This is a genomic window from Streptomyces sp. NPDC111628, from assembly GCF_055635195.1.
Genome location: NZ_JBVKBZ010000006.1, coordinates 1 through 56788 on the forward strand (window position 1 = coordinate 1; position 56788 = coordinate 56788).

At 71.8% G+C, this 56788-nt stretch carries 51 protein-coding genes, 1 tRNA gene, 1 rRNA gene and 1 pseudogene (1 of these 54 cut by a window edge); 34 read left to right on the forward strand and 20 right to left on the reverse strand.

Going from position 1 to position 56788, the window contains the following annotated elements; translation table 11 throughout:
- The 3 genes from rrf to ACZ7MF_RS29505 all read left to right on the forward strand — a co-directional run.
- Positions 1-88 (forward strand): 5S ribosomal RNA (gene rrf / locus ACZ7MF_RS29495); the annotation flags it as partial.
- Between the two features lie 114 nt (positions 89-202).
- Positions 203-865, forward strand: coding sequence for a DegT/DnrJ/EryC1/StrS family aminotransferase (locus ACZ7MF_RS29500; protein ID WP_471481848.1), 663 nt, complete (start codon positions 203-205; stop codon positions 863-865).
- Positions 866-947: 82 nt separating this feature from the next.
- Positions 948-1023, forward strand: a tRNA-Thr gene (locus tag ACZ7MF_RS29505).
- A 46-nt stretch (positions 1024-1069) separates the two neighbouring features.
- Here ACZ7MF_RS29505 and ACZ7MF_RS29510 read toward each other — a convergent pair.
- Positions 1070-3820 (reverse strand): SpoIIE family protein phosphatase, encoded by a 2751-nt coding sequence (locus ACZ7MF_RS29510; protein WP_471481241.1) that lies wholly within the window; start codon positions 3818-3820, stop codon positions 1070-1072.
- Between the two features lie 392 nt (positions 3821-4212).
- Between ACZ7MF_RS29510 and ACZ7MF_RS29515 the strand changes: the two genes are divergently transcribed.
- The 12 genes from ACZ7MF_RS29515 (at position 4213) to ACZ7MF_RS29570 (ending at position 20273) form a co-directional block, all read left to right on the forward strand.
- Entirely contained in the window at positions 4213-9702 is a 5490-nt protein-coding gene (locus ACZ7MF_RS29515; RefSeq protein WP_471481243.1) for a HAMP domain-containing protein, read from the forward strand.
- A 481-nt stretch (positions 9703-10183) separates the two neighbouring features.
- A complete protein-coding gene (locus ACZ7MF_RS29520) occupies positions 10184-10858 on the forward strand; it encodes a response regulator (RefSeq protein WP_003973275.1) in 675 nt (224 codons plus the stop codon).
- Between the two features lie 233 nt (positions 10859-11091).
- Positions 11092-13845 carry an FtsK/SpoIIIE family DNA translocase gene (locus ACZ7MF_RS29525; protein WP_471481246.1) on the forward strand — a complete coding sequence of 918 codons (2754 nt, stop codon included), beginning with the start codon at positions 11092-11094 and terminating at the stop codon, positions 13843-13845.
- A gap of 303 nt (positions 13846-14148) precedes the next feature.
- Complete coding sequence (locus tag ACZ7MF_RS29530; protein ID WP_115744511.1) at positions 14149-15012, forward strand: helix-turn-helix domain-containing protein; 864 nt, start codon at positions 14149-14151, stop codon at positions 15010-15012.
- Positions 15013-15103: 91 nt separating this feature from the next.
- Complete coding sequence (rimO, locus tag ACZ7MF_RS29535) at positions 15104-16585, forward strand: 30S ribosomal protein S12 methylthiotransferase RimO (RefSeq protein ID WP_471481249.1); 1482 nt, start codon at positions 15104-15106, stop codon at positions 16583-16585.
- Positions 16582-17373 (forward strand): CDP-diacylglycerol--glycerol-3-phosphate 3-phosphatidyltransferase, encoded by a 792-nt coding sequence (gene pgsA, locus ACZ7MF_RS29540; RefSeq protein WP_471481251.1) that lies wholly within the window; start codon positions 16582-16584, stop codon positions 17371-17373. Before rimO ends, pgsA begins: the two co-directional genes overlap by 4 nt.
- Entirely contained in the window at positions 17370-17915 is a 546-nt protein-coding gene (locus ACZ7MF_RS29545) for a CinA family protein (RefSeq protein ID WP_471481254.1), read from the forward strand. Before pgsA ends, ACZ7MF_RS29545 begins: the two co-directional genes overlap by 4 nt.
- Positions 17916-18024: 109 nt before the next feature.
- Positions 18025-18405 (forward strand): helix-turn-helix domain-containing protein, encoded by a 381-nt coding sequence (locus ACZ7MF_RS29550; RefSeq protein WP_003973269.1) that lies wholly within the window; start codon positions 18025-18027, stop codon positions 18403-18405.
- Between the two features lie 204 nt (positions 18406-18609).
- Positions 18610-19080: a Dps family protein gene (locus ACZ7MF_RS29555; protein WP_003973268.1), complete on the forward strand. Its 471-nt coding sequence runs from the start codon at positions 18610-18612 to the stop codon at positions 19078-19080.
- Positions 19081-19086: 6 nt separating this feature from the next.
- Entirely contained in the window at positions 19087-19353 is a 267-nt protein-coding gene (locus ACZ7MF_RS29560; RefSeq protein ID WP_471481256.1) for a hypothetical protein, read from the forward strand.
- A gap of 39 nt (positions 19354-19392) precedes the next feature.
- Positions 19393-19791 (forward strand): ArsR/SmtB family transcription factor, encoded by a 399-nt coding sequence (locus ACZ7MF_RS29565; RefSeq protein ID WP_471481258.1) that lies wholly within the window; start codon positions 19393-19395, stop codon positions 19789-19791.
- Positions 19788-20273 (forward strand): SRPBCC family protein, encoded by a 486-nt coding sequence (locus ACZ7MF_RS29570; RefSeq protein WP_471481261.1) that lies wholly within the window; start codon positions 19788-19790, stop codon positions 20271-20273. Before ACZ7MF_RS29565 ends, ACZ7MF_RS29570 begins: the two co-directional genes overlap by 4 nt.
- 47 nt (positions 20274-20320) lie before the next feature.
- Here ACZ7MF_RS29570 and ACZ7MF_RS29575 read toward each other — a convergent pair whose 3' ends face one another.
- Both ACZ7MF_RS29575 and ACZ7MF_RS29580 read right to left on the reverse strand, forming a co-directional pair.
- The gene (locus tag ACZ7MF_RS29575; RefSeq protein WP_471481263.1) at positions 20321-21151 is read right to left on the reverse strand and encodes an Fpg/Nei family DNA glycosylase; all 831 of its coding nucleotides are present in this window, start codon (positions 21149-21151) and stop codon (positions 20321-20323) included.
- An 18-nt stretch (positions 21152-21169) separates the two neighbouring features.
- Positions 21170-26224 (reverse strand): ATP-dependent helicase, encoded by a 5055-nt coding sequence (locus ACZ7MF_RS29580; RefSeq protein ID WP_471481265.1) that lies wholly within the window; start codon positions 26222-26224, stop codon positions 21170-21172.
- A 317-nt stretch (positions 26225-26541) separates the two neighbouring features.
- Between ACZ7MF_RS29580 and ACZ7MF_RS29585 the strand changes: the two genes are divergently transcribed.
- From ACZ7MF_RS29585 to ACZ7MF_RS29595, 3 genes are read left to right on the forward strand one after another with little or no spacing between them, the layout of a single operon-like run.
- Positions 26542-27408: an AraC family transcriptional regulator gene (locus tag ACZ7MF_RS29585; RefSeq protein ID WP_471481267.1), complete on the forward strand. Its 867-nt coding sequence runs from the start codon at positions 26542-26544 to the stop codon at positions 27406-27408.
- Positions 27405-28175, forward strand: coding sequence for an AzlC family ABC transporter permease (locus ACZ7MF_RS29590; RefSeq protein ID WP_471481269.1), 771 nt, complete (start codon positions 27405-27407; stop codon positions 28173-28175). The genes ACZ7MF_RS29585 and ACZ7MF_RS29590 overlap by 4 nt, the downstream gene beginning before the upstream one ends.
- Complete coding sequence (locus tag ACZ7MF_RS29595; protein WP_356862288.1) at positions 28172-28480, forward strand: AzlD domain-containing protein; 309 nt, start codon at positions 28172-28174, stop codon at positions 28478-28480. Before ACZ7MF_RS29590 ends, ACZ7MF_RS29595 begins: the two co-directional genes overlap by 4 nt.
- A gap of 9 nt (positions 28481-28489) precedes the next feature.
- Here the strand turns inward: ACZ7MF_RS29595 and ACZ7MF_RS29600 are convergent, their stop codons facing one another.
- The gene (locus ACZ7MF_RS29600; RefSeq protein ID WP_471481272.1) at positions 28490-29458 is read right to left on the reverse strand and encodes a hypothetical protein; all 969 of its coding nucleotides are present in this window, start codon (positions 29456-29458) and stop codon (positions 28490-28492) included.
- An 81-nt stretch (positions 29459-29539) separates the two neighbouring features.
- Here ACZ7MF_RS29600 and ACZ7MF_RS29605 point away from each other — a divergent pair, with 81 nt between their 5' ends.
- Together ACZ7MF_RS29605 and ACZ7MF_RS29610 are read left to right on the forward strand one after the other, a co-directional pair.
- On the forward strand, positions 29540-29734 hold the full coding sequence (locus ACZ7MF_RS29605) for a DUF3046 domain-containing protein (protein WP_356862292.1): 195 nt from the start codon (positions 29540-29542) through the stop codon (positions 29732-29734).
- 171 nt (positions 29735-29905) lie between these two features.
- The gene (locus ACZ7MF_RS29610; protein WP_471481849.1) at positions 29906-31072 is read left to right on the forward strand and encodes an AI-2E family transporter; all 1167 of its coding nucleotides are present in this window, start codon (positions 29906-29908) and stop codon (positions 31070-31072) included.
- Between the two features lie 37 nt (positions 31073-31109).
- On the opposite strand, the gene ACZ7MF_RS29615 is transcribed toward ACZ7MF_RS29610, so the two are convergent.
- Positions 31110-31865, reverse strand: coding sequence for a hypothetical protein (locus ACZ7MF_RS29615; RefSeq protein WP_471481274.1), 756 nt, complete (start codon positions 31863-31865; stop codon positions 31110-31112).
- A gap of 78 nt (positions 31866-31943) precedes the next feature.
- Positions 31944-32144 carry a type II toxin-antitoxin system VapB family antitoxin gene (locus tag ACZ7MF_RS29620; RefSeq protein WP_003973256.1) on the reverse strand — a complete coding sequence of 67 codons (201 nt, stop codon included), beginning with the start codon at positions 32142-32144 and terminating at the stop codon, positions 31944-31946.
- A 288-nt stretch (positions 32145-32432) separates the two neighbouring features.
- Between ACZ7MF_RS29620 and recA the strand changes: the two genes are divergently transcribed.
- The 3 genes and pseudogenes from recA to ACZ7MF_RS29635 form a co-directional block, all read left to right on the forward strand.
- A complete protein-coding gene (recA, locus tag ACZ7MF_RS29625; protein WP_471481277.1) occupies positions 32433-33557 on the forward strand; it encodes a recombinase RecA in 1125 nt (374 codons plus the stop codon).
- Positions 33558-33560: 3 nt separating this feature from the next.
- Positions 33561-34364 (forward strand): recombination regulator RecX, encoded by an 804-nt coding sequence (gene recX / locus ACZ7MF_RS29630; RefSeq protein WP_471481279.1) that lies wholly within the window; start codon positions 33561-33563, stop codon positions 34362-34364.
- 75 nt (positions 34365-34439) lie between these two features.
- Positions 34440-34799, forward strand: a pseudogene (locus tag ACZ7MF_RS29635) (substrate-binding domain-containing protein); the annotation flags it as partial.
- Here the strand turns inward: ACZ7MF_RS29635 and ACZ7MF_RS29640 are convergent.
- The 8 genes from ACZ7MF_RS29640 to ACZ7MF_RS29675 form a co-directional block, all read right to left on the reverse strand.
- Positions 34793-35191 (reverse strand): rhodanese-like domain-containing protein, encoded by a 399-nt coding sequence (locus ACZ7MF_RS29640; protein ID WP_356862306.1) that lies wholly within the window; start codon positions 35189-35191, stop codon positions 34793-34795. The pseudogene ACZ7MF_RS29635 and the gene ACZ7MF_RS29640 overlap by 7 nt on opposite strands.
- Entirely contained in the window at positions 35188-35736 is a 549-nt protein-coding gene (locus ACZ7MF_RS29645; protein ID WP_471481281.1) for a cupin domain-containing protein, read from the reverse strand. Before ACZ7MF_RS29645 ends, ACZ7MF_RS29640 begins: the two co-directional genes overlap by 4 nt.
- Before the next feature lie 82 nt (positions 35737-35818).
- Positions 35819-35905 (reverse strand): putative leader peptide, encoded by an 87-nt coding sequence (locus tag ACZ7MF_RS29650; RefSeq protein ID WP_313960178.1) that lies wholly within the window; start codon positions 35903-35905, stop codon positions 35819-35821.
- 67 nt (positions 35906-35972) lie between these two features.
- Positions 35973-37598 carry an FAD-dependent monooxygenase gene (locus tag ACZ7MF_RS29655; protein ID WP_471481283.1) on the reverse strand — a complete coding sequence of 542 codons (1626 nt, stop codon included), beginning with the start codon at positions 37596-37598 and terminating at the stop codon, positions 35973-35975.
- Between the two features lie 185 nt (positions 37599-37783).
- On the reverse strand, positions 37784-38671 hold the full coding sequence (locus tag ACZ7MF_RS29660) for an amino acid ABC transporter permease (protein ID WP_471481285.1): 888 nt from the start codon (positions 38669-38671) through the stop codon (positions 37784-37786).
- On the reverse strand, positions 38668-39336 hold the full coding sequence (locus tag ACZ7MF_RS29665) for an amino acid ABC transporter permease (RefSeq protein WP_356862314.1): 669 nt from the start codon (positions 39334-39336) through the stop codon (positions 38668-38670). Before ACZ7MF_RS29665 ends, ACZ7MF_RS29660 begins: the two co-directional genes overlap by 4 nt.
- A gap of 83 nt (positions 39337-39419) precedes the next feature.
- Positions 39420-40256 carry a glutamate ABC transporter substrate-binding protein gene (locus tag ACZ7MF_RS29670; protein WP_471481288.1) on the reverse strand — a complete coding sequence of 279 codons (837 nt, stop codon included), beginning with the start codon at positions 40254-40256 and terminating at the stop codon, positions 39420-39422.
- A 125-nt stretch (positions 40257-40381) separates the two neighbouring features.
- A complete protein-coding gene (locus ACZ7MF_RS29675; protein ID WP_471481290.1) occupies positions 40382-41158 on the reverse strand; it encodes an amino acid ABC transporter ATP-binding protein in 777 nt (258 codons plus the stop codon).
- Positions 41159-41460: 302 nt separating this feature from the next.
- Between ACZ7MF_RS29675 and ACZ7MF_RS29680 the strand changes: the two genes are divergently transcribed.
- Both ACZ7MF_RS29680 and ACZ7MF_RS29685 read left to right on the forward strand, forming a co-directional pair.
- Positions 41461-42147: a response regulator transcription factor gene (locus ACZ7MF_RS29680; RefSeq protein WP_003973245.1), complete on the forward strand. Its 687-nt coding sequence runs from the start codon at positions 41461-41463 to the stop codon at positions 42145-42147.
- 9 nt (positions 42148-42156) lie between these two features.
- Complete coding sequence (locus ACZ7MF_RS29685) at positions 42157-43602, forward strand: HAMP domain-containing sensor histidine kinase (RefSeq protein ID WP_471481293.1); 1446 nt, start codon at positions 42157-42159, stop codon at positions 43600-43602.
- On the opposite strand, the gene ACZ7MF_RS29690 is transcribed toward ACZ7MF_RS29685, so the two are convergent.
- On the reverse strand, positions 43581-44576 hold the full coding sequence (locus tag ACZ7MF_RS29690) for a TAXI family TRAP transporter solute-binding subunit (RefSeq protein ID WP_471481295.1): 996 nt from the start codon (positions 44574-44576) through the stop codon (positions 43581-43583). The two genes, ACZ7MF_RS29685 and ACZ7MF_RS29690, sit on opposite strands and share 22 nt — an antisense overlap.
- 73 nt (positions 44577-44649) lie before the next feature.
- Here ACZ7MF_RS29690 and ACZ7MF_RS29695 point away from each other — a divergent pair, with 73 nt between their 5' ends.
- On the forward strand, positions 44650-45186 hold the full coding sequence (locus tag ACZ7MF_RS29695) for a pyrophosphohydrolase domain-containing protein (RefSeq protein ID WP_471481297.1): 537 nt from the start codon (positions 44650-44652) through the stop codon (positions 45184-45186).
- A 96-nt stretch (positions 45187-45282) separates the two neighbouring features.
- On the opposite strand, the gene ACZ7MF_RS29700 is transcribed toward ACZ7MF_RS29695, so the two are convergent.
- Positions 45283-46521, reverse strand: a complete 1239-nt coding sequence (locus ACZ7MF_RS29700; protein ID WP_471481298.1) for a cation:proton antiporter — start codon at positions 46519-46521, stop codon at positions 45283-45285.
- A gap of 4 nt (positions 46522-46525) precedes the next feature.
- On the reverse strand, positions 46526-47011 hold the full coding sequence (locus ACZ7MF_RS29705; RefSeq protein WP_102928754.1) for a cation:proton antiporter regulatory subunit: 486 nt from the start codon (positions 47009-47011) through the stop codon (positions 46526-46528).
- Between the two features lie 114 nt (positions 47012-47125).
- Here ACZ7MF_RS29705 and ACZ7MF_RS29710 point away from each other — a divergent pair, with 114 nt between their 5' ends.
- Positions 47126-48202: a HAMP domain-containing sensor histidine kinase gene (locus tag ACZ7MF_RS29710; protein ID WP_471481301.1), complete on the forward strand. Its 1077-nt coding sequence runs from the start codon at positions 47126-47128 to the stop codon at positions 48200-48202.
- Positions 48202-48861, forward strand: coding sequence for a response regulator transcription factor (locus ACZ7MF_RS29715; RefSeq protein WP_356862334.1), 660 nt, complete (start codon positions 48202-48204; stop codon positions 48859-48861). The genes ACZ7MF_RS29710 and ACZ7MF_RS29715 overlap by 1 nt, the downstream gene beginning before the upstream one ends.
- A gap of 107 nt (positions 48862-48968) precedes the next feature.
- On the opposite strand, the gene ACZ7MF_RS29720 is transcribed toward ACZ7MF_RS29715, so the two are convergent.
- Complete coding sequence (locus ACZ7MF_RS29720; protein ID WP_471481303.1) at positions 48969-50141, reverse strand: cellulose-binding domain-containing protein; 1173 nt, start codon at positions 50139-50141, stop codon at positions 48969-48971.
- Between the two features lie 162 nt (positions 50142-50303).
- Here ACZ7MF_RS29720 and miaB point away from each other — a divergent pair, with 162 nt between their 5' ends.
- Together miaB and ACZ7MF_RS29730 are read left to right on the forward strand one after the other, a co-directional pair.
- A complete protein-coding gene (gene miaB, locus ACZ7MF_RS29725; protein WP_471481305.1) occupies positions 50304-51821 on the forward strand; it encodes a tRNA (N6-isopentenyl adenosine(37)-C2)-methylthiotransferase MiaB in 1518 nt (505 codons plus the stop codon).
- Positions 51822-51870: 49 nt separating this feature from the next.
- Complete coding sequence (locus ACZ7MF_RS29730; protein WP_471481306.1) at positions 51871-52584, forward strand: class III extradiol dioxygenase subunit B-like domain-containing protein; 714 nt, start codon at positions 51871-51873, stop codon at positions 52582-52584.
- Positions 52585-53271: 687 nt separating this feature from the next.
- Here ACZ7MF_RS29730 and ACZ7MF_RS29735 read toward each other — a convergent pair.
- On the reverse strand, positions 53272-53541 hold the full coding sequence (locus tag ACZ7MF_RS29735) for an antitoxin (protein ID WP_356862342.1): 270 nt from the start codon (positions 53539-53541) through the stop codon (positions 53272-53274).
- Positions 53542-53565: 24 nt separating this feature from the next.
- Positions 53566-53850: a hypothetical protein gene (locus ACZ7MF_RS29740; protein ID WP_471481308.1), complete on the reverse strand. Its 285-nt coding sequence runs from the start codon at positions 53848-53850 to the stop codon at positions 53566-53568.
- Between the two features lie 182 nt (positions 53851-54032).
- Here ACZ7MF_RS29740 and miaA point away from each other — a divergent pair, with 182 nt between their 5' ends.
- The 4 genes from miaA to ACZ7MF_RS29760 all read left to right on the forward strand — a co-directional run.
- Positions 54033-54971, forward strand: a complete 939-nt coding sequence (miaA, locus tag ACZ7MF_RS29745; protein WP_471481310.1) for a tRNA (adenosine(37)-N6)-dimethylallyltransferase MiaA — start codon at positions 54033-54035, stop codon at positions 54969-54971.
- Between the two features lie 107 nt (positions 54972-55078).
- The gene (locus ACZ7MF_RS29750; protein WP_471481850.1) at positions 55079-55576 is read left to right on the forward strand and encodes a hypothetical protein; all 498 of its coding nucleotides are present in this window, start codon (positions 55079-55081) and stop codon (positions 55574-55576) included.
- 72 nt (positions 55577-55648) lie between these two features.
- Positions 55649-56518 (forward strand): diaminopimelate epimerase, encoded by an 870-nt coding sequence (gene dapF / locus ACZ7MF_RS29755; protein WP_471481312.1) that lies wholly within the window; start codon positions 55649-55651, stop codon positions 56516-56518.
- A 246-nt stretch (positions 56519-56764) separates the two neighbouring features.
- Positions 56765-56788, forward strand: partial view of a RelA/SpoT family protein gene (locus tag ACZ7MF_RS29760; RefSeq protein ID WP_471481313.1) — the beginning only. The gene runs 2151 nt beyond the window's last position; only the first 24 of its 2175 coding nucleotides appear in the window; it begins with the start codon at positions 56765-56767; its stop codon lies beyond the right edge, outside the window.

Below are 56788 nucleotides of genomic sequence, written 5' to 3' on the forward strand. Positions count from 1 at the left end.
CGGTTACATTTCGAACCCGGAAGCTAAGCCTTACAGCGCCGATGGTACTGCAGGGGGGACCCTGTGGGAGAGTAGGACGCCGCCGAACAATTATTAGAAGGGTTGGTCCCGGAACTTCGGTTCCGGGACCAACCCTTTTTTGTTTTCCGTCACTTCGAGTTCACGTTGCGCCCCGACCATCCGACGTATGGGTACTGCAGCAATGCTCAGGGCCGCCGGCGTGGGCGTCGGTGACGAGGTCGTCGTGCCTGCCTTCGGGAACGTGGAAGTCGCCGAAGCCGTGGCCCTGGCGGGCGCGTTGCCGGTGTTCGCCGACATAGATCCGGCTACGTACTGCCTGGACGCCTCCCTGGTGGAGGCCGCGCTGACGCCCCGGACCGCCGCCATGGTCGTCGTGCACCGGTTCGGTCGGCCGGCGGACATGGGCTCTCTGCACCGGATCGGGGAGCGGCACGGGCTGCTCGTGCTGGAGCGGGGCGAGTCCGAGGCGCCGTACGACGAGATAGCGCGGCGCAGGCAGCGGGCGGCCTATCTCGACGGGAAGTTGCGGGGCGTGCGGACCCCCGACGGGGGTGACGGGCACACCTATCAGCAGTACGTGGTGCGGGTGCCGGGGAACGGGCGGCCGGACCGTGACGCGTTCGCCCGCGCGCTGCGGGGGAGGGGCATCGAATGCCGGGTGCCGGTGAAGACACCCGTGCACCGCATGCCTGGATTCCGACGATGTGTGTCGCTGCCGGAGACGGAACGGGCCGTCGACGAGACGCTCGCGCTGCCGGTCGAGGCCGCGTTGACCAAGCGGGACATGCAGCGGATCGTGTCCGCCTGCAATGCGCTCGGTGGGCTGTTGCAGCCTGCGTACTGAGCGAAAGTCAGTGGTTGGGAGCACCGGCTTGTTCGGGGTATGATCTATTCCGTTGCCGCGAGGGAAACCTCGAAAGCGACAGGCCCCTATAGCTCAGTCGGTAGAGCGTCTCCATGGTAAGGAGAAGGTCAACGGTTCGATTCCGTTTGGGGGCTCCAGTACGAAGGCCCCGCCCGATTGGGCGGGGCCTTTCGCATGCCCTGGTCAGTCCGCGTGGGGCTCCGGGACGCGCATCGCGAGGATCGCCATGTCGTCGGACGGGGCGTCGGACGCGAAACGCTCCACCGCGCGCATGATGCGGGCGGCCACCGCACCCGCCGTCAGGCCCGTGCAGCTCGTCAGGACGTCGGCGAGGCCGTCGTCGCCCAGCATGCGCGTGCCCTCGCGGCGTTCGGTGACGCCGTCCGTGACACAGAGCAGGACGTCGCCCGGGTCGAGGGTGACCGTCTGCTCGTAGAGCTCCAGGTCCTCGATGACGCCGAGGAGGGGCTGGGGTTCGGCGGCAGGTTCGACCGTGCCGTCCTGGCGGAGGCGCAGGGGGAGCGGGTGGCCGGCGCAGACCACCTTCAGCTCCGCGCTGCCGTCCTCCTGCGGGCGCATCTCGCCGTACAGCAGCGTGAGGAAGCGGCTGCGGGCGCCTTCGTCGAGGATGGCGGAGTTGAGGCGCTGGAGGACTTCCGGGCCGCTGAGGCCCTCGCGGGCCAGCAGGCGCAGGGCGTGCCGGGCCAGGCCCGTGACGGCCGCCGCGTTGGGGCCCGTACCGCAGACGTCGCCGATGGCGAAGCCGTACGCGTCGTCGCTGATGGGGAAGAGGTCGTAGAAGTCGCCGCCGACCTCGTTGCCCTCGCCCGCGGCGCGGTAGATGACGTCGACCTCCACGCCGTCCACGACGGGGAGTTCCGGGGGCAGGAGGCTGCGCTGGAGGGACTGGCTGATGGCCGTGCGCTCCGAGTACAGACGGGCGTTGTCCAGGGCCAGGGCGGCCCTGCGCGACAGGTCCTCGGCGAGTTCGAGGATCTCCTGGCGGAAGTGGTCGTCGGTGGGCTTGCCGAGGGTGAGCATGCCGATGACGCGGTTGCGGGCGACCAGGGGCAGGACGACGGTCTCGCCGCCGACGGCGGAGGCCGTGGCGAGGGTCGGACCGATGCCGGTGCTCAGCTGCGGGGTCGGTCCGCCGCTGAGGCCGAGGTCCCGCATGGAGGTGCGCAGTGCCGCCTGGTGGGCCATCTCCGCCGGGGCCGTCCACACGCGGGCGCCCGGCGTGGGCACCGGGTCGGGCGGGGCGATCTTCGACAGCAGGGACTTGATGCCGTCGATGAGCTCCTCGTCCTCGTGCAGGACGTAGGAGAGGTAGGGGTCCGAGGCCTGGTCGGCGATCGTGTAGACGGCGCACCAGGTGGCCAGGGTCGGGACCGTCATCTGGGCCATCAGGGCCAGCGTCTGGTCGCGGTCGAGGGTGCCGGCGAGCAGGTCGGAGGCCTCGACGAGGAAGCTGAGCGAGCCGCGGCGCAGCCGCTCCAGCTCGCCGAGGCGCGCCGACTCGACGGCCAGCGCGATGCGGTCGGCCGCGAACTGGAGGCGCAGCGCCTCCTCGTTGGAGTACCGGCCGGAGGCCTCGGCCGCGACGCCCAGCGAGCCGGTGAGACGGCCCTCGACCTTGAGCGGGACGGTGACGACCGAGCGCATGCCCGTGCTGTTGAGCAGCGGGACCGCGCCGGGGACGGCCTCCAGGTCGTCGTGGACGGCGGGCATGCGCGCAGAGCCGTAGCGGCCGGGTCCCGCCTCGACGGGGACGCGGGCGAAACGCTGACGTGCGGAGGGCAGGCCGGTGGAGGCGCGGACCTCCAACTCCGTTTCGTCGTCGGTCGCCAGGAGCAGGAAGGCGGCGTCGGCGTCGAGCATGTCGCGGGCGCGTTCGACCGTGCGCTGGAGGAGTCCGTCGAGGTCGTCCGGGGCGGGGGAGCCGATGAACACCTCGAAGGGGTCGGTGCTCTGCCCTTCGGAGGACGGGGAGTCGGAGGCCGGCACCCGCAACGGGGTCTGCAGGACCGCGCGTTCGTGGTCGCGGACGAGGAGGCAGACCGTGGAGGGCTCGCCGTCGGCGTCGCGGACGCGCAGGTGGGAGGCGTAGACCGGGGTGACGCGGCCGTTGGCGCCGCGCATGCCGTAGCTGCCCTCCCAGCGGGAGAGCTGGAGGGCCTCGGCGATGCCGGTGCTGGTGCCGGGGGTGTGCGGCCAGGCGGCGAGGTCGGTGAGCGGCTTGCCGGTGACCTGGTCGCCGGAGTAGCCGAAGAGGTCCTCGGCGTCGTCGTTCCACGACGTGACGGCGCCGGTGCGGTCGATCTGGACGACGGCGACGCGGACCCGGCCGTCGGCGAGCGGCAGCAGGGCGGCCGGGAGGGAGGGACCGGCGGCGCGGGTGCCGACCGGACGCTCGGGCAGATGGAGGTGGAACCAGACGTTCTTCAGCGTGGGTGTGTACTCCACGCCCCAGCGGTCGGCCAGGGCCGCGCACAGCTGGAGGCCGCGGCCGCCCTCGCGGTCGAGGTTGCCCATGTCGGCGGGGGAGCCCTGGAGGGGGACCTCGCGCTCGGGGTAGTGGTCGGCGACCTCGATCCGTACGCCGTCGTCGCTGCGCAGGCACACGACGTCGGCGGTCGTGCCGGCATGGACCACGGCGTTGGTCACCAGTTCGCTGGTGAGCACCACGGCGTCGTCGACGATGTCCGCATGGCCCCAGCCCTGGAGCGTGTCGCGGACGAAGGACCGGGCGCTCGCCACGGATCGTCCGACGGGCTCGAAGCTGGCGGCCGCGCGCGCGGTGATCACAGAACTCCTCGACCCTCTCTCCCCGTGCACGGCCTCATGGCCGACCGGCTCGTGCCGCTGCTGCGGCAGCCCACCCGTCGGCCCGGGATCCGGGGGCTGCTCCCCCGGGATCAGTCCGGTGGTCATTCCGGCCGCCCCTCCGATGCCCGCTCGTCTCCGTGCCACCGCCCAGACCGGACGGACCGGTGTGGCTGGACAGCCGTATGCAAGGTTACTTACCTTCGCCGTCCATCCGAATGCCGGTCTGCAGTGTTTCCGCCCAGAGGGTGTGCGGACGATGTGCGAAGCTGCCGAACTGTTATGGCCTGGTTCGGCCGGGGTGAAACACTGGGCAAGCTGCTTATGAAGGTCCGGGCAGGTGAATGCGCGCCGAGTCGGGTGGGCAGCAGCCCTGGAAGCGGTCCGGCGCGCGCCGGACCGGATCGCCCGGCAGTACGGGAAGTAAGCGGCAGGAACCGGTCCGCCGAGTGTGGGCGGCCGGCACAGCGGTATCGGTCGACCCCTGCGGGAGGGACACAGTGGAGTCTGGCGCAGCGACGCGGACCACGAAGACGCGCGCGAAAGGCGGACAGTCCCTGAGTAACCAGGGCAAATCGCGGGGTAGCGGCGCACGGAGCGGCAGTACGACGGTGGACACGGCCGCGCTGAACCGGCTGCTCGCGGCGCTGGTGTCCATGCGTGAGGGGAACTTCCGCAGGCGGCTCACGGTGTCCGGCGACGGCGTGATGTCGGAGATCGCGGCGGTCTTCAACGAGGTGGCCGACCGCAATCTGCACCTCACGGGTGAGCTGGCGCGGGTGCGGCGCGTGGTCGGGCGTGAGGGAAAACTCACGGAGCGGCTGGAGACCGGCGCCTGCGAGGGGTCCTGGGCGGCCGCGATCGACCACTCGAACGCGCTGGTGGACGACCTCGTACGACCCGTCTCCGAGGTCAGCCGGGTGCTGTCGGCGGTGGCGGACGGCGATCTGTCGCCGCGCATGGAGCTGCGCACGCAGAACGACGAGGGCACCGGGCAGCCGCTGCGCGGTGAGTTCCTGAAGGTCGGCCGGACCGTGAACAACCTGGTCGACCAGTTGTCGACGTTCACGGACGAGGTCACGCGGGTGGCCAGTGAGGTCGGCACCGAGGGCAAGCTGGGCGGTCAGGCCCGGGTGCGTGGCATGTCCGGTTCGTGGAAGGACCTGACGGACTCCGTCAACACGATGGCGTACCGGCTCACCGCCCAGGTGCGGGACATCGCGCTGGTCACGACGGCGGTGGCCAAGGGTGACCTGTCCCGGAAGGTCACGGTGCACGTGGCCGGCGAGATGCTGGAGCTGAAGAACACCGTCAACACGATGGTGGACCAGCTCTCGGCGTTCTCGTCCGAGGTGACGCGCGTCGCCCGCGAGGTGGGCACCGAGGGTGCCCTGGGCGGGCAGGCGCAGGTGCCGGGCGTGGCCGGGGTGTGGAAGGAGCTGACCGACTCCGTCAACACCATGGCCGGGAACCTGACGGCCCAGGTGCGGGAGATCTCGCACGTGACGACGGCGGTGGCCAACGGCGACCTGTCGAAGAAGGTGACGGTGCCGGCCCGCGGCGAGGTCGCGCAGCTCGCCGAGACGATCAACCAGATGACCGAGACCCTGCGGATCTTCGCGGACGAGGTCACGCGCGTGGCGAACGAGACGGGCGGCGAGGGGCAGCTCGGCGGCCAGGCGAACGTGCCGGGCGCGGCCGGTATCTGGAAGGACCTGACGGACTCCGTCAACACCGTCTTCCGGAACCTGACCACTCAGGTGCGGGACATCGCCGCCGTGACGACGGCCGTGGCCAGCGGCGACCTGTCGCAGAAGGTCACGGTGGACGTGGCCGGCGAGATGCTGGAGCTGAAGAACACCGTCAACACGATGGTGGACCAGCTGTCCGCCTTCGGTGCCGAGGTCACGCGGGTGGCCCGGGAGGTCGGTGTCGAGGGTGAGCTGGGCGGACAGGCGCAGGTGCCGGGGGCGGCGGGGACGTGGAAGGACCTGACGGACTCCGTCAACACCGCGTTCCGCAACCTCACCGGTCAGGTGCGGAACATCGCCCAGGTGACGACGGCGGTGGCCAACGGCGACCTGTCGCAGAAGGTCACCGTGGACGTGTCCGGCGAGATGCTCCAGCTGAAGAACACCGTGAACACGATGGTGGACCAGCTCTCCAGCTTCGCCGACCAGGTGACGCGGATGGCCCGGGACGTGGGCACGGAGGGGCGCCTCGGCGGTCAGGCCCGGGTCGACGGCGTGTCGGGGACCTGGAAGGAGCTGACGGACTCCGTCAACTCCATGGCCGGCAATCTGACCTCCCAGGTGCGCAACATCGCGCAGGTGACGACGGCCGTGGCGCGCGGTGACCTGTCCCAGAAGATCGACGTCGACGCGCGCGGCGAGATCCTGGAGCTGAAGAACACCATCAACACGATGGTCGACCAGCTGTCGTCGTTCGCGGAGCAGGTCACGCGCGTGGCCCGCGAGGTGGGCACGGAGGGCCGCCTCGGTGGTCAGGCGCAGGTGCCCGGCGTCGCCGGTGTGTGGCGCGACCTGACCGACTCGGTGAACGGCATGGCCGGCAATCTCACCGCGCAGGTCCGCAACATCGCGCAGGTCGCGACGGCGGTGGCGCGCGGTGACCTGTCCCAGAAGATCACCGTGGACGCGCGCGGGGAGATCCTGGAGCTGAAGAACACCCTGAACACGATGGTGGACCAGCTGTCGTCGTTCGCCCAGGAGGTCACGCGCGTCGCGCGCGAGGTGGGCACCGAGGGCATCCTCGGCGGCCAGGCGGAGGTGCAGGGCGTCTCCGGCACCTGGAAGGACCTCACGCAGTCCGTGAACGGCATGGCCAACAACCTGACCATGCAGGTGCGCAACATCGCCGAGGTGACGACGGCGGTCGCCAAGGGCGACCTGTCGAAGAAGATCACCGTCGACGCCAAGGGCGAGATCCTCGAGCTGGTCACCACCGTGAACACCATGGTCGACCAGTTGTCGTCCTTCGCCGAGCAGGTCACGCGGGTGGCTCGTGAGGTGGGGACGGAGGGCATCCTCGGCGGCCAGGCGAGCGTGCCCGGCGTCGTGGGCATCTGGAAGGACCTCAACGACAACGTCAACCTGATGGCCAAGAACCTCACGGTCCAGGTGCGGAACATCTCCCAGGTGGCCGCGGCCGTCGCCAACGGCGACCTGACGCGGACGGTGACGATCGAGGCGCGCGGCGAGGTCGCGCAGCTCGCGGACACCTTCAACACCATGGTGCGGACGCTGCGGTCCTTCGCCGACCAGGTGACCAAGGTGGCCCGCGAGGTGGGCACCGACGGCATCCTGGGCGGCCAGGCACAGGTGCCGGGCGTGTCGGGGACGTGGAAGGACCTCACCGAATCGGTGAACCAGATGGCGTCGAATCTGACCGGTCAGGTGCGCAACATCGCCATGGTCACCACGGCGATCGCGAAGGGCGACCTGACCAAGAAGATCGACATCGACGCGCGCGGCGAGATCCTGGAGCTGAAGACGACCATCAACACGATGGTGGACCAGCTGTCGTCCTTCGCCGAGGAGGTCACCCGCGTCGCCCGCGAGGTGGGCACGGAGGGGCAGCTCGGCGGCCAGGCACGCGTGCGGGACGTCGACGGCACCTGGCGCGACCTGACGGAGTCCGTGAACGAGATGGCCGGGAACCTGACCCGGCAGGTGCGGGCCATCGCGCGCGTGGCGACCGCGGTGACGCGCGGCGACCTGAACCTGAAGATCGACGTGGACGCCTCGGGCGAGATCTCCGAGCTTCAGGACTACATCAACAAGATGATCGCCAACCTGCGCGACACCACGATCGCCAACAAGGAGCAGGACTGGCTGAAGGGCAATCTGGCCCGGATCTCCGGCCTGATGCAGGGCCGCCGCGACCTCCAGGACGTGGCCTCGCTGATCATGAGCGAACTGACGCCGGTGGTTTCCGCCCAGCACGGGGCGTTCTTCCTCGCGATGCCCCTGGTCGACGGGCAGGAGCAGGCGGGCGCCGAGGGCGACGCGTACGAGCTGCGGATGCTCGGCTCGTACGGCTACTCGATGGGGTCGATGCCGACCTCCTTCCGGCCGGGTGAGGCGCTGGTCGGCACGGCCGCCGAGGAGAAGCGCACGATCCTCGTGGAGAACGCGCCGAGCGGTTACCTGAAGATCTCCTCCGGGCTCGGCGAGGCGCCGCCCGCGCAGGTGATCGTGCTGCCGGTGCTGTTCGAGGGGCAGGTGCTCGGCGTGATCGAGCTGGCGTCGTTCACGCCGTTCACGCACATCCAGAAGGACTTCCTGAACCAGATCGCCGAGATGATCGCGACCAGCGTCAACACCATCTCCGTGAACACCAAGACGGAGGTGCTGCTGAGCCAGTCGCAGGAGCTGACCGAGCAACTGCGGGAGCGGTCGGAGGAGTTGGAGCAGCGGCAGAAGGCGCTCCAGTCGTCCAACGCCGAACTGGAGGAGAAGGCCGAGCTGCTGGCGCAGCAGAACCGCGACATCGAGGTGAAGAACACCGAGATCGAGGAGGCACGGCAGGTCCTGGAGGAGCGTGCCGAGCAGCTCGCGGTCTCCATGCGGTACAAGAGCGAGTTCCTGGCCAACATGTCGCACGAGCTGCGTACGCCGCTCAACTCACTGCTGATTCTGGCCAAGTTGCTCGCGGACAACGCGGACGCGAACCTGACCCCGAAGCAGGTCGAGTTCGCCGAGACGATCCACGGCGCCGGATCCGACCTGCTCCAGCTCATCAACGACATCCTCGACCTGTCGAAGGTCGACGCGGGGAAGATGGACGTCTCCCCGACGCGCATCGCGCTTGTCCAGCTCGTGGACTACGTGGAGGCGACCTTCCGGCCGCTGAGCGCGGAGAAGGGCCTGGACCTGTCGGTGCGGGTGTCGCCGGGACTGCCCGCCACGATGCACACCGACGAGCAGCGGCTGCTCCAGGTGCTGCGCAACCTGCTGTCCAACGCGGTGAAGTTCACCGACTCGGGCTCCGTCGAGCTGGTCATCCGGCCGGCCCGGGACGAGGTTCCGAAGGCGATCCGGGAGCAGTTGCTGGAGGCCGGTTCGATGAACGACCCGGACGCCGAGCTGATCGCGTTCTCCGTGAGCGACACGGGCATCGGGATCGCGGCCAGCAAGATGCAGGTGATCTTCGAGGCGTTCAAGCAGGCCGACGGCACCACGAGTCGCAAGTACGGCGGTACGGGCCTCGGGCTGTCCATCTCGCGGGAGATCGCGCAGCTGCTCGGCGGCGAGATCCACGCACAGAGCGAGCCGGGCCGCGGGTCGACCTTCACGCTCTACCTGCCGCTGCACCCGAGCGAGCTGCCGCCGCACGGCTACCAGCAGCCGCTGCCGTCCGTGGAGGCCGGTGAGCTGTCGGCGCCCTCGGGTGCCGTGGCCGAGCTGCCGGGTGCCGGGGTCGAGACGCCGGCCGAGGTGAAGTCGTACCAGGACTCGCAGAACGGCGCGGCCGCGCTGTTCCGGCGCCGCCGCAAGCCGGCCGCGGACACCGAGGACCGGCCCGAGGCGCAGGAGCGGCACCCGGGCGCCGGGCAGGAGGCGGCCCCGCACGCGCACCGGGGGATCCGGTTCGGCGGGCAGAAGGTGCTGATCGTCGACGACGACATCCGCAACGTCTTCGCCCTCACCAGCGTTCTGGAGCAGCACGGACTGTCCGTGCTGTACGCCGAGAACGGGCGCGAGGGCATCGAGGTGCTGGAGCAGCACGAGGACGTGGCGGTCGTCCTGATGGACATCATGATGCCCGAGATGGACGGATACGCGACGACCACGGCGATCCGGCGGATGCCCCAGTTCGCCGGGCTGCCGATCATCGCGCTGACCGCGAAGGCGATGAAGGGCGACCGGGAGAAGGCGATCGAGTCGGGCGCCTCCGACTACGTGACCAAGCCGGTCGACCCCGACCACCTGCTGACGGTGATGCAGCAGTGGATGCGCGAGGAGTGAGCCCGGCGAGCCCGGCGAGTCCGGTGAATTGGGCGAGTCCGTCGAATTGGGTGAGCCGGCGGCGGTGGCGGGGCCGGGCGGGAAGTGATCGGTACGCCCGGCCCCCGGGCCCGTAGTACGTTCGGGCAGGGTCTCCCCGTACGTACGGGCACCTTCCGTGCGGCTCGCTCGGGCGGTGTGCGAACGTGGGGTGTGTGTAAACGGCCGGAACCTTCGGGGGCCACGCGAAGTCGCTGACCCAGCGTGCCCGAAGCCGTGTAGAAGTACGGGTTTCGGGGAACCTTCTGGTCTCCCGCCGCGTTTCTGCTACGAGCACAGTGACATCACGGTGACAGGGTGTGGCGACAGGCGGGGTGCGGCTACGATGACCGGCACAAGGACGGGCGGCGCAAGGGAGCCGTCCTCCGGGGCGGCACTCGCCGGTGCCGTGCCAAGTCCTGTGGACAGGGGAGGCCCCACGCCGGGGCGAGGAGGGCGGGCCATGGTGCAGAAGGCCAAGATCCTCCTGGTCGATGACCGGCCGGAGAATCTGCTTGCGCTGGAGGCGATCCTCTCGGCGCTCGATCAGACGCTGGTGCGGGCATCGTCCGGGGAGGAAGCGCTCAAAGCGCTGCTCACGGACGACTTCGCGGTCATTCTGCTGGACGTCCAGATGCCGGGCATGGACGGATTCGAAACCGCCGCGCACATCAAGCGTCGGGAGCGGACCCGGGACATTCCGATCATCTTCCTCACGGCGATCAACCACGGGCCCCACCACACCTTCCGCGGGTACGCGGCAGGCGCGGTGGACTACATCTCCAAGCCGTTCGACCCCTGGGTGCTGCGCGCCAAGGTCTCGGTCTTCGTCGAGCTGTACATGAAGAACTGCCAGCTGCGTGAGCAGGCGGCCCTGCTGCGCCTCCAGTTGGAGGGCAACGACAAGGCCGCGGTCGGCGAGGCCAAGGAGCCCGCGGGGCTGCTCGCCGAGCTGTCGGCGCGGCTGGCGGCCGTGGAGGAGCAGGCGGAGGCGCTGTCCAAGCAGCTCGGTGACGAGTCGACGGACGCGGCCGCGGTGGCGACGGCAGCCCACCTGGAGCGCAAGCTCACCGGGCTGCGCCGGGCGCTGGACGCCCTGGAGCCGGGCTCGTCCGGCGGTCAGGCCGCCGTCAACTGACGTCGAGCGTGCCCCCGCGTCAACTGACGTAGAGCATCCCCCCGCCGCCCGCGAGGCTCGTCGCGGCGGCGGGCCCGCGCGGCCGTCCGTGAAGTGGCCTGTGAGAGGGTCTGTGAGGGCTTGTCAGGGGCTGTACCGGAGGCGTCAGTTCCGACCCCATGAAGGGGCGACACGAACGGGTGAAGCGGTAGGCACACGTGTCGACCGCCGTCTCCCCCGGTAACCTCACACCTATGGCCTCACGTCCCTCCGCAGCCAAGAAGCAGCCCGCGAAGAAGGCGGCCGCTCCCGCGAAGGGTCCGGCCAAGAAGGCCGCCGCGAAGAAGGCGCCGGCGAAAAAGGCGCCCGCCAAGAAGGCCGCGGCGAAGAAGCCCGCGCCCAAACCGGCTCCGAACCCCACCGGCGGCGTCTACCGGCTGGTGCGCGCGCTCTGGCTGGGCCTCGCGCACGGAGTGGGCGCCGTCTTCCGCGGCATAGGGCAGGGCGCCAAGAACCTCGACCCGGCCCATCGCAAGGACGGCGTCGCCCTGCTGCTGCTCGGCGTCGCGCTGATCGTCGCCGCGGGCACCTGGGCCGACCTCAAGGGCCCCGTCGGCGACCTCGTCGAGATCCTCGTGACCGGCGCCTTCGGCCGGCTCGACCTGCTCGTGCCGATCCTGCTCGGCGTCATCGCCGTACGCCTCATCCGGCACCCCGAGAAGCCCGAGGCCAACGGACGGATCGTGATCGGCCTGTCCGCGCTCGTCATCGGCGTGCTCGGTCAGGTGCACATCGCCTGCGGCTCACCGGCCCGCAGCGCGGGCATGCAGGCGATAAGGGACGCCGGCGGCCTCATCGGCTGGGGCGCGGCCACCCCGCTGTCGTACACGATGACCGACATGCTGGCCGTGCCGCTGCTCGTGCTGCTCACCGTCTTCGGGCTGCTCGTCGTCACGGCCACCCCGGTCAACGCCATCCCGCAGCGGCTGCGGCAGCTCGGGGTGCGGCTCGGCGTGGTTCACGACCCGGAGACCGACGAGTTCACCGACGACGACGAGCGCTACGACGACCAGTGGCGCGAGGCGCTGCCCGCCCGGTCCCGCAAGCGCGCCCAGCCGGCCGCCGCCGAGCCGTACGACCCCGACGCGGCCGAGCAGGAGGCGCTCAGCCGACGCCGCGGCAGGCCCCGGCGGTCCGCCGTGCCGCAGCCCGAGATGAACCGTCCGATGGACGCCGTGGACGTCGCCGCCGCTGCCGCCGCCGCACTCGACGGCGCCGTACTGCACGGGATGCCGCCGTCCCCGCTGGTCGCCGACCTCACCCAGGGCGTGAGCACCGGGGAGCGCGAGTCCACGACGCCGACGCCCACGCCCGTGCCGGCCGCGCGGCCGCAGCCGGGAAAGCTCAAGAAGGACGCCGCGAAGACGACCGAACGGGAACCGGCGGGCGGCGCGGTCCCCGACCTCACGAAGACGCCGCTGCCCAAGGAGCGGGACCTGCCGCCGCGCGCCGAGCAGCTCCAGCTCTCCGGCGACATCACCTACTCCCTGCCGTCCCTCGACTCCCTCACGCGCGGCGGACCCGGCAAGGCGCGCAGTGCCGCCAACGACGCCATAGTCGCCTCGCTGACCACCGTCTTCACCGAGTTCAAGGTCGACGCCGCCGTCACCGGCTTCACCCGCGGCCCGACGGTCACGCGCTACGAGGTCGAGCTGGGCCCCGCCGTGAAGGTCGAGCGGATCACCGCCCTGACCAAGAACATCGCGTACGCCGTCGCCAGCCCCGACGTGCGGATCATCAGCCCGATCCCCGGCAAGTCCGCGGTCGGCATCGAGATCCCCAACACCGACCGGGAGATGGTCAACCTCGGCGACGTGCTGCGCCTCGCGGAGTCCGCCGAGGACGACGACCCGATGCTGGTCGCCTTCGGCAAGGACGTCGAGGGCGGCTACGTCATGCACTCGCTGGCGAAGATGCCGCACATGCTGGTCGCCGGAGCCACCGGCTCCGGCAAGTCGTCCTGCATCAACTGCCTGATCACCTCGATCATGATGCGGGCGACCCCGGAGGACGTCCGGATGATCCTGGTCGACCCCAAGCGCGTCGAGCTGACCGCGTACGAGGGCATCCCGCACCTGATCACGCCGATCATCACCAACCCGAAGCGGGCCGCCGAGGCGCTCCAGTGGGTCGTGCGCGAGATGGACCTGCGCTACGACGACCTCGCCGCCTACGGCTACCGGCACATCGACGACTTCAACCGCGCGGTGCGCGAGGGCAAGGTCAAGCCGCCCGAGGGCAGCGAGCGCGAACTCCAGCCGTACCCGTACCTGCTGGTGATCGTGGACGAGCTGGCCGACCTGATGATGGTCGCCCCGCGCGACGTCGAGGACGCGATCGTCAGGATCACGCAGCTCGCGCGCGCGGCCGGCATCCACCTGGTGCTCGCCACCCAGCGGCCCTCCGTGGACGTCGTCACCGGCCTGATCAAGGCCAACGTGCCCTCCCGGCTCGCCTTCGCCACCTCCTCGCTCGCCGACTCCCGGGTCATCCTCGACCAGCCCGGCGCCGAGAAGCTGATCGGCAAGGGCGACGGCCTCTTCCTGCCGATGGGCGCGAACAAGCCGACCCGCATGCAGGGCGCGTTCGTGACCGAGGAGGAGGTCGCGACCGTCGTCCAGCACTGCAAGGACCAGATGGCGCCGGTCTTCCGCGAGGACGTCACGGTCGGCACCAAGCAGAAGAAGGAGATCGACGAGGACATCGGCGACGACCTCGACCTGCTGTGCCAGGCGGCCGAGCTGGTCGTCTCCACCCAGTTCGGGTCCACCTCGATGCTCCAGCGCAAGCTGCGGGTCGGCTTCGCGAAGGCCGGGCGGCTGATGGACCTGATGGAGTCGCGGAGCATCGTCGGACCGAGCGAGGGTTCGAAGGCTCGTGACGTTCTTGTGAAGCCTGATGAGCTGGACGGCGTGCTCGCGGTGATCCGGGGGGAGTCTGAAGGGTAGGGACGGGTAGGAGAAGGGTTCCGCCGACGATCCGCAGACGTTTCGCCGACGGAGGGTCACGACGGCCGGGCGGCGTCACGACGGCCGGGCGGCCGATCGTGACTCACCCGTTAGGGATCATTGAGCAACCGTTTCCCCAGGCCCTACGTCAAGTTGAGGGAAGTGACAAACAGGTAGTCCACCATCGGGGTGCCGGGCCATTCCGATGGCGTAAAGGTCGTACCGCCCGGTTGCCCCACCCGTTTGCACCCCCCCTAGACTGAACGCCCAGCACAGGCGGCTAAACGCTCGAAAGGCGCCCCCGTGTCCAACGGCAACTCCCCTGAAGACGAGCGTCCGATCGAAGACGTGTCCCACGACGCCCCTGACGACGTTTCCGAGGAAGCCCGCCCCTCCGTCGGCCACGCCCTGAAGCAGGCCCGGATCGCCGCCGGGCTGACCGTCGACGACATCACCACCGCCACCCGGGTCCGCATCGCCATCGTGCACGCCATCGAGGCGGACGACTTCGCGCCCTGCGGCGGCGACGTCTACGCGCGCGGTCACATCCGCACCCTGGCCAAGGCCGTCGGGCTCGACCCGGCCGAGCTGCTCGCGCGGTTCGACGCCGAGCACGGCGGACGCCCGGCGCCGACCCCCGCCGCGCCCCTGTTCGAGGCGGAGCGCATCCGTCCCGAGCGGCGCGGACCCAACTGGACCGCCGCCATGGTCGCCGCGATCGTCGCCGTGATCGGCTTCGTGGGCTTCACGTTCGTCAAGGGCGGCGACGACGGCGGCAACGAGGCGAGCGTCGCCGAGGGGGCCCAGCCCTCGTCCGGCGAGTCCGCCTCGTCGAGCGCCAAGCCCAAGAAGCCCGCCGACCCCAAGCCGGAACCGAGCGACAGCGCCATCGCCGCCGCGCCCGCGGACAAGGTGACCGTCAAGGTCAGCGCCACCGAGGGCCGCAGCTGGATCTCCGCCCAGGACCACAACGGCCGGCTGCTCTTCGACGGACTGCTCAAGCAGGGCGACTCCAAGACCTTCCAGGACAACGAGAAGGTCAAGCTCGTCCTCGGCGACGCCGGAGCCATCCAGCTCTACGTCAACGGCAAGAAGATCGAGGACGACTTCCGGCCCGGTGCCGTCGAGCGCCTGACGTACACGAAGGGCGACCCGCAGGTCGGATAGGGGACGCGCGGGACGAGTCGACACGGGGTTGGCCAGGATCGGCCAACCCCGTCGACGTGGGCTGTCGGCGGGACGAAGTAGTCTTGAGCCCATGCCTGAAAGCCGTACCGTCGCACTCGTCACCCTTGGCTGCGCCCGTAACGAGGTGGACTCGGAGGAGCTCGCAGGCCGTCTGGAGGCGGACGGCTGGAAGCTCGTCGACGACGCCGAGGAAGCGGACGTCGCCGTCGTGAACACGTGCGGCTTCGTCGAGGCCGCCAAGAAGGACTCCGTGGACGCCCTCCTGGAGGCCAACGACCTCAAGGGCCACGGAAGAACGCAGGCCGTCGTCGCGGTGGGCTGCATGGCCGAGCGGTACGGCAAGGAGCTGGCCGACGCCCTCCCGGAGGCCGACGGCGTCCTCGGCTTCGACGACTACGCCGACATCTCCGACCGCCTGCAGACCATCCTGAACGGCGGCATCCACGCCGCCCACACCCCGCGAGACCGGCGCAAGCTCCTGCCGATCAGCCCCGCCGAGCGCCAGGAGGCCGGAGCCGCGGTCGCCCTGCCGGGACACGGCCCGACCGACCTCCCCGAGGGTGTCGCCCCCGCCTCGGGGCCGCGCGCGCCGCTGCGCCGCCGACTGGACGGTTCCCCGGTCGCCTCGGTGAAGCTGGCCTCGGGCTGCGACCGGCGCTGCTCGTTCTGCGCCATCCCGTCCTTCCGCGGTTCCTTCATCTCGCGCCGCCCCAGCGACGTGCTGAACGAGACACGGTGGCTGGCCGAGCAGGGCGTCAAGGAGATCATGCTGGTCTCCGAGAACAACACCTCCTACGGCAAGGACCTCGGCGACATCCGCCTCCTCGAGTCCCTGCTGCCGGACCTGGCCGAGGTCGAGGGCATCGAGCGGGTGCGGGTCAGCTACCTCCAGCCGGCCGAGATGCGCCCCGGCCTGATCGACGTGCTGACCTCCACCGAGAAGGTCGTGCCCTACTTCGACCTCTCCTTCCAGCACTCCGCGCCGAACGTGCTGCGCGCGATGCGCCGCTTCGGCGACACCGACCGCTTCCTGGAGCTCCTCGACACCATCCGGAGCAAGGCGCCCGAGGCCGGTGTGCGTTCCAACTTCATCGTCGGCTTCCCCGGCGAGTCCGAGGCGGACCTCGCCGAGCTGGAGCGGTTCCTCAACCACGCCCGGCTGGACGCCATCGGCGTCTTCGGATACTCCGACGAGGAGGGCACCGAGGCGGCGACCTACGGCGACAAGCTGGACGAGGACGTCGTCGCCGAGCGGTTGGCACGTGTCTCCCGCCTGGCCGAGGAACTGGTCTCGCAGCGGGCCGACGAGCGCGTCGGCGCGACCGTGCGGGTACTCGTCGAGTCCGTGGACCCGGCCGACGAGGGGGACGGCGTCCGCGGCCGCGCGGAGCACCAGGCGCCGGAGACGGACGGCCAGGTGCTGCTCACGAGCGGCGCGGGCCTGAGCGTCGGTCGTATGGTCGACGCGAAGGTGGTCGGTACGGAGGGTGTCGACCTGGTGGCCGAACCGCTGCCGGGCGCGCCCGAGTGGAGTGAGGAGGCCGGCAGATGACCGGAGTCCCGGCGTCCGCGGCGGGCGGCTCCTCCGGTGCGCGCCGGACCGGCCCGCGCGGCGCCACGGGCGCGGCACAGCAACCGGCCGGGCGCACGACTTCGGGGGGCGCCGTGGAACGGGATGCGGGAGAGCGACGGGGGGCCACCGAGGGCGGCGCCGGCGCGCGCGGTGGCAAGATCGCGGCGGCCGCCGTCAACCAGGCGAGTGTCTGGAACGTCGCCAATCTGCTGACCATGCTCCGGCTGTTCCTGGTGCCGGCCTTCGTCGCGCTCATGCTCGGCAACGGCGGGTACGACCCGGCCTGGCGCTCCTTCGCCTGGGCCGCTTTCGCCATCGCCATGATCACCGACCTCTTCGACGGTCATCTGGCGCGCACCTACAATCTCGTCACCGACTTCGGGAAGATCGCCGACCCCATCGCCGACAAGGCGATCATGGGCGCGGCGCTCATCTGCCTCTCCGCGCTCGGCGACCTGCCGTGGTGGGTGACGGCCGTCATCCTCGGCCGGGAACTCGGGATCACCGTCCTGCGTTTCGTTGTCATCCGGTACGGCGTCATCCCCGCGAGCCGGGGCGGCAAGCTCAAGACGCTCACCCAGGGCATCGCCGTCGGCATGTACGTCCTGGCGCTGACGGGGCCCCTGGCCACCCTGAGGTTCTGGGTGATGGCGGCGGCGGTCGTCCTGACCGTCGCGACCGGCCTGGACTATGTGAAGCAGGCCATTGTGCTGCGCCGCCGGGGAATCGCCGAACGCACAGCGGCGTTGAAGGAGTCGGAAGTTTGAGTTCCACGGCCGCCGACGTGGTGCGACTACTCACGGTCAGGGGCGAGACCCTCGCGGTCGCCGAGTCACTGACGGGTGGAATGGTCGCCGCCGCGCTCACGGCGGTCCCCGGAGCGTCCAAGGCCTTCCGGGGCTCCGTCACCGCGTACGCGACGGAGCTGAAGCGGGAGGTGCCCGGCGTCGACGGCGAGCTGCTCGCGGCGCGCGGAGCGGTGGACCCGCAGGTCGCCGCCCAGATGGCGGCAGGCGTACGCACGGCGCTGGGCGCCGACTGGGGCATCGCGACGACGGGCGTCGCCGGTCCGGACCCGCAGGACGGGCAGCCCGTGGGGACGGTTTTCGTCGCCGTGGACGGGCCCTTCGGGGCCGAGCGGGGTTGCGCCGATGGCGGAAAAGTGGAGGCGCTGCGGTTGAACGGCGACCGCGCGGAAATTCGTATGGAGAGTGTACGGAGCGTACTCGCACTTCTTTTGAGGGAGCTTGCGAGCGAACAGACCGGGAATGAGCGGGCACAGGATACGGAACGGAACGGGGGGTTTTGATGTTTGCAGCCCTGAGTGAACACGACATCGCTCCCCGCACGGCCGCGGCGCGAGGCGGTACGGTGGGGCGTGAAGGATGCGGTTACACGGTCCGAGGAGGGAGCCACCGATGATTCTGCTCCGTCGCCTGCTGGGTGACGTGCTGCGTCGGCAGCGCCAGCGCCAGGGCCGTACTCTGCGCGAAGTCTCCTCGTCCGCCCGAGTCTCACTCGGCTATCTCTCCGAGGTGGAGCGGGGGCAGAAGGAGGCTTCTTCCGAGCTGCTCTCCGCCATCTGCGACGCGCTGGACGTACGGATGTCCGAGCTCATGCGTGAAGTGAGCGACGAACTCGCCCTTGCCGAGCTGGCCCGGTCCGCCGCGGCGACGCCCAGCGAGACCGTACCGGCACCGGTGCGCCCGATGCTGGGTTCCGTCTCGGTGACCGGTGTGCCACCGGAACGGGTCACCATCAAGGCGCCCGCCGAGGCAGTGGACGTCGTCGCCGCCTGAGCGCCCGAGAACGTGTGCGTGTGAGGCCCCGGCCAGGGGTCGCTCCGGAGACCCGGAGTGGCGAGGTCGGGGTTTTCGCATGCCCGGGGGCGTCCGGTGTGCGGGCGTGAGGGCCCTCGGCGGTGCCGCCGCCGGTTTGCCGGTCCGTGTGGGGGCGGTCATCGTGGAGGGAGATGGCTGGGGGGCGAACCGACGGAGGCGTGGATGTACGTCGTGAAGAGCCCGTTGTCCGACGCGGACCTGAAGACCGTCTCCGAGGCGCTGCAGGGCGCCCTCGTCGACCTGGTCGACCTGGCCCTGGTGGCGAAGCAGATCCACTGGAACGTGGTCGGCCCGCGCTTCCGCTCCGTCCACCTCCAGCTGGACGAACTCGTCGGCACCGCCCGCACGCACTCGGACACCGTGGCGGAACGTGCCTCGGCGCTCGGCGTCTCCCCGGACGGGCGGGCCGCGACGGTCGCCGTCGGCAGCGGCATCGACGTGACCCCCGAGGGCTGGGTCGACGACACCACCGCCGTGCAGACCGTCGTGGACGCGCTGGGCGCGGTGATCGGGCGGATGCGCGAGCGGATCGCGGCGAGTGGTGAGCCCGATCCCGTGAGCCAGGACATCTTCATCCAGATCACGGCCGATCTCGAGAAGCAGCACTGGATGTTCCAGGCCGAAAACGGATGACGCGGGATGGTCGCGGCGCGGACGGCTCGCCGGGCGGCCGCGCTGGGTTTCGGCGTGCTGTGGTGGTGGGCCGTGCTGCGCCTGGCGCTGGAGCCCGGCGCCGGGGTGCTCGAAGGGGCGGTCGCGGTCGGCGGCTGGGGGCTGAGCGTGCTGCCGGTGCACTGTGTGCCACGGCGCCGGGCCGCGGGGGCGCTGGGAGCCGGACGGTGGCGCCGGGCCCTGCGCGGGACGCGGACGCGGGGAGCGGCCACGACCCACCCGGACGGGCTCTGACCTTTACGACGGGCGCCCGGGGGAGTAACGTACAACCAAATGGTTGTAGATGGTGAGCTCGAAGACGTCGAAGAGGCGGAAGCGGGCACGGACCGCCTGTTCCAGGCCCTGGCCGACCTGACCCGCCGCGACATCCTGCGCCGCTGTGTGCGGGCCGACCTGTCGGTGTCACGGCTGGCCGAGGCCTATCCGATGAGCTTCGCCGCGGTGCAGAAGCACGTCGCGGTACTGGAGCGGGCCGGCCTGGTGGTCAAGGAGCGCCGCGGACGGGAGCAGCTCGTGCGGACCGATCCCGACGCCCTGGGCCGGGCCCGCCGTGCCCTGGACGAACTGGAGGCCGCCTGGCGCGGACGGGTGGACCGGATGTCCGGCCTGCTCGCCGAGGTGCCGGAGGCCGGATCCGAAGCGCAGCAACCGACGGAAGGACAGAGCCGATGAGTGTCACCAGCCTGGACAAGGATCTCGACAACCTGACCCTCACCCTGGTCGCCGACTTCGCCGCTCCGGTGGAACGGGTGTGGCAGCTGTGGTCCGATCCCCGGCAGCTGGAGCGCTGGTGGGGACCGCCGACCTACCCGGCGACCGTGGAGGAGCACGACCTGACCCCGGGCGGGGACGTCACGTACTTCATGACCGGCCCGAAAGGCGAGAAGTTCCGCGGCTGGTGGCGGGTGGCCACGGTCGACGCCCCCAGGTCGCTGGAGTTCACCGACGGATTCGCCGACGAGGACGGGGTGCCGAACGCCGCGATGCCGACGACCGCGAACCGGGTGACGCTCACCGAGCGCGACGGCGGCACCCGCATGGAGATGCGGGCGGTCTTCGACACCCGGGAGCAGATGGAGCAGCTCATGACGATGGGCATGGCGGAGGGCCTGCGCGAGGCGGCCGGCCAGATGGACGCTCTGCTCGCTGCCTAGAGGCGTCCGTCCCGCGGCTTCCCCGGCCACACCGGCCGCTCGCTCGCTCAGCGTCGTGTCCGGGCTACCGTGCGGCCGCCCGGACGCGGCGCGGGCCCGGCCTGGCAGGTCGGGCACCAGTACGTGGGGCGCTCACGGGAGCCGTCGCCCTGGTCGGCCACCCGGACCGACGTGCCGCAGCGCAGGCAGGGGCGGGGCGCCCGGCCGTACACGAACAGGTCCTGGCCGCGCAGGCCCGTCGTGCGGCGGACCGGGCGGTCGCGGTTGGCCTCCAGGAGCTTCTTCGCGAGCGTGGGCAGCAGCGCGGCCCGGTCGGCGGGCAGCTCGCCGACCGGCAGCCAGGGGGTGACGCCGAGCAGGAAGCACAGCTCGCTCTTGTAGACGTTGCCGATGCCGCCGAGATTGCGCTGGTCGAGCAGGGCCTCGCCGAGCGCGCGGGGCGGGTCCGCGCGCAGGTTGTCCAGGGCCCGCTCCGGGTCCCAGTCGGGGCCGAGCAGGTCGGGGCCGAGATGGCCGACGGCGCGCTGCTCGTCGGCGGTGCGCAGGATGTCGAGCACCGGGAGGCGGTAGCCGACGGCCGTGCGGTCGGCGGTGCCGAGGATCACCCTGATCTGGTGCGCCGGGCCGCCGCTCCAGCGCTGACCGGGCGCGAACACCTTCCAGGAGCCGTCCATCCGCAGGTGCGAGTGGACCGTCAGACCGCCCTCGACACGGGCCAGCAGATGCTTGCCGCGCGGGGTGACGTCCAGGACGGCGCGGCCGGTGAGGTCGACCGTGGCGTACCGGGGGACGCGGAAGTCGCTGCGGGTCAGCACCTGGCCCGCGAGGGCGTCGTGCAGCCGTCGCGCCGCCTGCCAGACCGTGTCTCCTTCGGGCATGGCTCAAGGGTGACAGGGTCACGCCCTGATGCGCAGACCGCGCGGGGTGGCGATGAACCCCGCTCCCTCCAGGAGGGGTCCGAACGGGGACGTCAGGGCCGCCGTGCCGTTGACCCGCTCCACCGTGACCGTGCCGAGGGAACCGGCGCGGGCGGCCTCCGCGAGCGCCTCGGCGGCGGCTCGCAGCGGTGGGTCCTCGGTGGGCAGCCGGCCGGGGTCGGAGGGCCACAGCAGCAGGGTCTTGCCGCCGCGCTCCATGTAGAGCGCCGGTTCGCCCTCGACGAGCACCACCAGGGAGCCCGCCTTGCGACCGGGCTTGTGCGTGGCACCGGCCGGCGGCTCGGGCCAGCCGAGGGCCGCACCGTACGCGTTCGCCGGGTCGGCGGCGGCCAGCACGACGGCCCGCGGACCGACGGAGGTGCGGTCGCGACGGCCGGGGAAACCGGTGTCGTACGCGCCGCGCGGACCCTCGGAGCGGCCGTGCGTGCCGCCCCCGCGCGGACCGCCGGCGCCCGCCTCGGCGTAGTCGCGAGGTGAGATGTAGTCGCCCCGGGAGGGTGAACGGCCGAGCCGGTCGGGGTCGGCGAAGACGTCGTCGAAGGGGCGGCCGGGGCCGATGTCGCCGAAGGCGTCCTGGGGATCGAAGGGGGCGAAGGGGTCGAGGGAGGAGTCGTCGGCGGGGCCGGGGGAGTCGTGAGGTCCGGCGGGGCCGTCGGTCCCGGGCGGGGGCGCGGAGCCGTCGGGCCCCGACCGGTTCGCGGAGCCAACGGTCCCGGACCGGTTCACGGAGCCGTCGCGTGGGAAGTCCTCCGGCCCGGCCGGGCCGTCACCGCGCTCGCGTGCGTTCGCCACCGCGCGCAACCGGTCCACGGCACCCTCCATGGCGAACTGTGCCGCCCCGAGCCCTTCCACCACGTAACCGCGCCGGGCCTGGCCGCTGTCCTCGAACGCGGCCAGGATCCGGTACACCGCGGAGAAGCCGCCCTCGACGCCCTCGGCGGCGACGGCGCCGCGGGTCACCACGCCGTGCCGGTCGAGAAGCGTGCGGGCCAGGGCATGGGCCCGCACGGTGCCGTCGGCCTCGCGGTCGGGCAGCAGCGACCAGCGGCCCGCGACCGTCGGCGGGCCGGTGCGGGACGCCGGACGGGCGGCGGCCGTCAACGAGCCGTACCGGCCGCGGGGCACCGCGCGCTTGGCACGGTGCGCCGTGGAACCCGCGGTACGGCCGGAGCCCAGCAGGGAGCGCAGGGGCGCCAGCGTGTCGTTGGTCAGCCGTCCGGACCAGGCCAGGTCCCACAGGGCGTCGGCCAACTGTGGATCGGTGGCCTCCGGGTGGGTGGTGGCGCGGACCTGGTCGGCGATCTGGCGGAAGAACAAGCCGTACCCGCCCGCGAGCACGCTCAGGACGGACTCGTGCAGGGCGGTCGTCTCCAGGGGGTGCGGGGGCGGCAGGAGCAGCGGGGCCGCGTCCGCGAGGTAGAGGGAGACCCAGCCGTCCTTGCCGGGCAGCGACCCCGCCCCGGCCCACACCACCTCACCGGCGGCCGTCAGCTCGTCCAGCATCGCGGGGTTGTAGTGCGCCACGCGGGAGGGCAGGACCAGCTTCTCCAGGGCGGAGGCGGGCACGGAGGCGCCCTGCAACTGCTCGACGGCGCGGACCAGCCCGTCGATGCCGCGCAGCGTGTGCCCCTTGCCGATGTGCTGCCACTGGGGGAGGAACTGGCCGAGCGCGGCCGGTGCCACCGGCTCCAGCTCGTGCCGGAGCGCGGCCAGGGACCGGCGGCGCAGCCTGCGCAGGACGGTCGCGTCGCACCACTCCTGGCCGATACCGGCCGGATGGAACTCGCCCTGCACGACCCGCCCCGTGCCCGCGAGCCGCTGGAGGGCGCCCTCGGTGACCGCGACGCCCAGACCGAAGCGGGCCGCCGCGGTGACCGACGTGAAGGGGCCGTGGGTGCGGGCATGGCGGGCCAGGAGGTCGCCGAGCGGGTCCTTGACCGGCTCGGTGAAGGCCTCCGGCACACCGACGGGCAGCGCCGTGCCCAGCGCGTCGCGCAGGCGGCCCGCGTCCTCGATCGCCGCCCAGTGGTCGGCGCCGGCGATCCGCACCCTGATCGCGCGGCGGGCCGCGGCCAGCTCGGGCGCCCACTGCGGCTCGGCGCCCCGCTCGGCCAGCTCCGCGTCCGTCAGCGGGCCGAGAACCCGCAGCAGGTCGGCGACGCCCTCGGGATCCTTGATGCGGCGGTCCTCGGTGAGCCACTGCAGCTCGCGCTCCAGCTCGGTGAGCACCTCCGCGTCGAGCAGCTCGCGCAGCTCCGCCTGGCCGAGCAGCTCGGCCAGCAGCCGCGAGTCCAGGGACAGCGCGGCGGCCCGGCGCTCGGCGAGCGGCGAGTCGCCCTCGTACAGGAACTGGGCCACGTAGCCGAAGAGCAGGGAGCGGGCGAACGGGGACGGCTCCGGGGTGGTGACCTCGACCAGGCGGACCTTGCGGGCCTCCACGTCGCCCATCAGCTCGACCAGGCCGGGGACGTCGAAGACGTCCTGGAGGCACTCGCGGACCGCCTCCAGGACGATCGGGAACGAGCCGTACTCGCTCGCCACCTCCAGCAGCTGCGCGGCGCGCTGGCGCTGCTGCCACAGCGGGGTGCGCCTGCCGGGGCTGCGGCGCGGCAGCAGCAGCGCACGGGCCGCGCACTCGCGGAAGCGGGACGCGAACAGGGCCGAGCCGCCCACCTGGTCGGTGACGACCCGGTCGACCTCGCCCTTGTCGAAGACGACGTCGGCGGCGCCGACGGGCGCTTTCTCCGCGTCGTACTCGAGGCCCGGCTTCGCGGGGTCCTGGTCCAGGAAGTCCAGGCCCATCAGGTCGGCGTCCGGCAGGCGCAGCACGATGCCGTCGTCGGCGTGCATGACCTGGGCGTCCATGCCGTAGCGCTCGGACAGGCGGGCGCCCAGGGCGAGGGCCCAGGGGGCGTGGACCTGGGCGCCGAAGGGGGAGTGGACCACGACCCGCCAGTCGCCCAGCTCGTCGCGGAAGCGCTCGACGACGATGGTGCGGTCGTCGGGGACGTGGCCGCAGGCCTCGCGCTGCTCGTCGAGGTACGACAGCACGTTGTCCGCGGCCCACGCGTCCAGACCCGCGGTCACCAGGCGCAGCCGGGCGTCCTCCTTGGACAGGGAGCCGACCTCGCGCAGGAACGCGCCCAGCGCGCGGCCCAGCTCCAGGGGGCGGCCCAGCTGGTCGCCCTTCCAGAACGGCAGCCTGCCCGGCACCCCCGGCGCCGGGGAGACCAGGACCCGGTCGCGGGTGATGTCCTCGATCCGCCAGGAACTGGTGCCGAGCGTGAAGACGTCCCCCACGCGGGACTCGTACACCATCTCCTCGTCCAGCTCGCCGACCCGGCCCCCGCCCTTCTTCGGGTCGGCCCCGGCCAGGAACACCCCGAAGAGCCCGCGGTCGGGAATCGTGCCCCCGGAGGTCACGGCGAGCCGCTGGGCCCCCGGGCGGCCGGTGACCGTGCCGGCGATCCGGTCCCACACCACGCGCGGGCGCAGCTCGGCGAAGGCGTCGGAGGGATAGCGGCCGGCGAGCATGTCGAGGACGGCGGTGAAGGCCGACTCCGGCAGCGAGGCGAAGGGCGCGGCGCGGCGGACGGTGGCGAGGAGGTCGTCGACCTGCCAGGTGTCCAGCGAGGTCATCGCCACCAGCTGCTGGGCCAGCACGTCCAACGGGTTGGCGGGGACCCGCAGGGCCTCGATGGCGCCGCTGCGCATCCGCTCGGTGACCACGGCCGACTGCACCAGGTCGCCGCGGTACTTCGGAAAGACCACACCCGTGGAGACCGCGCCGACCTGGTGGCCCGCGCGGCCCACGCGCTGGAGGCCGGAGGCGACGGAGGGCGGCGATTCGACCTGGACCACCAGGTCGACGGCGCCCATGTCGATGCCCAGCTCCAGGCTGGAGGTCGCGACGACGGCGGGCAGCCGCCCCGCCTTCAGATCCTCCTCGACGAGGGCGCGCTGCTCCTTGGAGACCGAGCCGTGGTGGGCGCGGGCGATCACGGGCGGGGCGCCCTGGGCGGCGCCCGAGCCGCCCATCAGCTCGGCGGGGGAGTGGTGCTCGTCCAGGGGCTCGCCGGTCGCGCGCTCGTACGCGATCTCGTTGAGCCGGTTGCACAGGCGCTCGGCCAGCCGCCGGGAGTTGGCGAAGACGATCGTGGAGCGGTGCGACTGGACCAGGTCGGTGATCCGCTCCTCGACGTGCGGCCAGATCGACGGGCGCTCCGCTCCCTCGTTGCCGTCCGCGACCGGGGAGCCGCCCAGCTCGCCGAGATCCTCGACGGGGACGACGACGGACAGGTCGAACTCCTTGCCCGACTCCGGCTGGACGATCTCGACCCGGCCGCGCGGGGCGAGGAACCGCGCGACCTCGTCCACCGGGCGGACCGTCGCCGACAGGCCGATGCGGCGGGCCGGCTTCGGCAGCAGCTCGTCCAGCCGCTCCAGGGTGAGCGCGAGATGGGCGCCGCGCTTGGTGCCCGCGACCGCGTGCACCTCGTCCAGGATCACCGTCTCGATGCCGGTCAGCGCCTCGCGCGTGGCCGACGTCAGCATCAGGAAGAGGGACTCCGGGGTGGTGATCAGGATGTCCGGCGGCCGGGTGGACAGGGCGCGGCGCTCTGCGGCCGGGGTGTCGCCCGAGCGGATGCCGACCTTGACCTCGGGCTCGGGCAGGCCGAGGCGCACGGACTCCTGGCGGATGCCGGTCAGCGGGCTGCGGAGATTGCGCTCGACGTCGACGGCCAGAGCTTTGAGCGGGGAGACGTACAGGACGCGGCAGCGCTTCTTGGGGTCGGCGGGCGGGGGTGTCGAGGTCAGCTGGTCCAGCGCGGCGAGGAAGGCGGCCAGCGTCTTGCCGGAACCGGTCGGGGCGACGACCAGGACGTCCGAGCCCTGCGAGATGGCCTGCCACGCGCCCGCCTGCGCGGAGGTGGGCGCGGAGAAGGCCCCCGTGAACCAGCCGCGGGTCGCGGGCGAGAAGCCGTCGAGGGCTCGGTGTGCGGAGCTGACCATGGCTCCATCGTGCACCCGACCACTGACAATCGGCCCGGGCCGGGCACAGGGCCCGGCGCCGTCGCCACCGGGCATCCCCCGGTCGCCCGCCGAGACCGCTCGCCCGAGCCAGGGGGCTGAACCGCGGCCAGAACTGGGAGGGGCGGGCGTCCCAGCGGGGACCGGGAGCCGGGTGTCCGAGACGACGGTCGCGCCGGCGTCCGCGGCGTCGGTCGCGCCTGGCGTCCCAGGCGTCGGTCGTGTCCGTCGTGCGGGGCGGTGGGCGAGGGCGTCCGGGGGGTCTGCGGAGTTCGCTGCGGGTGACGGAGAATGGGGGCATGGCGGGATCGGGCGAGCGGGCGCGGCACTGGCGGTACGCGGAGCTGCCCGACGTCGACCTGCTCCGCGCCCAGTACATACGCAAGACCTTCGTGCGCCACACGCACGAGCACTTCGTCATCGCCGCCATCGCCGACGGTGTGGAGGTCTTCCACCACGGCGGGAGCGACCAGTACGCCGGGGCCGGTTCCCTCGCCCTGGTCAACCCGGACACCCCGCACACGGGGCGGGCCGGGGTGCCGGAGGGCTGGCGGTACGGGGCCGTCTACCCGGCGCCCGAGCTGGTGGCCGGGATCGCGGCGGAGACGACGACGCTGCGCGGGACGCCGGGGTTCGTCCGGCCGGTGCTCGACGACCCGTACACCGTCGAGCTGGTGCACCGCGTGCTGCGGGCCGCCGACGACGGGAACGCGCTCGCCGCCGACACCCTGCTGCGGGTGGCCGTCACCCGGCTGCTGCGGCTGAACGGCGGTCCGCTGCCCCGGCGCCGGGTGCGCACCGCCGGGGCCGGGACGGCGGCACGCGCGCGTGCCGTGCTGGAGGAGCGGATGGCCGACCCGCCGAGCCTGGAGCGGCTCGCCGGGGAGCTCGGGAGCAGCCCCTTCGCGCTGTTGCGCGCCTTCAGGGACGCCTATGGGATGCCGCCCCACACCTGGCTGACGGACGCCCGGGTGCGTCGGGCGCGGCGGCTGCTGGACAGCGGGACCTCCCCGGCCGAGGCCGCCGTCGCCGTGGGGTTCACCGACCAGCCGCACCTGAACCGGCACTTCGCGCGGATCGTCGGTGTGCCGCCCGGTTCCTACCAGCGCGAGCGCAAGAACGTACAAGACGCGCGGCAGAAGCTGCTCCTACCGTTCGAGGCGTGACAGAACAGACAGCCCTCCCCGGCGCCCCCGGCACGGAAGGCGCCGGTGCCAAGCCGGACGCCGCCGTCGTACGGGACGCCCTCGGGGTCGGAGTCGCCGTCGGACTGTCGGGGTTCGCCTTCGGGGTGACCTCGGCCGGCAGCGGACTCACCCTGGCCCAGACCTGCGCCCTCAGCCTCCTGGTGTTCACCGGGGCGTCCCAGTTCGCGCTCGTCGGCGCGCTCGCGGCCGGCGGCAACCCGCTCACCGCGGCGGCGGGGGCCTTCTTCCTGGGCGTCCGCAACGCCTTCTACGGGCTGCGCCTGTCGCAGTTGCTGGCCCTCCCGCGCGCGGTGCGGCCGTTCGCCGCGCAGTGGGTCATCGACGAGACGACGGCCGTGGCGCTCGCACAGCCCACGCGGCGCGGCGTCCGTATCGGCTTCACCGTCACCGGACTCACCCTGTACGTCCTGTGGAACCTCACCACCCTGCTCGGCGCGCTGGGTGCCGAGGCCATCGGGGACACCGACGCCTGGGGCCTCGACGCGGCCGGTCCGGCGGTCTTCCTCGCGCTGCTCGCGCCGATGCTGAAGAACAGCACGGAGCGCGCGGTCGCCGCCCTGGCCGTCCTGCTGGGGCTCGGTCTGCTGCCCGTGCTGCCCGCCGGGGTGCCCGTCCTGGTGGCCGCGCTCGCGGCGCCGCTCGTCCTGTGGGCGAGCGGACGCCGCGCGGGTGACGCCGAGGACGGCGCGGCCCGTGGGGCCGCCGAGGGGGAGGGCGAGCGATGAGCGTGTGGATCGCGATCGGCGTGACCGCGGTGGGCTGCTACGCGGTCAAGCTCCTCGGACTGCTGGTGCCCGCGGGCGCCCTGGAACGGCCCCTGGTCCGGCGGCTCGCCGCGCTGCTGCCCGTCGCCCTCCTCGCGGCGCTCACCGCCCAGCAGACCTTCGCCGACGGGCAGCAGCTCGTGCTGGACGCGCGGGCCGCCGGAGTCGCCGCGGCCGCCGTCGCGCTGCTGCTGCGCGCACCGTTCCTGCTCGTCGTCGCGGCGGCCGTCGTGGTCACCGCGGGCGTACGGGCCATGGGCGGCTGAGCCGGCGGATCAGCCCACGGGACGGCCGTACGCCCGGAGGGTGCGCAGGGCCTCCAGCGTCACCCGGCCGCGGGCCTCCAGCGCCGGGACCGGCGCCCACCGGCGTCGGCGCACCGGCCAGCCGCCGTCGTCCTCCTGCCCGGCCGCGAGGAAGTCGAGGGAACGGGCCATCTCGTCGTCCGTGAACCACGCGCGCGCGAGCGAACGCGGATCCCGCGCGTAGTCGTGCGGGAAGTGGTGCTCGCCCGGGGCGTGGCCGGGAGGGACCGGATACGCGTCGAGATCGTCCGGGTCCAGCACGGCGAGCCGCTGCTCGCGCACCAGGCGGCCCAGCCGGTCGGCCGCCGCCTGCGCGCGCGGACGGTCCGGAGCGGTGTCCAGGAAGGCCACGGCGGCTTCGACCTCGTACGGGTGCGAGGTGCCCAGCGACTCGGCCGCCTGCCAGCAGAAGTCCGTGGCCCGGAACAGCCAGGCGTGCCAGACCTCGTTGCGGTGCAGCAGGCCGACCACCGGCCCGGTGACGAGCAGCTCGCCGGGAGGGTCGGCCACGAACGGCAGGAAGGGCGCGGCCGGATACCCGTCCCGGCCCGCACGGGTCACCGGCAGGGCCCCGTCCGGGGTGGACACGGCGGTCAGATAGCGGCAGACCCGCTCGGCCCGCTGCCCGCCGCAGCGGCCGACGGCGTCCAGGACGCGCAGCGCGTGCGCCGTGTGCAGCGGCTGACTGACCGGGCCGCGCAGATCGGACTCCAGCGCGTGGCCGTAGCCGCCGTCCTCGTTGCGGTAGGCCTCCAGCGCGGTCTCCACCGGGCCGGGGTCCCCGCCGCGGAAGTGGTACGCGAACAGCCGCTGCTCCAGTACGCGCGCGGTGAGCCAGACGAAGTGCTCCGCGCGCGCGAGCGGTGAGCGCGGGCCCGGAGTGCGGGGGGACGCGGGCGGTGGGATTGCGGGGAGTGGGGACGCTCCGGTTTCGGCCATGGGACAGACCGTAGGCCGAAAGGCGGTTCCGGCAGGTGGTCCCGGCTCGGGGCCCACTCTCAGGGGCGGGATACTGGGGGCATGCGGTTGACGGTCTTCTGGGAGCGGATGACGGATCACTTCGGTCCGGGGTACGCCGACACCTTCGCGCGTGACCACGTGATGGCGGAGCTGGGCGGGCGTACGGTGCACGAGGCGCTGGACTCCGGCTGGGACGCGAAGGACGTGTGGCGGGTGGTGTGCACCGTCATGAACGTGCCGCGGGAACAGCGGTGACGGTGCACGAAGATCGCCGTACCGGGCTCCCCCGTCGGTGGCGTGGGCGAGACTTGCTCCGTGGCATCCACTGACGAGGCCGGGCAGGCCGCCCGGCACGCACCCCCGGAAGGCACCGTGCCGCCCGTCGGCCCCCCGGCCGACGGCTCCGTAGCGGGGCCGGGCGCCCGCATGCCGCGCTGGCTGCCGCGCGCCATGGTGCTGGCTCTCGCGCTCATCGCCGCCTTCCAGCTGGGCAGCTGGGCCTTCCACCAGCTCACCGGGCTGCTGATCAACGTCCTCATCGCGTTCTTCCTGGCCCTGGCCATCGAACCCGCGGTGAGCTGGATGGCCGGACGCGGCATGCGCCGGGGATTCGCCACCTTCCTCGTCTTCCTCGCCGTGCTGATCGCCGCCGCGGGGTTCGTCACCCTGCTCGGCTCCATGCTCGCGGGCCAGATCGTCAAGATGGTCGAGGAGTTCCCGGACTACCTCGACTCCGTCATCAACTGGGTCAACGGCCACTTCCACACCGAGCTGAGACGGGTCGACATCCAGGAGGGCCTGCTCCGCTCCGACTGGCTGCGCAACTACGTGCAGAACAGCGCGACGGGCGTCCTGGACGTGTCGGCGCAGGTCCTCGGCGGCCTCTTCCAGCTGCTGACGGTGCTGCTGTTCTCGTTCTACTTCGCTGCCGACGGTCCCCGGCTGCGGCGCGGGCTCTGCTCCGTCCTGCCGCCCGCCCGCCAGGCGGAGGTCCTGCGCGCGTGGGAGATCGCCGTGGACAAGACCGGCGGCTACCTGTACTCACGCGGGTTGATGGCGCTGATCTCCGGCGTCGCGCACTACATCCTCCTGGAGATCCTCGAGGTGCCCTACGCGCCGGCGCTCGCCGTGTGGGTCGGTCTGGTGTCGCAGTTCATCCCGACCATCGGCACCTATCTCGCGGGCGCCCTGCCCATGCTGATCGCGTTCACGGTCAACCCCTGGTACGCGCTGTGGGTGCTGATCTTCGTGGTGATCTACCAGCAGTTCGAGAACTACGTGCTGCAGCCCAAGCTGACGTCGAAGACCGTGGACATCCACCCCGCGGTCGCCTTCGGCTCCGTCATCGCGGGCACCGCCCTCCTCGGCGCCGTCGGCGCGCTGATCGCCATTCCGGCGGTCGCCACGCTGCAGGCGTTCCTCGGCGCGTACGTCAAGCGCTACGACGTCACGGACGATCCCCGCGTCCACGGGCGCCGGGACCGCCGGTCGGTGTCCGGGACGTCCACGCGTCTGCGCAAACTGTGGGCCCGGCGCCCGGGGCCGGAGGGAACGGAGCGCACGGAGGGCACCGGGGACGGTGGTTCCTCCTGAGGCGCGGCGCACCCTCCTGAGGGACGCCCCCGCGGGCTCAGTAGGTGAGACCGGCCCACACACCGGCACCGGCGACGGCAGCCGCGTAGCAGCACACCGCCCCGGTCACCACCCGCTGCCGTACCGTCTCGCTCCACGGCGTGAGGGCCAGCAGGCGGGCCAGCACCGGCAGTACCAGCACGGCATGCAGGGACACGCCGTGCAGCGGCTTGAGCCACGCCGTGGAGTGGTAAGCGGCCTCCTGGTGACCGGTGCGGGTGAGCGCCACACCGCGCGCGATCATCGCGGCGCCCGAGGCGAGCCCGACGAGCAGCACCGCGAAACCGGAGCGCACCGCCAGGGCCATGCCCGCAGGCCCCGTGGGACGACGGACGAAGGAGGCGAGGGCGAACGCGGTGAGCAGCACGACCAGGACACCGCCGCCCACCGCGAGCGTCATGGAGACGGCGGTGTCGAAGGGCGTCTCCATGTTGAGGTGCGAGGGCACCTCGCGCCATGCCTGGAGGGTGATCCCGGCCACCTCGACGACGCAGTCGGCCGCGAACACCGCGAGCAGCACCGCGCGCACCCGCGGCCGGAGGTCCAGGTACGAGGTGACCCAGGTGACCGCGATCAGTGTCACCCCGAAGGACAGCCCGAACGTCACCGGCTTCCGCCAGGACACCGGCCCGTCCCAGGGCCCGCCGTCCACCGCGAACACCCCCAGGTGCGCGAGGCCGGAGAGGATCAGTACGAGGCCCGTCGCGCGGCACAGGCGCGGTACGGGAGAGCGGTCGGTGGGGGCGGTCTGCATGGGAGGAGCCTGGCAACGGCCGTCCGCCCCCGTCGTCGTCCCGCCGGAGGCACCCGCCGTACGCCGACGGGAGCAGGGTCAGCCCTGTGGTTCCTGCGGCTTGGCGTCGATCTCCCGCAGGTTGCGGTCCTTGAACTCGGTGCGGGTCTCGGTGCGGTGACCGCGGGCGATGTAGTCCCGCACCACCGCCTCGACGGCGTCCTGGGGTGAGCCGATACCGGCCAGGACCATCACTTCCACCACGAGTTCGGCGTCGAGATCGATGGTGATCCTGGCCATGGTGTCCCCTCTCCGACCTCTCCCGGTGTCGCATCCGCATCCAACCACCTGGCTCACCGGCCCGGGGGACGTACGCTCGGAAGTGCCGCGTGGTGCGCTTGACACGAAAATCGAACATCCATTCTTATGGAGGCTCCGGCGGGGCTCGTGACGGGTGATTCAAGTGGGTTCGGGTGGAGATGCACCCGAGTTATCCACAGGCCGGACCCGCATCGGGGCCCATTGTCAGTGGCAGGCATTAGCGTCTTTGACGTGAAGCGATCGAATCAAGCAAACCGGGTGGAACCCATGGCAGGAACCGACCGCGAGAAGGCTCTCGACGCCGCGCTCGCACAGATTGAACGGCAGTTCGGCAAGGGCGCGGTCATGCGCATGGGTGACCGGACCAACGAGCCCATCGAGGTCATCCCGACCGGGTCCACCGCGCTCGACGTGGCCCTCGGCGTCGGAGGCATCCCGCGCGGCCGTGTCGTGGAGGTCTACGGCCCCGAGTCCTCGGGCAAGACGACCCTGACCCTGCACGCGGTGGCGAACGCGCAGAAGGCCGGCGGCCAGGTCGCCTTCGTGGACGCCGAGCACGCCCTAGACCCCGAGTACGCGAAGAAGCTCGGCGTCGACATCGACAACCTGATCCTGTCCCAGCCGGACAACGGCGAGCAGGCTCTGGAGATCGTGGACATGCTGGTCCGCTCCGGCGCCCTCGATCTCATCGTCATCGACTCCGTCGCCGCGCTCGTCCCGCGCGCGGAGATCGAGGGCGAGATGGGCGACAGCCACGTCGGTCTGCAGGCCCGGCTGATGAGCCAGGCCCTGCGGAAGATCACCAGCGCGCTCAACCAGTCCAAGACCACCGCGATCTTCATCAACCAGCTCCGCGAGAAGATCGGCGTGATGTTCGGCTCCCCGGAGACCACGACCGGTGGCCGGGCGCTGAAGTTCTACGCCTCGGTGCGACTCGACATCCGTCGCATCGAAACGCTGAAGGACGGCACCGACGCGGTCGGCAACCGCACTCGCGTCAAGGTCGTCAAGAACAAGGTCGCGCCGCCCTTCAAGCAGGCCGAGTTCGACATCCTCTACGGCCAGGGCATCAGCCGTGAGGGCGGTCTGATCGACATGGGCGTGGAGAACGGCTTCGTCCGCAAGGCCGGCGCCTGGTACACGTACGAGGGTGACCAGCTCGGCCAGGGCAAGGAGAACGCGCGCAACTTCCTGAAGGACAACCCCGACCTGGCCAACGAGATCGAGAAGAAGATCAAGCAGAAGCTGGGCGTCGGCGTGCGCCCCGAGGAGTCGGCCACCGAGCCCGGCGCGGACGCCGCCTCCGCAGCCCCGGCCGACGCCGCACCGGCGGTGCCCGCACCCACGACCGCCAAGGCCACCAAGTCCAAGGCCGCGGCAGCCAAGAGCTGACCCGTGACCCGACGAACCGACTGGGCCGAGTACACGAACGGCTCCGCCGGGCCGGGCGACGACGCGTACGGGGCGGCTGCGGCCCCGTACGAGACGGACCCCTCCGCCGTCGGTCCCCACGAGGACGGCGCGGCACGCCACGGTGACGGCGAGGTGCGCCATGGTGACGGCGAGGTGCGCCGCTCAGGCGGACGGAGCCGTGGCGCGGGCGGCGCGCGCGGGCGCCGGAGGCGCGAGCGGGTGGAGCCGTCCGCCGAGGACGGAGGTGCCAACTCCTCGTCGAGGGCCGAGAAGGGGGAGCCTCCGCGGGACCCGGTCGAGCAGGCACGGGCGATCTGCCTGCGCCTGCTCACCGGGACCCCGCGCACCCGCAGACAACTGGCCGACGCCCTGCGCAAGCGGGAGATCCCCGACGAGGCCGCGGAGGAGGTGCTGTCCAGGTTCGAGGAGGTCGGCCTGATCAACGACGGCGCCTTCGCTCAGGCCTGGGTGGAGTCCCGGCACCACGGCCGCGGGCTGGCCGGGCGCGCCCTCGCCAGGGAACTGCGCACCAAGGGCGTCGAGGCGACGCTCATCGACGCGGCGGTGTCCCAACTGGACACCGAGCAGGAGGAGGAGACCGCGCGCGACCTGGTCGCCCGCAAGCTGCGCGCCACCCGGGGCCTCGACCGCGACAAGAGACTGCGCCGCCTCGCCGGCATGCTGGCCCGCAAGGGCTACCCCGAAGGCATGGCCCTGCGGGTGGTCCGCCAGGCGCTGGAGGAGGAGGGCGAGGACACGGAACACCTCGGCGACGAGGGGTTCTGAGCAGGCGTCCGGCCCGAGGGTGATCCGGTCACCCTCGGATTCGTCAACGGTGGTGACAGCCGGTTCCACACCTGTCTCCAGCGGTCCGTGGAGATCGCCGCCAAGAACAACTTCGCGAATCCGGTCACCGCCGACTCCCGGCAGGACGCCGCGACCGAACTGAACAACATCGAGGACATGATCGCGCGCGAGGTCGACGCGATCATCCTCCAGACCGTCGACACGGACGCACCGGAACGCGACATCGAGAAGGCCGAGGCGGCGGACATCCCCGTCTTCCTGACCTCCGTGGGCACCGACCCGGACACCATCCTGGGGGCGGTGGTGGTCGACCTGGAGGCCGTCGTGCGGCTCGACGCCCCGTGGGTCGCCGACGACACGGCGGGCCGGGACGTACAGGTCGCCGTCATCGCGTACTGCCCCGCCGACTACTGACCCCGTGCGGCCACCGGGAGGCCCGCCGACCGCCAGGCCTGGAAGCCGCCGATCAGGTCGGTGGCCCGGTGCAGTCCCAGACGATGCAGTGACTCCGCCGCCAGGCTGGAGGCGTAACCCTCGTCGCACACCACGACCACCCGCACGTCGTGGTCCGTCGCCTCGGGGACGCGGTGGCTGCCCAGCGGATCGAGCCGCCACTCCAGTTCGTTGCGCTCGATCACCAGCGCGCCGGGAATCACCCCGTCCCGCTCGCGCAGGGCGGCGTACCGGATGTCGACCAGCAGTGCCGTGCCCGCCTCGGCGGCGTCGTACGCCTCGTCCGGCGCGATCCGCCGATATCCGGCGCGTACCCGCTCCAGCAGGGCATCGATTCCGGTGGGCCCGCTCACTGCCAGTCCTGCGGGCGCTCGACCTGCTCCAGGCGCAGGGTCTGTCCGCTGCGGCTGTAGCGGCGGATCTGCGGCAGGGGCGGGTAGTAGGCGTGCACGGACACCGCGTGGTGGTCGGACGACTCGTTGAGGACCTCGTGCACGTGGTGCCGGCCGAAGGCACGCCCCGTGCCGACGGTCAGCCGGCGCTCCCGGTCCACACCGTCGCTGAGCTCGAGGGTCTTCCAGCCGTCGGTGGGCAGGCGGGCGGCGAGCGCGTTCTCCTTGAGCTCGCCCGCGGCGGTGACGAAGGCGCCCACGGAGTCGGCGTGATCGTGCCAGCCGGTGCCCGTGCCGGGCGGCCAGCCGATCAGCCAGGCCTCGCTGCCACCCGGCCCGGCCAGCCGCATCCAGGTGCGGCCCTCGGGGTCGAGCGGCAGGGAGGCGATGAGTTCGGCGTCGGCCGCCGCCCGCCGTACGAAGTCGAGGAGCCGGCCCTGCGTCGGGGCGGGCGTGGACGCGGACGCGGGAGAAGGGGAAGCAGGAGAAACGGAGGGGAGGGACACGGGTACCGTCCTGGAAGTTCGCGAGGGAGCGCGCGGCGGCACGTCGGACCGGCGGCGCGCGCGAAGGAAAGGGGAGGCGAATTCAGCAGGACGGACGACACACGCAGCCCGCATAGCGGACGAGGTCCATATGGACCCTCCGCCACAGGCGCACACAGGTGTCAGTCACGATCCGGAGTAGACCATGACGGTGCGGGCCGGTCAACTCAGCGTCACCATGCGGACGTGACCGCTCCTCAACGCGAACCGGCCGCGGCCCCCGCCCCCTCCTCGGCCTCGGTCGCCGCCCTGGCCGTCGCCCCGCCCAGCGCGCTCTCGGCAGCCGCGTAGAGGTCGGCCGGGCGCACCCCGTTCAGCGCCGTGACCAGGTGGCCGTCGGGCCGCACCAGCAGCACCGTGTGGGCCGCGGCACCCGGGTAGCTCTCGGCGACCAGCAGCTCGGCGTGGTGGGGCAGTGCCGTGACCGCGGCCGCCAGTCGGGGCATGATCCCGGCCGTCACCCAGTGCTTGCGGTCCCACACCCCCGTGCCCGGCGCGATCAGTACCACCAGCAACGCCCCGCGCCCCAGCCGGTCGCGCAGCCTTACGAAGGTGCCGTCCTCCGCCGTGACCCGCACATCGGTGACGGGCGTCCCCGGCGGTGTGCCCACGGACACCTCCCCGCCGAGGTCCTCGGGGGCGAGTGGCGAGTTGGCGTACGTCCCCTGCGCGCCCAGCGTGCCGCGGCCGAGGTGACCGTCCGTCAACAGTGCGTCGTTGCCGCGGGCCGAGCCGGGTACGTAGGAGCGCAGTCCGCCGCCGCCGCGCACCAGCGGGAGCAACTGGTCGGCGGCGCGCAGTCGCGCGGAGATCGCCGCCCGCCGTTCCCGCTGGTAGCTGTCGAGCAGTGCTTCGCGGGGCCCGTGGTGCCAGGCCAGGGCCAGCTTCCAGGCGAGGTTGTCGGCGTCCAGCAGCCCCTCCTCCAGGCCCTGCGTGCCCAGCGCGCCCAGCAGGTGCGCCGCGTCCCCGGCCAGCAGTACGCGGCCCACGCGCCAGCGGCGGGCGAGGCGGTGGTGGACCGTGTGGACGCCGGTGTCGAGGAGTTCGTATGCCGGGGTCGAACCGTCGGCCGCCCATCCGGTGAGGGTCTCGCGGACCCGGTTCACCAGCAGTTCGGGCGTGACCAGGTCCTTGCCGGGCGGCAGCAGCCAGTCCAGGCGCCATACGCCGTCCGGCAGCGGGCGGCCGACCACCTCGTCGGCCGACGGCCCGGTCGTCCGCCACGGCGGCACGCGGTGGAGCAGCGCCTCGTCGGTCCACGGGAGTTCGGTGCGCAGTGCGGCGACGGCGTATCGTTCCACCGCCGTACGGCCGGGGAAGCGGATGTCCTGGAGCTTGCGGACGGTGGAGCGGGGGCCGTCGCAGCCGACCAGGTAACTGCCGCGCCACCACGTGCCGGCCGGGCCGCGGGTGTGGGCCGTGACACCGGACTTCTCCTGCTCGATGCCGTCCAGTCGGCTGTCCACAGCGATCTTGACCAGCCGCTCGCGGGTGAGGGCCGTGCGCAGGGCACCGGTCAGCTCGTGCTGGGCGATGTGCAGGGGAGCCGGGTCGGCGTCGCCGAACACGACCTCGCGCGTCACCTGCTTGCGCCGCATCGACCGCCATCCGGCCCAACGCGAACCCAGCCCCGTCAGCGGTGCGCCGGTCAGCCGCTCGACGAGTGCGACGGCCTCCTCGCGCAGGACGACGGTGCGCGCGGGGCGCGGTTCGTCCTTGCCCGGTCCCTCGTCGAGGACGACACAGGGCACCTCCTGCCGCGCCAGCGCCAGGGCGAGCGTGAGCCCGACGGGCCCCGCTCCGGTGATGATCACCGGGTCCACGGTGCGGCGCCCCCTGCCCGTGGCGGTGTCCCGGGGGACGTGGGTGAACAGGACATTGGAGCAGGGTGCACGGTCACAGAACGTATGCAACCTATTGCCGCTGCTTGCGTCAAGCGACGGAGGCCGTGGCGATCATGCCACGGCCTCCGTTGATGGTCATACGAGATGACCGAGTGTCAGGTGTGCTAGACCTTGCCGACGTTTCCGGCGTCGGCGGTCTCCACGTCGTCCGCGCTGAGCACCGCACCGGTCGACTTCTTCGCCCGCCGCAGCCGGCGCTCCAGCCAGCTCGCGAAGCTCGTGAGGGCGAAGTTGAGCGCAATGTAGATCACCGCGACCACGGTGTAGCTGGCGATCACGTTGGCGCCGTAGTAGCCGCTCATGGTGTTGGCCGACGCGAGCAGTTCGGGGAAGGTCAGGATCGCGCCACCGAGCGCGGTGTCCTTGAGGATCACGACGAGCTGGCTGACGATGGCCGGCAGCATCGCCGTGACCGCCTGCGGCAGCAGGATCAGCCGCATGACCTGGCCCTTGCGAAGGCCGATCGCCATCGCGCCCTCGGCCTGGCCCTTGGGGAGGGCAAGGATGCCGGACCGGACGATCTCGGCGAGGACGGACGCGTTGTACAGCACCAGACCGGTGACGACGGCGTAGAGCGGGCGGTCGTCCGAGCTGACGTTCGTGTACTCCGCGAAGAGCGCGAGACCGAAGATCATCAGGACCAGCACAGGGATGGACCGGAAGAACTCGACCACCACCGCGGCCGGTACCCGGACCCACTTGTGGTCGGAGAGCCTGGCGATGCCCAGTGCGGCGCCGAGCGGCAGGGCGATGACCACTGCGAGAACCGCGGCCTTCAGGGTGTTCTGCAGACCCGGCCAGATGTACGTCGACCAGGCCTCGGTGCCGGTGAAGAAGGGCTTCCACAGGGCCCACTCCAGCTGCCCCTTGTCGTTGAGGGTGCTGAACACCCACCACAGGAGAGCGGCGAAGGCGACCAGGAAGACGGCCGTGAAGACAACGTTGCGACGCTTGGCGCGCGGGCCCTGGGCGTCGTAGAGGACCGAGCTCATCGCTTCACCGCCACCTTCTTGCCCACCCAGCCGAGGATCAGGCCGGTCGGCAGCGTCAACACCACGAACACGAGAGCGATGACCGCGGAGATGAGCAGCAACTGTGCCTCGTTCTCGATCATCTCCTTCATCAACAGCGCCGTTTCCGCCACGCCGATGGCGGCCGCGACCGTGGTGTTCTTGATCAGCGCGATCAGCACGTTCGCCAGTGGAACGACGGACGAGCGGAAGGCCTGGGGCAGAACCACCAGCCGAAGTACCTGGCTGAAACTCAAGCCGAGGGCCCGAGCCGCCTCCGCCTGGCCGACCGGCACCGTGTTGATGCCGGAGCGCAGCGCCTCGCACACGAACGACGATGTGTAGAGGATCAGGCCGAGGACGGCGAGCCGGAAGTTGATCGTCTCGAAGTCATTCCCTCCGCCGAGGGTGACCCCCAACGTCTGGTTCAGTCCCAGCGACGCGAACAGAATGATCACGGTCAGCGGGATGTTCCGCACGATGTTCACGTACGCGGTTCCGAAACCGCGCATCAACGGCACCGGGCCGACCCGCATGGCGGCCAGCAGGGTGCCCCAGATCAGGGAGCCGACGGCCGAGAGCACAGCGAGCTGCACTGTCGTCCAGATGGCTCCCGCCAGGTCATAATCCTGAAGAAAGTCGAACACGATCTCCCGCGCTTCCGGGTGTAGGGATGCCCGCCCCGGTGCGCCGCCCTGCCGTGGGGCGGTGCACCGGGGCGGGCCCGGCCTCAGCTCTTGATGTCGCCGATCTTCGGCGCCGGCTCGTTCTTGTAGTTGGCCGGGCCGAAGTTGTCCTTGACGGCCTTGTCCCAGGCGCCGTCGGAGACCATGGCCTCGAGCGCGTCGTTGATCTTGTTCTTGAGGTCGCTGCCCTTCTTGACGCCGATGCCGTAGTTCTCGTTCGTCAGCTTGAAGCCGCCGAGCTTGAACTTGCCCTTGAACTGCGACTGCGAGGCGTAACCGGCGAGGATCGAGTCGTCAGTGGTCAGCGCGTCGATGGCACCGTTCTGCAGGCCGGGCAGGCAGGCCGAGTACGTCGGGTACGGCTGCAGCTGAGCCTTGGGAGCCAGCTTCTCCTTGATGTTCTGAGCGGAGGTGGAGCCCGTCACCGAGCAGAGCTTCGCGTCGTTCAGGTCCTCCGGCGACTTGATCTTGTCGTCGTCGGCGCGGATCAGCACGTCCTGGTGGGCCAGCAGGTACGGACCGGCGAAGTCGACCTTCTCCGAGCGCTCGGGAGTGATCGAGTACGTGGCGGCGATGAAGTCGACGTCACCGCGCTGCAGCATGGTCTCGCGGTCGGCGCTCTTCGACTCCTTCCACTCGATCTGGTCCTCGGTGTAGCCGAGCTTCTTGGCGACGTACGTGGCGACGTCCACGTCGAAGCCCGCGTAGCCGTCCGGGGTCTTCTGGCCGAGGCCGGGCTGGTCGAACTTGATGCCGATGGTGATCTTCTTGCCGTCACCGCCGGAGGAGCCGCTGTCCTTGTCGTCGCCGCCGCAAGCGGTGGCGGTCAGGGCGAGGGCGAGGACGGCGGCCGAGGCGGCGGAGACCTTGCGAAGCTTCATGGTGGACATCCTTTGGCTGTGATCGAGCTGCGATCGGACGATCAGAGGATCAGGCGATCAGGTGCGGCTCCGGGGAACGGGCCGCCGGTGCGGTCGGCGCGGGGCGCCGGAGCCGCTCCGAAATCTCAGTGGTGCAGGATCTTCGACAGGAAGTCCTTGGCACGGTCGCTGCGCGGATTGCTGAAGAACTGGTCCGGCGTGGCCTCTTCGACGATGCGGCCGTCCGCCATGAACACCACGCGGTTGGCGGCGGAGCGGGCGAAGCCCATCTCGTGCGTGACGACGACCATGGTCATGCCGTCCTGCGCGAGCTGCTTCATCACCTCGAGCACCTCGTTGATCATCTCGGGGTCGAGGGCCGACGTCGGCTCGTCGAAGAGCATGACCTTCGGGTCCATGGCCAGCGCACGCGCGATGGCGACACGCTGCTGCTGGCCGCCGGAGAGCTGCGCGGGGTACTTGTCCGCCTGGGCGCCCACGCCGACCCGGTCGAGCAGGGCGCGGGCCTTCTCGTCGGCCTTCTTGGCGTCGACCTTGCGGACCTTGACCTGGCCCAGGGTCACGTTCTCGAGCACCGTCTTGTGCGCGAAGAGGTTGAACGACTGGAAGACCATGCCTACGTCGGCACGCAGCTTGGCCAGCTCCTTGCCCTCGGCGGGCAGCGGCTTGCCGTCGATCGTGATCGAACCGTCGTCGATGGTCTCCAGACGGTTGACGGTGCGGCACAGGGTGGACTTGCCGGACCCCGAGGGTCCGATGACCACGACGACCTCGCCGCGGTGAATCGTCAGGTCGATGTCCTGGAGCACGTGCAACGCGCCGAAGTGCTTGTTGACACTCTTCAGGACGACCAGTTCGCCGGTCCCAGCCTTGTCTTCCTTGGCCACCGATACTTCGGTCATCGCTCTCGGGCTCCGTCCTCCTGGGTTTCGCAGGACAGTAGTGACCCGGGCCACGTCACGTCTCTACATCTGAGCGAGATCTGAGCATCACGATCCGATAGCAATCGGACACGAGTCGTAGCACTTGTGAGCTGGGCGCATATCGGCCGGATAACTTCGAGCGGCCGCAACCGGAAGCCTCTTGACGCCGTCCCCCTCCATCGGCGTCACTGCACAGGACGCACGCGCGCGTGCCCGTCCATGAGCCCGTCCCGATTTCTACCCGTCCCGAGCGTACGGCCGATGAACCGAAGGGAGCCCGGATGAGACTGCTGCTCGTCGAGGACGACAACCACGTGGCCGCCGCCCTGTCCGCGATCCTGGCACGGCACGGCTTCGACGTCACCCACGCGCGCAGCGGCGAGGAGGCGCTCCAGGCGCTCGTCCCCGAGGTCGACGGCTTCGGCGTCGTCCTGCTCGACCTGGGCCTGCCCGACCAGGACGGCTACGAGGTCTGCGGAAAGATCCGCAAGCGCACCAGCACCCCGGTCATCATGGTCACCGCGCGGGCCGACGTGCGCTCCCGCATCCACGGCCTCAATCTCGGCGCCGACGACTACGTGGTCAAGCCGTACGACACGGGGGAACTGCTCGCCCGGATCCACGCCGTCAGCCGGCGCACCGCCCACGAGGACGCCACCGGAAGCACCGAGACCGTGGTCCGCCTCGGCGCGGTGCGCATCGAGCTGCCGACACGCCAGGTGAGCGTGGACGGTTCGGTAGTCCAACTCACCCGCAAGGAGTTCGATCTGCTCGCCCTGCTCGCCCAGCGCCCCGGTGTGGTCTTCCGCCGCGAGCAGATCATCAGCGAGGTCTGGCGCACCAGCTGGGAGGGGACCGGGCGCACTCTGGAGGTGCATGTCGCGTCCCTGCGCTCCAAGCTGCACATGCCCGCGCTGATCGAGACCGTCCGCGGCGTCGGCTACCGCCTCGTCGCCCCCACCGCCTAGCGGGGCCGGGTGAGCACCCGCCTGCTCCCGCTGCTCATCGTCCTGATGGCGGCCGTCCTGCTCGCGCTCGGCGTGCCGCTCGGCGTCAGCGTGGCCCGCGCGGAGCAGCAGAAGGTCGTCATCGACCGCATCGACGACACGGCACGCTTCGCCGCGCTCGCCCAGTTCGTCACGGAGGACGGGTCGGGCGGCTCACGCCGGACGGACACGGACGAGCGCCTTGAGACCCTGCAGACCGAGCTGACCAGCTACTACGAGGTCTACGGCATCAAGGCCGGGGTCTACTACCGCAACCACATCCCGATGGCCAACGCGCCCACGACCTGGTTCCTGCCCCAGACCGGCGAGGTCCGCGACTCCTTCGACGAGGCGCTGCTCAGCCGCCGCAGCCACGACCCCGAGCAGGTGTGGCCCTGGCAGGACGGCCGGCTCGTGGTGGCCTCGCCGGTCATCCGGGACGGCGACGTGGTCGCGGTCGTCGTCACCGAGTCGCCGACCGACTCGATGCGTTCGAGCACCCTGCGCGGCTGGCTGGTCATCGGCGCCGGGGAGTTCGCCGCGATGCTGCTCGCCGTCGGCGCCGCGCTGCGGCTGACCGGCTGGGTACTCAGGCCGGTGCGGGTACTCGACGCCACCACCCACGACATCGCCACCGGGAGGCTGAAGTCCCGGGTCGCACCGTCCGGGGGACCGCCGGAGCTCAGACGCCTGGCCGGGTCGTTCAACGAGATGGCCGACCACGTGGAGGACGTGCTGGAGCAGCAGCGGGCCTTCGTCGCCGACGCCTCCCACCAGCTGCGCAACCCGCTCGCCGCCCTCCTGCTGCGCATCGAGCTGCTCGCCCTGGAACTGCCCGAGGACAACGAGGAGATCGCCTCCGTCCGGACCGAGGGCAAACGCCTGGCCCGGGTCCTGGACGACCTGCTCGACCTGGCGCTGGCCGAGCACAGCCAGGCCGACCTGAAGGTCACCGACGTCGGCGCGCTGGCCGCCGAGCGGGTGGCCGCCTGGTCACCGACGGCCGACGCCAAGGGCGTACGGCTGGTCGGCGACTGCCCGCCGACCACGGGCTGGGCCGACCCGGTGACCCTGTCGAGCGCCCTGGACGCGGTCATCGACAACGCGGTGAAGTTCACGCCGCACGGCGAGAGCGTCCGGGTCGAGGTCGCCTCCACCGGGGACGCCGCCACCGTCGTCGTCACCGACAACGGTCCCGGACTCACCGACGAGGAGCTCACGCGCGTGGGCGACCGCTTCTGGCGCAGCGGACGGCACCAGAACATCAACGGCTCCGGCCTCGGCCTGTCCATCTGCCGGGCGCTGCTCGCGGCGGGCGACGGCTCGATCTCCTTCGGCCGCCACGAGCCGCACGGGCTTCGGGTCACGGTCACGGTGCCCAGGACCGGCACGGCGTCCAAGGAGCCCGATCGGGCCTACGGCTTGACCGACCGGTAGTAGCGCCGGGCGCCCTCGTGCAGTTCGAGCGGGTCGGTGTAGATCGCGGTACGCAGGTCCACCAGCTGCGCGGAGTGCACGTGCGCACCGATGCCGTCGCGGCTGTCGAGCACGGTCCGGGTCAGCCACTCGGTGAGCCGCGGATCGACGTCCGCGCGGGTCACCAGCAGGTTGGACACCGCCATCGTCGGCACCACGGCGCCGTTCTGGACCGTGGGGTAGGCCGACTCCGGCATGTTGGTGGTGCGGTAGTAGCGGGTCGCGCCGCCCGACTGGTGCAGCTTGGTGACCAGGTCGTCGCCGATCGGCACGAACCGGAAGGCGGAGCTCTCCGCGATCTCCTTGAGGCCGTCCGTCGGCACCCCGCCGGACCAGAAGAACGCGTCCAGCTCGTCGCCCAACCGTCCGGGGCCGGTGTCGATCCCGTCCGCCCGGGGCGTGATGTCCGTCTCCGGGTCGATGCCCACCGCCTTCAGCAGCCGGGTGGCGATCAGCCGTACCCCCGAGTTGGGCAGCCCGATGGCCACCCGCTTGCCCCGCAGGTCCCGCACCGACTGGATGTCCGAGTCGCTCGGCACGACGAGCTGCACGTAGTCGTCGTAGAGCCGGGTGACCCCGCGCAGCCCTTCGGCACCCGGATAGCCGGCCAGCTTGTACGTCTCGACCGCGTCGGCCGCGGCGATCGTGAAGTCGGCCTCCCCGGACGCCACCCGCTCGACGTTCTCCTGCGAGCCCGCGCTGGTCATCAGCCGCACGTCCAGGTCCGGCATGTCCTTGCGCAGCTCGGTGCGCAGCAGCTCGCCGTACTTCTGGTAGACGCCCGCGCGGGTGCCGGTGCTGAAGGTGATCGTCCCGCTCGGCGGCTTCTCGCCCAGCGGCAGCAGCCACCACAGCAGCAGCCCGAGCACGACGGCACCGGCGACCGCGCCCTGGACGGCCCGGCGCCTGCCGATACGGGAGAGCAGCGTGGACATGGGGGCGATCCTGCCAGCCCGCACGTGCGCTGACCAGGGCCCACTGTCAGTGGCGGTCGCTACAGTCGTCGGCATGAGCAACACCCCGCCCGTCGAGAGCAACACCCCACCTGTCGAGAGCGGCACCCCGTCCGCCGGGAGCGGTACGCCTTCCGCCGAGGGCCGCATCCCGTCCGCCGAGGGCAGGACGTCGCCCGCCGACCTGGTCCGTGCCTTCCACCTCGCCTTCGGGCTGGACGTCCGCAGCATGCCGAGCGAGGTCCCGCCAGGGCTGGCCGCGCACAGAGGCGAGCTGCTCGCCGAGGAGGCGGCCGAGGTCGCCGAAGTGTCGGTGCGAGGCCCGCTCGACCGGCTCGCGCACGAACTGGCCGACGTTGTCTACGTGGCCTACGGCACCGCCCTCGTGCACGGCATCGACCTGGACGCGGTGATCGCGGAGGTCCACCGCTCCAACATGACCAAGCTGGGGCCCGACGGCCGCGTCAGCCGCCGGGCCGACGGCAAGGTCCTCAAGGGCGACCACTACGAGACACCGGACGTGTCCGGCGTGCTGCGCCGACAGGGCTGGACACCGCGGACGCCGGACGCCCCGGAACCGACCGGCGCCTGACCCCGGCGTACGACGACTCCAGTGCCCGACCCCGGCAGAGGACGACTCCGGCACCCGGGTGCCGGAGTCGTTCCAGAGGGCTGAGCCCGGTGCCGGTCAGTCGCCCACCGAGGCTTCCGCCTCCGTCGCCGCGGGCCGGGGTGTCCCCTCCGCGAGGCCGCTCGGGCGGTCGGGGTTGTCGCGGCGCCGGAAGAGGCGCATCGCCAGCGGCTCGGTGAAGCGTGCCGTCAGGGGGCCGAGGACGACCAGGATGAGGACGTACGCCGTGGCCAGCGGGCCCAGGGACGGCTCGATGCCGGCCGAGACCGCGAGGCCCGCGATCACGATGGAGAACTCGCCGCGCGCCACCAGCGCACCGCCCGCCCGCCATCGGCCCTTGACGGAGATCCCGGCGCGCCGCGCCGCCCAGTACCCCGTGGCGATCTTCGTCACGGCGGTCAGCAGTGCCAGCGCCAGCGCGGGCAGCAGGACCGGCGGAATGCTGGCCGGGTCCGTGTGCAGCCCGAAGAAGACGAAGAAGACGGCCGCGAACAGGTCCCGCAGCGGGCTCAGCAGCGTGTGCGCACCCTCCGCGACCTCCCCGGACAGTGCGATGCCCACCAGGAAGGCGCCCACCGCGGCCGACACCTGGAGCTGCTGTGCGACACCGGCGACGAGGATCGTCAGACCCAGTACCACGAGGAGCAGCTTCTCCGGGTCGTCGCTGGAGACGAAACGGGAGATGAGGCGGCCGTAGCGCACCGCCACGAACAGCACCAGGCCCGCCGCGGCCAGCGCGACCGCCAGCGTGATGCTCCCGGTCATCAGACCGGCGCCGGCCACCAGGGCCGTGACGATCGGCAGGTACACCGCCATCGCCAGGTCCTCCAGGACCAGCACGCTCAGGATCACCGGCGTCTCGCGGTTGCCGACCCGGCCCAGATCGCCGAGGACCTTCGCGATCACACCGGACGACGAGATCCACGTCACGCCGGCCAGGACCACGGCGGCCACCGGGCCCCAGCCCATCAGCAGCGCGGCCACGGCGCCCGGCACGGCGTTGAGCGCGCAGTCGACGAGACCCGCCGGATAGTGGGACTTGAGGTTGGTGACCAGGTCGCTGGCCGTGTACTCCAGGCCCAGCATCAGCAGCAGGAGGATGACACCGATCTCGGCGCCGGTCGCGACGAACTCCTCGCTAGCGCCGAGCGGCAGCAGGCCGCCCTCGCCGAAGGCGAGACCGGCCAGCAGGTACAGCGGGATGGGCGACAGCCGGTAACGGCCGGCGAACCGGCCGAGCAGCCCGAGGCCCAGGATGATGGAACCGAACTCGATCAGGAGTACCGCGGAGTGCACGCGCTCACTCCTGCCCGAGTATCGCCGCGGCGGCGTCGACGCCCTCACGGGTGCCGATGACGATCAAGGTGTCACCACCCACGAGCCGGAAGTCCGGCGCCGGCGAGGGAATCGCCTCGGCCCGCCGCAGCACCGCCACGATCGAGGCACCCGTGTCGGTCCGCATCCGGGTGTCGCCCAGCAGCCGTCCGTTCCACCGGGACGTGGCCGCCACCTCGATCCGCTCGGCGACCAGCCCCAGATCGGTGGTGTAGAGCAGGCTGGCGCTGTGGTGGGAGGGCTTCAGCGCGTCGATCAGCGCGCCCGCCTCGGGCCCCGTCAGCCGCAGCGAGTGGGCACAGGAATCGGGGTCGTCGGACCGGTACACGTTCACCGTGCGGGCACCGTCGCGGTGGGCCACCACCGACAGGTGGCGGTGCTCGCGGGTCACCAGGTCGTACTGGACCCCGATACCCGGGAGCGGCGTCGCCCTCAGGCGTGGAGCTGACACGTGCTTTCCCCTCACTCGTCCTGCGTTGCCTGCCGCGTCTCCAGCTGCGCTTTGTGCACGTGGGTGCCGTGCCCGCGACCTCGCCATGCTGCCATCCGCACGTACGGTGGCGATATGGGTGTCGTGACGGATATACGCAGCCGGTCGCGGTCGGCGAAGCTGGCTGCGGGGGTGTCGTGCGAGAAGGCCGGGAGGAGCGGAAAGAGGAACGTGTCGCTGTTCTGGCGGATCTTCTCGCTCAACGCCGCCGGCCTGGTCGTCGCCACCGCACTGCTGCTGGGACCGGTCACCGTGTCGACGCCCGTGCTGGCCGGGGAGGCCCTCGTCCTGCTGGCCGGCCTCGCGGCCCTGCTGGCCGGAAACGCGGTCGTCCTGCGCATCGGGCTCACTCCGCTGCACCGGCTGGGCCGGGCCATGTCCACCGCCGACCTGCTGGTGCCCGGGACCAGGCCCACGGTCTCCGGCCCGGCCGAGGCGGCGCAGCTCATCGCGACGTACAACACGATGCTGGACCGGCTCCAGGCCGAACGCGCCGCCGGTGCCGGCCGGGCCCTGCAGGCCCAGGAACGCGAACGCCACCGCATCGCCCGCGAACTCCACGACGAGGTGGGCCAGACCCTGACCGCCGTCCTCCTCCAGCTCAAGCGTGTCGCGGACCGGGTCCCCGGGGAACTGCGCGACGAGGTGACCCTGGCGCAGGAGGCCACCCGGGCCGGGCTCGACGAGATCCGCCGCATCGCCCGCCGGCTGCGTCCGGGCGTTCTGGAGGAACTCGGTCTGGCCAGCGCCCTGCGCTCGCTCGCCGCCGAGTTCACCCACCACGGACTGACCGTCCAGCACCACATCCCCGGCGACCTGCCCCCGCTCGCCCCGGAGGCCGAACTCGTGCTCTACCGGGTCGCCCAGGAGGGACTGACCAACACCGCCCGCCACGCCGACGCCGCCCGCGCGGCGCTCACGCTGCGGCCGCTGCCCGACGACGCCGGTGTCGAACTGCTCGTCCGCGACGACGGCACCGGTCTCGGCACGGCCGCCGAGGGCGCCGGCATCCGCGGGATGCGGGAGCGGGCCCTGCTGATAGGAGCCGAGATCCACTTCGAACCCGCCCCCGGTGGGGGCACCGACGTACGCCTGCGCGTCCCCGCGCCGCCGGGGGACCGTTCCGCAGACCGAACCGGAGACAGCCCCTGATGTCCGCACGGCCCCCGATCCGCGTCCTGCTCGCCGACGACCACACCCTCGTACGCCGCGGAGTCCGCCTCATCCTGGACGGCGAACCCGATCTGACGGTGGTCGCCGAGGCCGGTGACGGTGCCGAAGCGGTCGCGGCCGCGCGGGCCACCGAGATCGACCTGGCCGTCCTGGACGTCGCCATGCCCCGCATGACCGGCCTCCAGGCGGCCCGCGAACTCTCCCGGCGCCTGCCCGAGCTGCGCATCCTCATCCTGACCATGTACGACAACGAGCAGTACTTCTTCGAGGCCCTCAAGGCGGGCGCCTGCGGATACGTCCTCAAGTCCGTCGCCGACCGCGACCTGGTCGAGGCCTGCCGGGCCGCCGTGCGCGACGAGCCGTTCATCTACCCCGGCGCCGAGCGGGCCCTCGTCCGCTCCTACCTGGACCGTGTGCAGGGCGGTGGCGGCCTGCCCGACCGGCCCATCACCGAGCGCGAGGAGGAGATCCTCAAGCTCGTCGCCGAGGGCCACACCTCCAAGGAGATCGGCGAGCTGCTCTTCATCAGCGCCAAGACCGTCGAACGCCACCGCGCCAACCTCCTGCAGAAGCTGGGCGTACGCGACCGCCTGGAACTCACCCGGTACGCGATCCGCGCGGGCCTCATCGAGCCCTGAGACGCCCCCCGTCCCGTTGCGCCGAACCGCCCGATGGGGCGGGCGGTGCGGCGGAGCCGTGGGCAGGGGGGCGGCCCGTCGGCCCGTGCAGGCGTCGGCGTGAGCGGTCAGCAGCCGATCGGTGCGGAGCCCACGGCCACGTCGTCGAACCAGACCGTGTCGTCGCCCGTCGCGTAGCTTTCCCAGCCCAGTCGCAGGGCCGTCGGCCGGGGTGCGCTGCCGCGGGCGAGCCACTGCTGGTCGACGTCCTGCGTCGGCACCCCGTCCGCGTGCAGGCCCGGAACCAGCTCGTCGCCGAGCCAGGTGTCCAGGTCGCCGGCCGAGGTGTCGACCGCGAACCGCAGGCACTGCCAGCCGTCCGTCGGCAGCGGCCTGCTCAGCGCCACCCCGGCCGGGCTCTGCGCGGGCAGAGTGGCGTCGTCGCTCTCCCGGTTCCACTGCAGCGCGCCGTTCTGGCCGCCCACGCGCAGCGCCCGGCCCCCCTGCGCCGAGTCCGGCATCGACACGAAGGTGACGTGCGAGGTCGGCAGCGCGGTGGTGTGCCGGACCCACATGCGCACGTACAGCACCGGGCCGACCGACGACAGGTCCGCGGTGTGGGCGACGAAGGCGTGGTTGCAGTACCCGGCCCGGCCGTCCACCCGGAGCGACCTGCCGCCCTCGTGCGCCACCGCCGAGTCCACGGCGGCCGTGCCCGTGCCCTGGCAGTCGGGCGCGGTGAACCGCCAGTCGCCGGCGGGCTCGGGGCCGGCCTGGTCCTCGAAGCCCGAGCAGATCACGGCGTCACCGCACTCCGCGGACGGCGGTGGAGTCGTCGCGGGAGGCGTGGTCGGTGGTGTGGTGGGCGGCGTGCCGCCGTCGTCGCCGCAGGAGGTGCCGTTGAGCGCGAAGTCGTCCGGCGCGGGGTCGGCGGACCGCCAGGTTCCCTGCAGTCCGAACTCGGCGGTGCCGCCCGTGGCCAGGGCGCCGTTCCAGCCGGCGTCGACGGCGACCACGGACCCGCCGGTCTGTGTGACGGTCGCGTTCCACGCCGACGTCACCTGCTGATCGCCGGTGTAGGTCCAGGTCAGACGCCAGTCGTTCACCGCGGGGCCGAGGTTGGTGATCCTCACCTGGGCGGTGTAGCCGCCCGCCCACGCGTCGACGCGGTAGTCGACCCGGCAGGTGGCCGCCGCCGCACCGCTCGCGGGCATCGCCACCAGGACCGACACCACCAGCGCCACGGCGGCCACCGCCGCGGTCCAGGGCCGGCGCAGTAATCGAAGGACTCGGGTGCGCACAGGGTGCCTCCAGTGCGGGAGAAGGGATGCGTCAGCGCATGCCGGTGAGCACGCTCATGCGCATATATGGGAGCGCTCCCATGCATGACACCGACTCTGACTGTGTACTGTCAATACGTGCGCGGCGTCGGACGCGATCGTGACTCGCCTACTCTTGTTGCCATGAGCAGCATCGACCGGAGCCAGTCAGTGGGCGGCACGCGAACCTACGAAGTACGCACCTACGGGTGCCAGATGAACGTCCACGACTCCGAGCGATTGTCCGGTCTGCTGGAGGACGCGGGCTACGTCCGCGCCCCCGAGGGTGCCGACGGCGACGCGGACGTCGTCGTCTTCAACACCTGCGCCGTACGGGAGAACGCCGACAACAAGCTGTACGGCAACCTCGGCCACCTCGCCCCGAAGAAGGCGAGCCGCCCCGGCATGCAGATCGCCGTCGGGGGCTGCCTGGCGCAGAAGGACCGCGACACCATCGTGAAGCGGGCCCCCTGGGTGGACGTCGTCTTCGGCACCCACAACATCGGCAAGCTCCCGGTACTGCTCGAGCGCGCCCGCGTGCAGGAGGAGGCGCAGGTCGAGATCGCCGAGTCGCTGGAGGCGTTCCCGTCCACGCTGCCCACCCGGCGCGAGAGCGCGTACGCGGCCTGGGTCTCCATCTCCGTCGGCTGCAACAACACCTGCACCTTCTGCATCGTCCCGGCGCTGCGCGGCAAGGAGAAGGACCGCCGCCCCGGCGACATCCTCGCCGAGGTCGAGGCCCTGGTCGCCGAGGGCGTCAGCGAGATCACCCTGCTCGGGCAGAACGTCAACGCCTACGGCTCCGACATCGGTGACCGCGAGGCGTTCAGCAAGCTGCTGCGCGCCTGCGGGAACATCGACGGCCTGGAGCGCGTCCGCTTCACCTCCCCGCACCCCCGCGACTTCACCGACGACGTCATCGCCGCCATGGCCGAGACGCCGAACGCGATGCCGCAGCTGCACATGCCGCTCCAGTCCGGCTCCGACCCGGTCCTCAAGGCGATGCGCCGCTCCTACCGCCAGGAGCGCTACCTGGGGATCATCGAGAAGGTGCGCGCCGCCATCCCGCACGCGGCGATCACCACCGACATCATCGTGGGCTTCCCCGGCGAGACCGAGGAGGACTTCGAGCAGACCCTGCACGTGGTGCGCGAGGCCTGCTTCGCCCAGGCCTTCACCTTCCAGTACTCCAAGCGGCCCGGGACCCCGGCCGCCGAGATGGAGAACCAGATCCCCAAGGCCGTCGTCCAGGAGCGCTACGAGCGCCTGGTCGCCCTCCAGGAGGAGATCTCCTGGGACGAGAACAAGAAGCAGGTCGGCCGCACCCTGGAGCTGATGGTCGCCGAGGGCGAGGGCCGCAAGGACGGCGCCACCCACCGCCTCTCCGGCCGCGCCCCCGACAACCGCCTGGTGCACTTCACCAAGCCCGACCAGGAGGTCCGCCCCGGCGACGTGGTGACCGTGGAGATCACCTACGCCGCCCCGCACCACCTCCTCGCCGAGGGCGCGGTGCTCGACGTGCGCCGCACGCGCGCGGGCGACGCCTGGGAGAAGCGCAACACCGCCGAGCAGGCCAAGCCGGCCGGTGTGCTCCTCGGTCTGCCGAAGATCGGCGTGCCCGAGCCCCAGCCCGCCGTGGCGAGCGGCTGCGGCTGCGACTGACCGCGGGCGGTGCCGCCGGGGGCGGCGGTACGGGGATACGCTGCCGATCATGCTTGTCGCCGCCGCCGTCTGCCCCTGCCCGCCGCTCCTTGTGCCGGAGGTCGCCGCGGGTGCCGCACCCGAGCTGGACGCCGCACGCGCCGCGTGCACGGACGCGCTGGGCGTGCTCGCCGCGTCCCGGCCCGACCGGCTCGTGGTGGTCGGGCCCGCGGACTCCGCCGGGCCCGAGGCCTATCCGCGCGGCGCGCGGGGCTCCTTCCGCGGCTTCGGCGTGGACGTGGAGGTGTACCTGGGTGCCGACAGCGGCGGTGCGGGCGGAGCCGAGCTGCCCCACGGGCTTGCCGTCGGCGCCTGGCTGCTCGGGCGGACCGGGTGGACCGATGCCCCCGTCGACGCCATCGGGGTGGGGGACGGGCTGTCCGCCGAGCACTGTGCCGCCGTCGGCCGGGACATCGCCGCGCGGGCGGGACGGACGGCGCTGCTGGTGCTGGGCGACGCCAGCGCGTGCCGCACGCTGAAGGCGCCCGGCTACCTCGACGAGCGGGCGGCGCCCTTCGACGCGGAGGTGGGCCGCGCCCTGGAGACGGCGGACCCGGCCGCGCTCGCCGCCCTGGACATCGATCTGGCCCGCGAACTCAAGGCATCGGGCCGGGCGCCCTGGCAGGTCCTCGCGGGTGCGGCCGGGGACTCGGACCTGGGCGGCGCACTCCTGTACGAGGACGCGCCCTACGGGGTCGGCTACGTCGTGGCCACCTGGTCGTAGCGACGGAGCGGCCACTGGTCGCAATGGTCGGCGCGACACCCCGGACGGGGGCGGCAGGCGCGGCTGCATGGTCGTAGCGGCAACGCGCGACCTGGTCGTGGCCGCGGAGCAGCCATCTGGTCGTAACGATCGACGCGGCGCCCCGCACGTAGCCGCGGACGCGGCTGCACGGTCGCAGGGCGAGGCACCACCTGGACGTAGCGGCGGTGCGGCCGGCTGGTCGTAGTGGACGACGGGGCGCGGCCCGGCGTCGCGGTAGACGAGGCTGCATGGTCGTAGAGGTGGCGCGGCCACCTTGTCGTGGTGGTGTAACCGCAGCGCCCCCGCATGCAGCGGCCGACGCGGCTGCACAGTCGTAGCGGCGACGCGCGACCTGGTCGTGGCGGCGGAGCAGCCATCTGGTCGTAGCGGTCGACGCGGCGGCGCGGACGTCAGCGGTGGAGGCGGCTGCACGGTCGCAGGGCGAGGCGACACCTGGACGTAACGGCGGCGGGGCCACCCTTGTCGTGGTGGTAGACGTGGCGCTCCCGCACAAAGCGGCGGACGCGGGTACACCGTCGGAGCGGCGAGGCGGCACCTGTCCGCAGGGGTGGCGCGGTCACCGTGTCGTGGCCAGCGGCGCGCCCGCGGACGGTCCGGAGGCGGCCCGGGGGGCCGGGCTCCGTGACCGTCCGGCGGCGTGCCGGGTCAGGAAGCCGGAGGCGGGCCGGCCGGAGGGGTGCCGCCGCCTTCTTCCCCGGGCTTGTCGTCCTTGTGGGCGAGGCGGTCCATGGCGCCCTTGGCCTTGCCCGTGCCCGTCTGGATCCGGTCGCTGTACTTGCCCTTGGTCCTCTCGTCGACGGTCCGCGCCATCTTGTCCAGACCGCGATCGATCTTGTCGCCGTGCTGCTGCGCGAGGTCGGAGACCTTGCCCTTCGCCGGTTCGAGTCTGGCCTTCAAGTTGTCCAGGAGACCCATGGTTCGCCTTCCCTCACGGGGCAGTCAGGTGCGGGCGCCCTTGTCGGCCTCGGCCTCGTTGTCGACGGCCTCCCCGGCGGACTGCTGCTTGGGGATGCCGACGCTCTCCGAGTCACCGGCCTCGGCGGCGGCCCTGTCGGTTTCGCCGGCCTCCGTCGTGTTCCGCGGACCGGCATCGGCCGTCTCCGCCACCTCGGCCGCCTTCGTCTCCGCCGCGTTCCCGGTGTCCGGGACGTCGGTCCGCGTCTCCGCGCCCGACGCCTCCTCGGTGTTCTTCGACCTCCGAAAAAGCCGTGCAAAAACGCCCATATCAACTCCATACGTTACTCGTGCGGGCGAAATCCCGCGGCATCCGGTGCGTCCGTTTGCGTGGCCGGGGCCATGACCCGGTGGCCCGGGGAGCGGGAACCTCGCAACGGGCAACGACCCCCGACGCGGACCGTCACGTAACTCGTTCGAGGGCGAGGCGAGAGGTTTGCGAGACTGGTGCGGTGAGCAGCGCACCCCCCGCCCCCCGCGTCATCGCCGTAGTCGGACCCACCGCGGCCGGAAAGTCCGATCTGGGCGTCTTCCTGGCCGAGCGGCTCGGCGGCGAGGTCGTCAACGCCGACTCCATGCAGCTCTACCGAGGGATGGACATCGGCACCGCCAAGCTGACGCCCGGGGAACGCGGCGGCGTCCCGCACCATCTGCTGGACATCTGGGACGTGACGGTCACGGCGTCCGTCGCTGAGTACCAGCGCCTCGCGCGGGAGCGGATCGACGCGCTGCTCGCCGAAGGACGCTGGCCGATCCTCGTCGGCGGTTCCGGTCTCTACGTCCGCGGGGCCGTCGACAACCTGGAGTTCCCCGGTACCGACCCCGAGGTCAGGGCCCGCCTCGAGGAGGAGCTCGAACTGCGCGGCCCGGGTGCGCTGCACGCCCGGCTGGCCCTCGCCGACCCGGAGGCGGGGCGGGCCATCCTGCCGAGCAACGGGCGTCGTATCGTGCGCGCACTCGAAGTGATCGAGATCACCGGCAGGCCCTTCACCGCCAACCTCCCCGGCCACGACTCCGTCTACGACACCGTGCAGATCGGCGTCGACGTGGCCCGCCCCGAGCTGCACGAGCGCATCGCCCTGCGCGTCGACCGGATGTGGGAGGCCGGTCTGGTCGACGAGGTGCGTGCACTGGAGGCGCAGGGGCTGCGCGAGGGGCGTACGGCGTCCCGCGCGCTCGGCTACCAGCAGGTCCTCGCGGCGCTCGCCGGCGAGTGCACGCTCGACGAGGCGCGCGCCGAGACCGTCCGTGCCACCAAGCGCTTCGCGCGCCGTCAGGATTCGTGGTTCAGGCGCGACCCGCGGGTGCACTGGTTGAGTGGGGGTGTGGCGGATCGCACGGAACTTCCGCGACTCGCCCTGTCGTTGGTCGAACGACCGGTTACAGCCTGATCACGTGATGGCATCGGGACGCCCCGGCCGTCATCCGGGCCTTCGGCGGCGTGCCATCATCGAGCTTCGATCGACCGAGTGAGTCCTAGTTGGGAGGGCGCGTGGCGATGGAGGCCGGCCCTCGTGACACCGCACCGAGCACCGAACACGGCTCCGCCGACCACGGCGGACCGGAGTCGGACGGCGGCGCCCTGAGCCCCGACGGTCCCGACGAGACGCCGGACGGCGTCGCCGACGGACCCGCGCCGGACGAGATGTACGGGGACGAGGTCGAGGTCGAGTTGCGGCCCCAGCGCCGGCTGCGGATCTGGCAGCTCGCGCCCATTGTGTGCCTGGCCGCGCTCGGCTCCCTGATGTTCGCCTTCCCGCTCGCCTTCGACTTCGGCGACAGCGGCGCCGTGATCGCGATGCTGGGACTGCTGATCTGCTCCTGCGCCGCCGGCTGGGGCATGATGGCCGCCCGCCGGGTCGGTTACACCTGGCCGGGCCTGCCCCAGCGCGGCTCCGGGCGCCGAGCCGACTGGCGGACGATCCTCGTGTACGCCCTGGCCGTCGCCGCGGTCGTCGCCCTGGCCGTGTGGCGGGTCGCCCGCCTTCGGAGCTGACGGGGCCCTCCCGCCCCCGGGCCCGGCTCCGCCCCTCGTCGTCGTGGCGCACCCACCCCGTACGATCGAGGAATGAGCACGCGGATCGCCTTCCTCAAGGGCCACGGCACCGAGAACGACTTCGTGATCGTTCCCGACCCGGAGAACGCCCTCGACCTGCCCCCCGCCGCCGTCGCCGCCCTGTGCGACCGCCGAGCGGGCCTCGGCGGGGACGGGCTGCTGCACGTGGTGCGGTCCGCGGCGCACCCCGAGGCCCGGGACATGGCCGCCGAGGCGGAGTGGTTCATGGACTACCGCAACGGCGACGGCTCGGTCGCGGAGATGTGCGGCAACGGCGTGCGGGTCTTCGCGCGCTACCTCCAGCACGCCGGGCACGTCACCGAGGGTGACCTCGCCGTCGCGACGCGCGGGGGCGTGAAGCGCGTACACATCGCCAAGAACGGTGACGTCACCGTCGGCATGGGCCACGCGCTGCTGCCCGAGGGCGACGTCGAGGTGAGCGTGGGCGAGCGCGACTGGCCCGCGCGGAACGTGAACATGGGCAACCCGCACGCGGTCGCCTTCGTCGCCGACCTCGCCCACGCGGGCGACCTGTACGCCCCGCCCTCCCACGCGCCCGCCGGCGCCTACCCGGACGGGGTCAACGTCGAGTTCGTGGTCGACCGGGGCCCCCGCCACGTCGCGATGCGCGTGCACGAACGCGGCTCCGGCGAGACCCGCTCCTGCGGTACCGGTGCGTGCGCCGTCGCCGTCGCCACCGCCCGCCGGGACGGCCTGGACCCGGCGGCCACCGGAACCCCGGCCACCTACACGGTCGACGTGCCCGGCGGCACCCTGGTGATCACCGAGCGCCCGGACGGCGAGATCGAGATGACGGGGCCGGCCGTGATCGTCGCGGAGGGCGAGTTCGACTCCGCCTGGCTGGAAGGGGTACTCGCCTGAACCACGACCCGGTGACCCGGACCGCGGTGAACCACAGCTCGGTCCATGACACTCAGTGCGAAAACGTAAACCCTCGGACCATCGCTCGAATGGGTGATCCGTTTCACGCTCGGCGAGAGGCGGTCGGCCGCACGTGATGGGCTCGATAGCATCAAGCACCGGCCCGGACGGGGGACCGACAGCATCCCCTGAGCCGTGTCCGCCCTGGGATTCCCCGTCCGCCGGTCCGCGCAGCCGGAGGTGCCCATGAATGCGGAGGCCGTGAATCCA

Coding starts and splice junctions, on each gene's coding strand:
- ACZ7MF_RS29500 (WP_471481848.1), top strand. CDS start 203: ATGCTCAGGGCCGCCGGCGTGGGCGTCGGTGACGAGGTCGTCGTGCCT.
- ACZ7MF_RS29510 (WP_471481241.1), bottom strand. CDS start 3,820: ATGACCACCGGACTGATCCCGGGGGAGCAGCCCCCGGATCCCGGGCCG.
- ACZ7MF_RS29520 (WP_003973275.1), top strand. CDS start 10,184: ATGGTGCAGAAGGCCAAGATCCTCCTGGTCGATGACCGGCCGGAGAAT.
- ACZ7MF_RS29525 (WP_471481246.1), top strand. CDS start 11,092: ATGGCCTCACGTCCCTCCGCAGCCAAGAAGCAGCCCGCGAAGAAGGCG.
- rimO (WP_471481249.1), top strand. CDS start 15,104: ATGCCTGAAAGCCGTACCGTCGCACTCGTCACCCTTGGCTGCGCCCGT.
- pgsA (WP_471481251.1), top strand. CDS start 16,582: ATGACCGGAGTCCCGGCGTCCGCGGCGGGCGGCTCCTCCGGTGCGCGC.
- ACZ7MF_RS29550 (WP_003973269.1), top strand. CDS start 18,025: ATGATTCTGCTCCGTCGCCTGCTGGGTGACGTGCTGCGTCGGCAGCGC.
- ACZ7MF_RS29555 (WP_003973268.1), top strand. CDS start 18,610: ATGTACGTCGTGAAGAGCCCGTTGTCCGACGCGGACCTGAAGACCGTC.
- ACZ7MF_RS29560 (WP_471481256.1), top strand. CDS start 19,087: ATGGTCGCGGCGCGGACGGCTCGCCGGGCGGCCGCGCTGGGTTTCGGC.
- ACZ7MF_RS29565 (WP_471481258.1), top strand. CDS start 19,393: ATGGTTGTAGATGGTGAGCTCGAAGACGTCGAAGAGGCGGAAGCGGGC.
- ACZ7MF_RS29570 (WP_471481261.1), top strand. CDS start 19,788: ATGAGTGTCACCAGCCTGGACAAGGATCTCGACAACCTGACCCTCACC.
- ACZ7MF_RS29575 (WP_471481263.1), bottom strand. CDS start 21,151: ATGCCCGAAGGAGACACGGTCTGGCAGGCGGCGCGACGGCTGCACGAC.
- ACZ7MF_RS29580 (WP_471481265.1), bottom strand. CDS start 26,224: ATGGTCAGCTCCGCACACCGAGCCCTCGACGGCTTCTCGCCCGCGACC.
- ACZ7MF_RS29585 (WP_471481267.1), top strand. CDS start 26,542: ATGGCGGGATCGGGCGAGCGGGCGCGGCACTGGCGGTACGCGGAGCTG.
- ACZ7MF_RS29595 (WP_356862288.1), top strand. CDS start 28,172: ATGAGCGTGTGGATCGCGATCGGCGTGACCGCGGTGGGCTGCTACGCG.
- ACZ7MF_RS29600 (WP_471481272.1), bottom strand. CDS start 29,458: ATGGCCGAAACCGGAGCGTCCCCACTCCCCGCAATCCCACCGCCCGCG.
- ACZ7MF_RS29605 (WP_356862292.1), top strand. CDS start 29,540: ATGCGGTTGACGGTCTTCTGGGAGCGGATGACGGATCACTTCGGTCCG.
- ACZ7MF_RS29610 (WP_471481849.1), top strand. CDS start 29,906: ATGCCGCGCTGGCTGCCGCGCGCCATGGTGCTGGCTCTCGCGCTCATC.
- ACZ7MF_RS29615 (WP_471481274.1), bottom strand. CDS start 31,865: ATGCAGACCGCCCCCACCGACCGCTCTCCCGTACCGCGCCTGTGCCGC.
- ACZ7MF_RS29620 (WP_003973256.1), bottom strand. CDS start 32,144: ATGGCCAGGATCACCATCGATCTCGACGCCGAACTCGTGGTGGAAGTG.
- recA (WP_471481277.1), top strand. CDS start 32,433: ATGGCAGGAACCGACCGCGAGAAGGCTCTCGACGCCGCGCTCGCACAG.
- ACZ7MF_RS29660 (WP_471481285.1), bottom strand. CDS start 38,671: ATGAGCTCGGTCCTCTACGACGCCCAGGGCCCGCGCGCCAAGCGTCGC.
- ACZ7MF_RS29670 (WP_471481288.1), bottom strand. CDS start 40,256: ATGAAGCTTCGCAAGGTCTCCGCCGCCTCGGCCGCCGTCCTCGCCCTC.
- ACZ7MF_RS29675 (WP_471481290.1), bottom strand. CDS start 41,158: ATGACCGAAGTATCGGTGGCCAAGGAAGACAAGGCTGGGACCGGCGAA.
- ACZ7MF_RS29680 (WP_003973245.1), top strand. CDS start 41,461: ATGAGACTGCTGCTCGTCGAGGACGACAACCACGTGGCCGCCGCCCTG.
- ACZ7MF_RS29690 (WP_471481295.1), bottom strand. CDS start 44,576: ATGTCCACGCTGCTCTCCCGTATCGGCAGGCGCCGGGCCGTCCAGGGC.
- ACZ7MF_RS29695 (WP_471481297.1), top strand. CDS start 44,650: ATGAGCAACACCCCGCCCGTCGAGAGCAACACCCCACCTGTCGAGAGC.
- ACZ7MF_RS29710 (WP_471481301.1), top strand. CDS start 47,126: ATGGGTGTCGTGACGGATATACGCAGCCGGTCGCGGTCGGCGAAGCTG.
- ACZ7MF_RS29715 (WP_356862334.1), top strand. CDS start 48,202: ATGTCCGCACGGCCCCCGATCCGCGTCCTGCTCGCCGACGACCACACC.
- miaB (WP_471481305.1), top strand. CDS start 50,304: ATGAGCAGCATCGACCGGAGCCAGTCAGTGGGCGGCACGCGAACCTAC.
- ACZ7MF_RS29730 (WP_471481306.1), top strand. CDS start 51,871: ATGCTTGTCGCCGCCGCCGTCTGCCCCTGCCCGCCGCTCCTTGTGCCG.
- ACZ7MF_RS29735 (WP_356862342.1), bottom strand. CDS start 53,541: ATGGGTCTCCTGGACAACTTGAAGGCCAGACTCGAACCGGCGAAGGGC.
- ACZ7MF_RS29740 (WP_471481308.1), bottom strand. CDS start 53,850: ATGGGCGTTTTTGCACGGCTTTTTCGGAGGTCGAAGAACACCGAGGAG.
- ACZ7MF_RS29750 (WP_471481850.1), top strand. CDS start 55,079: ATGGAGGCCGGCCCTCGTGACACCGCACCGAGCACCGAACACGGCTCC.
- dapF (WP_471481312.1), top strand. CDS start 55,649: ATGAGCACGCGGATCGCCTTCCTCAAGGGCCACGGCACCGAGAACGAC.